General features: G+C 66.5%; 54 protein-coding genes (2 of these 54 running past the window's edge). 16 read left to right on the forward strand and 38 right to left on the reverse strand.

The window, feature by feature from the left end; translation table 11 throughout:
* The 5 genes from rodA to AC06E9_RS04375 form a co-directional block, all read right to left on the reverse strand.
* Positions 1-15, reverse strand: partial view of a rod shape-determining protein RodA gene (gene rodA / locus AC06E9_RS04355; protein WP_478055533.1) — the 5' end (the start) only. It extends 1098 nt beyond the left edge of the window; 15 of the gene's 1113 nt are visible here — the first part of the coding sequence; its start codon is at positions 13-15; its stop codon lies off the left edge, out of view.
* Positions 12-2072, reverse strand: coding sequence for a penicillin-binding protein 2 (gene mrdA, locus AC06E9_RS04360; protein WP_121039909.1), 2061 nt, complete (start codon positions 2070-2072; stop codon positions 12-14). Before mrdA ends, rodA begins: the two co-directional genes overlap by 4 nt.
* 1 nt (position 2073) lies before the next feature.
* Positions 2074-2559, reverse strand: a complete 486-nt coding sequence (mreD, locus tag AC06E9_RS04365; RefSeq protein WP_019186042.1) for a rod shape-determining protein MreD — start codon at positions 2557-2559, stop codon at positions 2074-2076.
* Positions 2556-3674 (reverse strand): rod shape-determining protein MreC, encoded by a 1119-nt coding sequence (gene mreC, locus AC06E9_RS04370; RefSeq protein WP_478055534.1) that lies wholly within the window; start codon positions 3672-3674, stop codon positions 2556-2558. The genes mreD and mreC overlap by 4 nt, the downstream gene beginning before the upstream one ends.
* Positions 3675-3830: 156 nt before the next feature.
* Entirely contained in the window at positions 3831-4877 is a 1047-nt protein-coding gene (locus tag AC06E9_RS04375; RefSeq protein WP_019186044.1) for a rod shape-determining protein, read from the reverse strand.
* A gap of 275 nt (positions 4878-5152) precedes the next feature.
* Between AC06E9_RS04375 and AC06E9_RS04380 the strand changes: the two genes are divergently transcribed.
* Positions 5153-6091, forward strand: a complete 939-nt coding sequence (locus tag AC06E9_RS04380; protein WP_121039915.1) for a carbohydrate kinase family protein — start codon at positions 5153-5155, stop codon at positions 6089-6091.
* A gap of 246 nt (positions 6092-6337) precedes the next feature.
* Here the strand turns inward: AC06E9_RS04380 and AC06E9_RS04385 are convergent, their stop codons facing one another.
* From AC06E9_RS04385 to AC06E9_RS04395, 3 genes are all read right to left on the reverse strand, one after another.
* Positions 6338-6958 (reverse strand): HAD family hydrolase, encoded by a 621-nt coding sequence (locus tag AC06E9_RS04385; protein WP_478055535.1) that lies wholly within the window; start codon positions 6956-6958, stop codon positions 6338-6340.
* Complete coding sequence (locus tag AC06E9_RS04390; RefSeq protein ID WP_121039921.1) at positions 6946-7677, reverse strand: hypothetical protein; 732 nt, start codon at positions 7675-7677, stop codon at positions 6946-6948. The genes AC06E9_RS04385 and AC06E9_RS04390 overlap by 13 nt, the downstream gene beginning before the upstream one ends.
* Positions 7678-7771: 94 nt before the next feature.
* Positions 7772-8857 carry an MBL fold metallo-hydrolase gene (locus AC06E9_RS04395; RefSeq protein WP_461770346.1) on the reverse strand — a complete coding sequence of 362 codons (1086 nt, stop codon included), beginning with the start codon at positions 8855-8857 and terminating at the stop codon, positions 7772-7774.
* A gap of 93 nt (positions 8858-8950) precedes the next feature.
* Here AC06E9_RS04395 and AC06E9_RS04400 point away from each other — a divergent pair, with 93 nt between their 5' ends.
* On the forward strand, positions 8951-9571 hold the full coding sequence (locus tag AC06E9_RS04400; RefSeq protein ID WP_121039927.1) for a TetR/AcrR family transcriptional regulator: 621 nt from the start codon (positions 8951-8953) through the stop codon (positions 9569-9571).
* A 138-nt stretch (positions 9572-9709) separates the two neighbouring features.
* On the opposite strand, the gene AC06E9_RS04405 is transcribed toward AC06E9_RS04400, so the two are convergent.
* From AC06E9_RS04405 to ubiE, 3 genes are all read right to left on the reverse strand, one after another.
* A complete protein-coding gene (locus AC06E9_RS04405; RefSeq protein ID WP_121039931.1) occupies positions 9710-11650 on the reverse strand; it encodes a M1 family metallopeptidase in 1941 nt (646 codons plus the stop codon).
* A gap of 82 nt (positions 11651-11732) precedes the next feature.
* Positions 11733-12599: a GGDEF domain-containing protein gene (locus AC06E9_RS04410; RefSeq protein ID WP_121039934.1), complete on the reverse strand. Its 867-nt coding sequence runs from the start codon at positions 12597-12599 to the stop codon at positions 11733-11735.
* 68 nt (positions 12600-12667) lie between these two features.
* Complete coding sequence (gene ubiE, locus AC06E9_RS04415; protein WP_070471930.1) at positions 12668-13429, reverse strand: bifunctional demethylmenaquinone methyltransferase/2-methoxy-6-polyprenyl-1,4-benzoquinol methylase UbiE; 762 nt, start codon at positions 13427-13429, stop codon at positions 12668-12670.
* A gap of 79 nt (positions 13430-13508) precedes the next feature.
* On the opposite strand from ubiE, the gene AC06E9_RS04420 reads away from it, so the two are divergent.
* From AC06E9_RS04420 to AC06E9_RS04435, 4 genes are all read left to right on the forward strand, one after another.
* Positions 13509-13961 (forward strand): nucleoside deaminase, encoded by a 453-nt coding sequence (locus tag AC06E9_RS04420; protein WP_121039940.1) that lies wholly within the window; start codon positions 13509-13511, stop codon positions 13959-13961.
* Positions 13962-14217: 256 nt separating this feature from the next.
* Positions 14218-14496 carry a hypothetical protein gene (locus tag AC06E9_RS04425; RefSeq protein ID WP_121039943.1) on the forward strand — a complete coding sequence of 93 codons (279 nt, stop codon included), beginning with the start codon at positions 14218-14220 and terminating at the stop codon, positions 14494-14496.
* 62 nt (positions 14497-14558) lie between these two features.
* Complete coding sequence (locus tag AC06E9_RS04430; protein WP_019186055.1) at positions 14559-14891, forward strand: hypothetical protein; 333 nt, start codon at positions 14559-14561, stop codon at positions 14889-14891.
* 76 nt (positions 14892-14967) lie between these two features.
* On the forward strand, positions 14968-15387 hold the full coding sequence (locus AC06E9_RS04435) for a low affinity iron permease family protein (RefSeq protein WP_121039946.1): 420 nt from the start codon (positions 14968-14970) through the stop codon (positions 15385-15387).
* Positions 15388-15429: 42 nt separating this feature from the next.
* Here AC06E9_RS04435 and AC06E9_RS04440 read toward each other — a convergent pair whose 3' ends face one another.
* From AC06E9_RS04440 to smeD, 3 genes are read right to left on the reverse strand one after another with little or no spacing between them, the layout of a single operon-like run.
* Complete coding sequence (locus AC06E9_RS04440; RefSeq protein ID WP_193222782.1) at positions 15430-16830, reverse strand: efflux transporter outer membrane subunit; 1401 nt, start codon at positions 16828-16830, stop codon at positions 15430-15432.
* Positions 16823-19969, reverse strand: a complete 3147-nt coding sequence (smeE, locus tag AC06E9_RS04445) for a multidrug efflux RND transporter permease subunit SmeE (protein ID WP_121039953.1) — start codon at positions 19967-19969, stop codon at positions 16823-16825. Before smeE ends, AC06E9_RS04440 begins: the two co-directional genes overlap by 8 nt.
* Before the next feature lie 12 nt (positions 19970-19981).
* On the reverse strand, positions 19982-21160 hold the full coding sequence (gene smeD / locus AC06E9_RS04450) for a multidrug efflux RND transporter periplasmic adaptor subunit SmeD (protein WP_478055536.1): 1179 nt from the start codon (positions 21158-21160) through the stop codon (positions 19982-19984).
* Between the two features lie 232 nt (positions 21161-21392).
* On the opposite strand from smeD, the gene AC06E9_RS04455 reads away from it, so the two are divergent.
* Positions 21393-22061, forward strand: a complete 669-nt coding sequence (locus AC06E9_RS04455) for a TetR family transcriptional regulator (RefSeq protein WP_121039959.1) — start codon at positions 21393-21395, stop codon at positions 22059-22061.
* Positions 22062-22354: 293 nt separating this feature from the next.
* Here the strand turns inward: AC06E9_RS04455 and hslU are convergent, their stop codons facing one another.
* The 8 genes from hslU to AC06E9_RS04495 all read right to left on the reverse strand — a co-directional run bounded on the left by hslU (position 22355) and on the right by AC06E9_RS04495 (position 29894).
* Positions 22355-23728, reverse strand: a complete 1374-nt coding sequence (gene hslU, locus AC06E9_RS04460) for an ATP-dependent protease ATPase subunit HslU (RefSeq protein WP_121039962.1) — start codon at positions 23726-23728, stop codon at positions 22355-22357.
* Between the two features lie 148 nt (positions 23729-23876).
* On the reverse strand, positions 23877-24428 hold the full coding sequence (gene hslV, locus AC06E9_RS04465) for an ATP-dependent protease subunit HslV (protein WP_019183676.1): 552 nt from the start codon (positions 24426-24428) through the stop codon (positions 23877-23879).
* A gap of 91 nt (positions 24429-24519) precedes the next feature.
* Entirely contained in the window at positions 24520-25410 is an 891-nt protein-coding gene (gene xerC / locus AC06E9_RS04470; RefSeq protein WP_121039965.1) for a tyrosine recombinase XerC, read from the reverse strand.
* A 22-nt stretch (positions 25411-25432) separates the two neighbouring features.
* Positions 25433-26110 (reverse strand): DUF484 family protein, encoded by a 678-nt coding sequence (locus tag AC06E9_RS04475; protein ID WP_121039968.1) that lies wholly within the window; start codon positions 26108-26110, stop codon positions 25433-25435.
* Positions 26107-26961 (reverse strand): diaminopimelate epimerase, encoded by an 855-nt coding sequence (dapF, locus tag AC06E9_RS04480; protein WP_282263506.1) that lies wholly within the window; start codon positions 26959-26961, stop codon positions 26107-26109. The genes AC06E9_RS04475 and dapF overlap by 4 nt, the downstream gene beginning before the upstream one ends.
* Complete coding sequence (gene lptM / locus AC06E9_RS04485) at positions 26954-27199, reverse strand: LPS translocon maturation chaperone LptM (protein WP_121039974.1); 246 nt, start codon at positions 27197-27199, stop codon at positions 26954-26956. The genes dapF and lptM overlap by 8 nt, the downstream gene beginning before the upstream one ends.
* 65 nt (positions 27200-27264) lie before the next feature.
* Complete coding sequence (locus tag AC06E9_RS04490) at positions 27265-27687, reverse strand: YbaN family protein (protein ID WP_121041245.1); 423 nt, start codon at positions 27685-27687, stop codon at positions 27265-27267.
* An 89-nt stretch (positions 27688-27776) separates the two neighbouring features.
* Positions 27777-29894, reverse strand: coding sequence for a S9 family peptidase (locus tag AC06E9_RS04495; RefSeq protein WP_478055538.1), 2118 nt, complete (start codon positions 29892-29894; stop codon positions 27777-27779).
* A gap of 111 nt (positions 29895-30005) precedes the next feature.
* Here AC06E9_RS04495 and AC06E9_RS04500 point away from each other — a divergent pair, with 111 nt between their 5' ends.
* Positions 30006-31202, forward strand: coding sequence for a pyridoxal phosphate-dependent aminotransferase (locus AC06E9_RS04500; protein WP_478055539.1), 1197 nt, complete (start codon positions 30006-30008; stop codon positions 31200-31202).
* Positions 31203-31367: 165 nt separating this feature from the next.
* On the opposite strand, the gene AC06E9_RS04505 is transcribed toward AC06E9_RS04500, so the two are convergent.
* Together AC06E9_RS04505 and AC06E9_RS04510 are read right to left on the reverse strand one after the other, a co-directional pair.
* Positions 31368-33464: a prolyl oligopeptidase family serine peptidase gene (locus tag AC06E9_RS04505; protein WP_152152302.1), complete on the reverse strand. Its 2097-nt coding sequence runs from the start codon at positions 33462-33464 to the stop codon at positions 31368-31370.
* A 34-nt stretch (positions 33465-33498) separates the two neighbouring features.
* Positions 33499-33825, reverse strand: a complete 327-nt coding sequence (locus tag AC06E9_RS04510; protein WP_226956616.1) for a hypothetical protein — start codon at positions 33823-33825, stop codon at positions 33499-33501.
* A gap of 202 nt (positions 33826-34027) precedes the next feature.
* On the opposite strand from AC06E9_RS04510, the gene AC06E9_RS04515 reads away from it, so the two are divergent.
* On the forward strand, positions 34028-34639 hold the full coding sequence (locus AC06E9_RS04515; protein ID WP_121039989.1) for a lipocalin family protein: 612 nt from the start codon (positions 34028-34030) through the stop codon (positions 34637-34639).
* A 148-nt stretch (positions 34640-34787) separates the two neighbouring features.
* On the opposite strand, the gene AC06E9_RS04520 is transcribed toward AC06E9_RS04515, so the two are convergent.
* The 3 genes from AC06E9_RS04520 to AC06E9_RS04530 form a co-directional block, all read right to left on the reverse strand.
* Positions 34788-35477, reverse strand: a complete 690-nt coding sequence (locus tag AC06E9_RS04520; RefSeq protein ID WP_478055542.1) for a methionine ABC transporter permease — start codon at positions 35475-35477, stop codon at positions 34788-34790.
* Positions 35474-36481, reverse strand: a complete 1008-nt coding sequence (locus AC06E9_RS04525; protein ID WP_478055543.1) for a methionine ABC transporter ATP-binding protein — start codon at positions 36479-36481, stop codon at positions 35474-35476. Before AC06E9_RS04525 ends, AC06E9_RS04520 begins: the two co-directional genes overlap by 4 nt.
* Before the next feature lie 142 nt (positions 36482-36623).
* Positions 36624-37520, reverse strand: a complete 897-nt coding sequence (locus AC06E9_RS04530) for a DMT family transporter (RefSeq protein WP_121039998.1) — start codon at positions 37518-37520, stop codon at positions 36624-36626.
* A gap of 78 nt (positions 37521-37598) precedes the next feature.
* Here AC06E9_RS04530 and AC06E9_RS04535 point away from each other — a divergent pair, with 78 nt between their 5' ends.
* Positions 37599-38081, forward strand: a complete 483-nt coding sequence (locus AC06E9_RS04535) for a YajQ family cyclic di-GMP-binding protein (RefSeq protein ID WP_121040001.1) — start codon at positions 37599-37601, stop codon at positions 38079-38081.
* A 357-nt stretch (positions 38082-38438) separates the two neighbouring features.
* Here the strand turns inward: AC06E9_RS04535 and AC06E9_RS04540 are convergent, their stop codons facing one another.
* The 3 genes from AC06E9_RS04540 to AC06E9_RS04550 form a co-directional block, all read right to left on the reverse strand.
* Positions 38439-39539, reverse strand: coding sequence for a helix-turn-helix domain-containing protein (locus AC06E9_RS04540; protein WP_478055545.1), 1101 nt, complete (start codon positions 39537-39539; stop codon positions 38439-38441).
* 88 nt (positions 39540-39627) lie between these two features.
* Positions 39628-40755 (reverse strand): NAD(P)-dependent alcohol dehydrogenase, encoded by a 1128-nt coding sequence (locus tag AC06E9_RS04545; RefSeq protein ID WP_121040007.1) that lies wholly within the window; start codon positions 40753-40755, stop codon positions 39628-39630.
* 14 nt (positions 40756-40769) lie between these two features.
* Positions 40770-42233 (reverse strand): benzaldehyde dehydrogenase, encoded by a 1464-nt coding sequence (locus AC06E9_RS04550; RefSeq protein WP_478055546.1) that lies wholly within the window; start codon positions 42231-42233, stop codon positions 40770-40772.
* Positions 42234-42444: 211 nt separating this feature from the next.
* On the opposite strand from AC06E9_RS04550, the gene AC06E9_RS04555 reads away from it, so the two are divergent.
* Both AC06E9_RS04555 and AC06E9_RS04560 read left to right on the forward strand, forming a co-directional pair.
* Positions 42445-43023, forward strand: a complete 579-nt coding sequence (locus AC06E9_RS04555; RefSeq protein WP_121040013.1) for a DUF1415 domain-containing protein — start codon at positions 42445-42447, stop codon at positions 43021-43023.
* Entirely contained in the window at positions 43014-43814 is an 801-nt protein-coding gene (locus AC06E9_RS04560; RefSeq protein WP_478055547.1) for an SDR family oxidoreductase, read from the forward strand. The genes AC06E9_RS04555 and AC06E9_RS04560 overlap by 10 nt, the downstream gene beginning before the upstream one ends.
* A 127-nt stretch (positions 43815-43941) precedes the next feature.
* Here the strand turns inward: AC06E9_RS04560 and AC06E9_RS04565 are convergent, their stop codons facing one another.
* Both AC06E9_RS04565 and AC06E9_RS04570 read right to left on the reverse strand, forming a co-directional pair.
* On the reverse strand, positions 43942-45975 hold the full coding sequence (locus AC06E9_RS04565; RefSeq protein ID WP_478055549.1) for a M3 family metallopeptidase: 2034 nt from the start codon (positions 45973-45975) through the stop codon (positions 43942-43944).
* Positions 45976-46093: 118 nt separating this feature from the next.
* Positions 46094-47206 carry a PLP-dependent cysteine synthase family protein gene (locus AC06E9_RS04570; RefSeq protein ID WP_313213023.1) on the reverse strand — a complete coding sequence of 371 codons (1113 nt, stop codon included), beginning with the start codon at positions 47204-47206 and terminating at the stop codon, positions 46094-46096.
* Positions 47207-47317: 111 nt separating this feature from the next.
* Here AC06E9_RS04570 and gloA point away from each other — a divergent pair, with 111 nt between their 5' ends.
* On the forward strand, positions 47318-47845 hold the full coding sequence (gene gloA / locus AC06E9_RS04575) for a lactoylglutathione lyase (RefSeq protein ID WP_478055550.1): 528 nt from the start codon (positions 47318-47320) through the stop codon (positions 47843-47845).
* Positions 47846-47893: 48 nt separating this feature from the next.
* Here gloA and AC06E9_RS04580 read toward each other — a convergent pair whose 3' ends face one another.
* A complete protein-coding gene (locus tag AC06E9_RS04580) occupies positions 47894-48256 on the reverse strand; it encodes a hypothetical protein (protein ID WP_478055551.1) in 363 nt (120 codons plus the stop codon).
* Positions 48257-48439: 183 nt separating this feature from the next.
* On the opposite strand from AC06E9_RS04580, the gene AC06E9_RS04585 reads away from it, so the two are divergent.
* Positions 48440-48874 (forward strand): VOC family protein, encoded by a 435-nt coding sequence (locus AC06E9_RS04585; protein WP_478050067.1) that lies wholly within the window; start codon positions 48440-48442, stop codon positions 48872-48874.
* Between the two features lie 72 nt (positions 48875-48946).
* Here the strand turns inward: AC06E9_RS04585 and AC06E9_RS04590 are convergent, their stop codons facing one another.
* Complete coding sequence (locus AC06E9_RS04590) at positions 48947-49408, reverse strand: DUF2846 domain-containing protein (RefSeq protein ID WP_244880171.1); 462 nt, start codon at positions 49406-49408, stop codon at positions 48947-48949.
* A 284-nt stretch (positions 49409-49692) separates the two neighbouring features.
* On the opposite strand from AC06E9_RS04590, the gene AC06E9_RS04595 reads away from it, so the two are divergent.
* Positions 49693-50964 carry a putative DNA modification/repair radical SAM protein gene (locus AC06E9_RS04595; RefSeq protein ID WP_478055552.1) on the forward strand — a complete coding sequence of 424 codons (1272 nt, stop codon included), beginning with the start codon at positions 49693-49695 and terminating at the stop codon, positions 50962-50964.
* The gene (locus AC06E9_RS04600; RefSeq protein ID WP_478055553.1) at positions 50961-52421 is read left to right on the forward strand and encodes a UdgX family uracil-DNA binding protein; all 1461 of its coding nucleotides are present in this window, start codon (positions 50961-50963) and stop codon (positions 52419-52421) included. The genes AC06E9_RS04595 and AC06E9_RS04600 overlap by 4 nt, the downstream gene beginning before the upstream one ends.
* A 71-nt stretch (positions 52422-52492) precedes the next feature.
* Here AC06E9_RS04600 and AC06E9_RS04605 read toward each other — a convergent pair whose 3' ends face one another.
* From AC06E9_RS04605 to glmS, 4 genes are all read right to left on the reverse strand, one after another.
* Positions 52493-54289 carry a GmrSD restriction endonuclease domain-containing protein gene (locus tag AC06E9_RS04605; protein WP_313219542.1) on the reverse strand — a complete coding sequence of 599 codons (1797 nt, stop codon included), beginning with the start codon at positions 54287-54289 and terminating at the stop codon, positions 52493-52495.
* 61 nt (positions 54290-54350) lie between these two features.
* On the reverse strand, positions 54351-54698 hold the full coding sequence (locus AC06E9_RS04610) for a hypothetical protein (RefSeq protein ID WP_478055555.1): 348 nt from the start codon (positions 54696-54698) through the stop codon (positions 54351-54353).
* On the reverse strand, positions 54695-55126 hold the full coding sequence (locus AC06E9_RS04615) for a CBS domain-containing protein (RefSeq protein ID WP_152152316.1): 432 nt from the start codon (positions 55124-55126) through the stop codon (positions 54695-54697). The genes AC06E9_RS04610 and AC06E9_RS04615 overlap by 4 nt, the downstream gene beginning before the upstream one ends.
* 347 nt (positions 55127-55473) lie before the next feature.
* Positions 55474-56436, reverse strand: the 3' portion of a protein-coding gene (gene glmS / locus AC06E9_RS04620) for a glutamine--fructose-6-phosphate transaminase (isomerizing) (protein ID WP_121040048.1). Its footprint extends 879 nt past the window's final position; the window shows 963 of its 1842 coding nt (coding positions 880-1842); the start codon falls outside the window, past its right edge; its stop codon occupies positions 55474-55476.

Genomic DNA, 56436 nt, shown 5'->3' on the forward strand with positions numbered 1-56436 from the left:
CAGGAAGACCTTCATCGTGGCCGCTCCGGTGCGGTCGGGGGTGGAGTGGCACTGGGGACGGGTGCAGCGGGGTCCGGCGCGGGCGCAGGCGCAGGCAGGCCCACCACCACCGGCATCAACTCCAGCGCAGCCACGGCGGCATCGCCCGCCTCGCGCACGGCGCCATCGCCGCCATCGAAGGCGGTGATGCCGATCGCGGTGGTACCGCGCTCGCTGTCCAGCGGCTCCAGGCCGTCGGGCATCTTGCCCAGCAGCCAGGCATCGAAAATCTTGCGTGCGATCGGTGCAGCGGCCGAGCCACCGTAACCGCCGCCTTCGACCGCGATCGCCACGGCGATCACCGGATGGTCGGCCGGCGCGAAACCCACGAACAGCGCGCGATGGCGCAGATGCAGCGGCAGGCTGCGCGGATTGACCGCCGCCGTACCGCGCCGGCTGATCACCTGTGCGGTACCGGTCTTGCCCGCCATCACGTACGGCGCGCCCGCGGCTGCCCGCGCGCCGCTGCCGCCCGGCTGCATGGTGCCCATCATGCCCTCGCGCACCGCCTGCAGATTGCCCGGCGTAGGGCTGATCGGCTTGCTCTCGCCCGGCGGCGTCGCCGTCCAGTCGGCATCGAAACCGGCGCGCTGCTGCATCACCAGGTGCGGCTGGCGCAGCTGGCCATCGGCGATGCCCGCCACGCCATGCACCAGCTGCAGCGGGGTGACCTTCCAGTCGCCCTGGCCGATGCTGACATTGACCGTATCACCGGGATACCAGCGCTCTTTGCGTGCCTTGAACTTGGCCGCCGGCGAGGGCAGGATGCCGCCGATCTCGCCGGTCAGATCGATGCCGGTCGGTGCGCCGAACCCGTAGTAGCCCATGTAGTGGTCGAAGCGATCGATGCCCAGATCCAGCGCCAGCCTGTAGTAGTACGTGTTGACCGACTGGGTGATCGACTTGCGCAGATCGGTCCAGCCATGGCCGCCACGGTTGGCATCGCCCCAGCCGCGCGAGGTGCCCGGCAGATAGAACATGCCGGTGGACAGGATCTTGTCTTCGGGCTTGCGCACGCCACTGTCCAGGCCGGCCAGGCCGATCAGCGGCTTGATCGTCGAACCCGGCGCGACGCCACCCAGGACCAGGCGGTTGAACTGCGGCCGCGAGGGATTGTCGTTGAGCGCCTTGAAATCGGCATGCGAGATGCCGTTGACGAACAGGTTGGGGTCGTAGGACGGCAGGCTGACCATCGCCAGCACTTCGCCGGTGCGCGGGTCCATCGCCACCGCCGCACCTTCGAACTCGCCGAAGGCGGCGACCATCGCGCGCTGCAGATCGGCATCGATGGACAGCCGCAGATCGCTGCCCGACTGCGCCGCGACCCGGCCGATGGTGCGGATCGCGCGGCCCTGCACGTTGGTTTCGACCTGCTCGTAGCCGACCTTGCCGCGCAGCTGCTGCTCGTAATAGCGCTCCAGCCCGGACTTGCCGATATGGGTCAGCGCGGCATTGCCCTCGCCCAGCATCTCCAGATCCTTGTCATCGACCCGGCCGACGTAGCCGATGATGTGCGCGAACAGATCGCCGTACGGGTAGCGACGGGTCAGGTACGGCTCCAGCTCCACGCCGGGGAAGCGCCAGCGGTCCACCGCAAAGCGCGCCATCTCCTCATCGGTGACACGCAGCTTCAGCGTGACCGGCAGGAAACTGCGACGTGCCTTGCGCGACTTGTTGAAGGTCTCGATATCTTCCGGGCTCAGCGCGAGGATCTTGGACAGGCCCGCCAGCGTGGCGTCCATGTCCTTGACCTTGTCCGGGGTGATGTCCAGGCGGAACGCCGGCACGTTTTCGGCCAGCAGCCGGCCGTTGCGGTCGTAGATCATCCCGCGCCCCGGCACCACCGGCCGCGGCTTGATCCGGTTGGCCTCCGAGCGCGTGGCGTAGATATCGTGGTCCATCACCTGCAGCTTGAAGTACCACCCTCCCAGGCCGAACAGGCATACCAGTACACCGAGGAAGCCCAGCGCGGCACGGCGCCGGAACTGTTCTGCCTCGGCATGCGGATTCTTGGCCTGGCGGCGCATGTACATGTCAGCGCCCGCGTCGCCCGAAACGCAGCGCATCCAGCAGCACGAACACCAGCGGCCACAGCGCCATGCCCAGCAGCGGGGCCCACCAGTACGACCACGGCAGGGTCGGCTCGCCGACCACGATGTGCACCACCGCGCTGACGATGCGGTCGTTGAACAGCAGGCCGCCGATCGCCAGGATCTGCTGGGACATCGGGAAGAAGCGGATCCGCGCGCGGAAGCGCTGCAGGATGAAGGTCAGGATCACCAGCCGCAGCGCCTGCTCGCCGAGCACGCCGCCGTAGAGCAGATCGGCGATCACGCCGCTGGCGAAGGCGATGCCCAGCCCGACCCGGTCCGGTGTTTCGATCACCCAGTAGGCCAGCACCAGTGCCAGCCAGTAAGGACGCAGCGGCTGCAGCAGCGCCGGAAGCGGCAACAGGCCCAGCAGCAGCGCCACGACCAGACTCACCGGCAGCACCCAGGGTTTGTCGCGCAGGCGGCTCATCGTTGTTCCTCCGGCGGCGCGGCGCCGGTTTCAGGCGCGGGCGCAGGCGAGGCTGCGGGGCGACGCGGAGTCACCGGTACCGGCGCGGATGGACCGGGCCGGTTGGCCTGCGGTGCATTGGCGGGCGCCGTCGCAGGTGCCGTGGAGGCCGGGGATGAACCCGCCGGGGTGGCACTGGCCGGCGCTGCGGTGCCTGCCGGCGCGCCGGCCTGCATCGGCAGCGCGGCCGGGCCACCGGCTTCGCCCGCATCACGGCGCAGGTTCGGCGGAATGCGGATCGCCTCGCCCGGGCGCAGCAGCAGCACATCGCGGCCACGGTCGAGCTGGGCGGCCGGCTTCAGCACACCGACCAGGAAGGCGTGGGTGTCATCCGGGCGCAGCGCGGTGATGCTGCCGACCGGGAAGCCGGCCGGGAAGCGCCCGCCCAACCCCGAGGTGACGATCTCATCGCCCACTTCCACCCCGGCACTGAGCGGAATGTCGCGCAGTTCCAGGGTGTCGCCGCGGCCGTAGACGATCAGGCGCACGCCGTTGCGGGCCACGGTGACGGGCACGGCATGGTCGGGATCGGTGAGCAGCAGGACGGTCGCGCTGTTGCCGGTGGTGGCGATCACCTGGCCCATCAGGCCACCGGCATCGATCACCGCCTGGCCGACATGCACGCCATCGCGGGTGCCGGCCGCCAGCACCAGGCGCTGGCGCACCGGGTCCAGGTCGATATCCAGGATCGGCGCGAGCTGCACATCCAGGCCACTGCGCTCGGCCACGTTGAGCAGTTCGCGCAGCTGGGCGTTGTCCAGCGCGGCGGTCTGCAGGCGGGTCAGGCGCGCATTGGCGATCAGCAGCTGGTTGCGCAGCTCGCGGTTCTCGGTGACGAGCTGGCCGTGGCTGGCCGCGTTGTCCTTGACCTGGGTGCCGAGCCGTCCCGGCAGACCGGCCAATGCCCATACCGGCTGCACCAGCACGTTGGCCTGCGCGCGCAGGCGCGACAGCCAGCCGGCCTGGTCATCAAGCACGATCAGGGTGATGGCCAACGCCAGGTAAGCGAGCAGGCGCAGCGGACTGGCGGCATCGCCCTGGCGGGAGGCTACGGGAGGACCGGCGTAAGGCGGCACAGGCGTCGACTGGAAATAGTGTGGATGAAGCGCGCGGAACAAGAGCGCAGCGGGAACAGCATGCGACAACGCCCCGGCGAGGTGACGCCCGGCAAGCGAAGCTTGCTGGAGGCATCACGCCGCAGAGGCGCGTCTACGATACACGGCCGGTACGGCTTACTCCGGCGCAAAGAACTCGTTGCCGTGCATGTCCACCAGCTCCAGCGCACGACCGCCACCGCGGGCCACGCAGGTCAGCGGGTCATCGGCCACCTGCACGTGCAGGCCGGTTTCCTCGGAGATCAGGCGGTCCATGTCACGCAGCAGGGCGCCACCACCGGTCAGCACGATGCCGCGCTCGGCGACGTCGGCGCACAGTTCCGGCGGGGTCTGCTCCAGCGCCAGCTTGACCGCGCTGACGATGCCCGAGAGCGGCTCATGCAGGGCTTCAAGCACTTCGTTGGAGTTGATCTTGATCATCTTCGGCACGCCCTCGGCGAGGTTGCGGCCGGAGATTTCCATCTCGATCACTTCCGCCTGCGGGTAGGCGCAGCCCAGCTCGACCTTGATCCGCTCGGCGGTCGCTTCACCGATCAGCATGCCGTGGTTGCGGCGCACGTAGTTGGTGATCGATTCGTCGAAGCGGTCGCCGCCGATACGCACGGAGGCCGAGTAGACGATGCCGTTGAGCGAGATCACCGCCACTTCGGTGGTGCCGCCGCCGATGTCGATGACCATCGAGCCGCGCGCTTCGGTGACCGGCATGCCGGCGCCGATCGCAGCGGCCATGGGCTCTTCGATCAGGAACACATCACGCGCACCGGCCTCCTCGGCCGATTCCTTGATCGCGCGGCGCTCGACCTGGGTCGAACCGGCCGGCACGCAGACCAGCACGCGCGGGCTCGGGCGCAGGAAGCGCGACTTGTGGACCTTCTTGATGAAGTGCTTGAGCATCGCCTCGGTGTAGGTGAAGTCGGCGATGACGCCATCCTTCATCGGGCGGATGGTGGTGATATGGCCCGGGGTACGGCCGAGCATCTGCTTGGCCTCGGCGCCCACGGCAGCCACGGAACGGGTACCACCGATGGCACGGTCCTGGCGCACGGCCACGACCGACGGCTCGTTCAGCACGATCCCCTGCCCACGCACGTAGATGAGGGTGTTGGCCGTGCCCAGGTCGATGGACAGGTCATTGGAGAACATGCCACGCAGTTTCTTGAACATCTGGGAGTTGATCCTGAGGGGTGTCGCGCCCAACGCGGGATGGCGAAAAAATGGGCAGAATTCGAGGCCGACAAGCCTAGCAATCCCCCTGTGCGCGAGCAAGGACAAATCTGGCCGAAAGCCAGCCTTCACGGCCATTCAGGCCAATCCGGACAGCCCGGGTTCTGGCCCAAAGCCGCCCTACCCGTTAACCTTTGCGCCGCAGGGCGCCGCAGGGCGCCGTTTCGTTGCCCGCCCAACGGGCCTCAAACCCCCTTCCGCATAGGCCTTACTCGATGTCCGCTTTGATCTGTGGTTCTCTTGCCTTCGACACCATCATGGTGTTCCCGGACCAGTTCAAGAATCACATCCTGCCGGACAAGGTGCACATCCTGAATGTGTCGTTCCTGGTGCCGCGCATGCGTCGTGAATTCGGCGGTTGCGCCGGCAACATCGCCTACAACCTGTACCTGCTGGGTGGCGAGCCGATCCCGATGGGCACGGTGGGTTCGGATTTCGGCCCGTACCGCGAGTACTTCCAGGGCCTGGGCATCGACCTGAGCCGGGTCAAGGTGATCGATGAACTGTTCACCCCGCAGGCGTTCATCACCACCGATCACGACAACAACCAGATCACCGCCTTCCACCCGGGCGCGATGATGCGGTCCTACGAGAACCACGTGAAAGACGTGCCGGGCGTGACCCTGGGCCTGGTCGGCCCGGATGGGCGCGAGGGCATGATCCAGAACTCGCAGGAATTCTTCGAGGCCGGCGTGCCGTTCATCTTCGACCCGGGCCAGGCCATGCCGCTGTTCAACGGCCCGGAGCTGCGCACCTTCATCGAGCAGGCCGACTACGTCGTCGTCAACGACTACGAATCCAACCTGCTGCAGGAGCGCACCGGCTGGGATGAAAAAGCGATCGTGAGCCGGGTCAAGGCCTACATCACCACCCGTGGCCCCAAGGGCGCGGTCATCCACACCCCGGAAAAGACCTATGACATCCCGCCGGCGCACGAGCGCCGCGTGGTCGATCCGACCGGCTGTGGCGATGCGTTCCGCGCCGGCCTGATCTACGGCATCGAGAAGGGCTACGACTGGCTGACCATCGGCCGCATGGGCAACCTGATGGGCGCGCTGAAGGTCGAGCACCCGGGCACCCAGAACCAGCGCTTCACGTTCGATGAGTTCAATGAGCAGTTCAAGCAGCAGTTTGGTTACGCGTTAACCGCGTAACCAAACTGCCCGCGCATTCCACCTGATCCCCGCGCCGCTGGCGCGCCCCCTTGAGACGACTGCGCCTGTGGCGCAACCGTCCCGCGCATTCCACCTGATCCCCGCGCCTTCGGCGCGCCCCCTTGAACACCAAGGGGGCTTTCCACCAGAGGGGAATCGGGGGTGATGAGGGTAGAGCCAGGCCATGCCTGGCTGCTTTCCGGCTCCATCGCCCGCGGATCATGCGGCAGGCACTTGCCGCTGCAGTCAGGCCGAAACCCGGCTCTGTTCCCATGTCGCCAGCACCTGCCCGCAATCGGCCAGGTGCCAGCAGGCCATGCCCGGCCAAGGGTTGTCCGGGGTGTTGACCAGCAACGTGCGGGTGCCGGCGGCACGGCCGCATTCCAGGTCGAAGCGATGGTCGCCGACCATCACCATCTGGGCGGGAACGGCCTGCCAGCGCGCAACGAAGTACTGCAGCCCGGCCGGTGATGGCTTGGGCTCGGCTTCGTCACGGCCGATGATGTCATCGGTGGCGAACACCCCCCCGACACCGATCGCCTGCAGGGTCACCTCGGCGAGTTCGCGCGCATTGCGGGTCAGGATGCCCAGCCGGCAGCCCGCGGCGTGCAGGGTGCGTACCAGGGCCACCGCGCCGGGGGCGGCCTGTGCCTGCTCGGCCAGCGTACGTTCGTGTGCGAGCAGCCACGCATGCTTGGCCGCGGCCTCCTCGGCCGGCAGCGCGGCCAGATGGGTGAGGATGTCATCGTCCGGTGGAATCGCGAGGTCACGCTTGATGCGCTGGAAATCGTGCACCGCCACGGTCAGCGTGCCGTCCAGGTCAAACACCCAGTGACGGATCGCCGGCAGGCCCCTCACTGCCACCACGACGGCATGCGGCTGGCATCCACACCACCGGTTTCGAACACGGCCGTGCGCGTGCCACCGGCCTTGACCGGGAACTCGATGCTGATCACCTTGGCCTTGCGCGCCAGGTTCCACAGCGCTTTCTGGTCGGTGATGAACATCGCGATCGCTTCATCGGTATCCGGGCGCCAGGCGGCCATGGAGACCGGCTTGCCATCGTCGACGGTCACCTTGACCTGGCACTTCGGGCAGCGGAAATCGCCGGCCTGCAGCACGAGGTAGGCGTGGCGCTTCCATTCGGGATGATCGCGGAACACCAGCTGCACCGGCTTGGCACCGCTGCCATCCACGTCCACGCGCTCCTTGCTGTAGATCTGCGCCGAGGACTGGATGCCCTTGGTGCCGACCGGGATCTGGTTGTATTGCCACAGGGCCTGCAGACGGCGCGTTTCGCGCGCGGCCTCGGCCTTGGCCTTGACCTCGGCGTAGCCCGGTTCGATCCGGGCGGCGACGTCGGTGTCCTTGTACTGGTCCAGCAGCGAGCCACCGTGGATGCGGGCACGCTCCCAATCCTGCGCGGCGACCGCCATGTCGTACTGCTTGGCTACGCCTTCGGCCTTTTCTTCCTGCTGCGCCTTGGCGGCGGCCGCAGCGGCCTGCTGCGCCTGGCGCTCGGCTTCGGGGTTGCTGCAGGCTGCCAGCGCAAAGGCGCAGGCCGCTACCAGGATCAGTCGCTTCATTGGGTGCTCCGTGTTGGACGATGGCGCGCAAGGCGCCTGCGCCTACTTTATCGCCAAGCGGCGCACGCCGGTGTGGCACCGATGGGGAGCGATTTCACTCCGTGCTCGGCTGTCCTTCGCGCCACCAGTGGGTGGACGGTGCCGGTGCGCGGATATCCAGACGTTCGCCCATGTGCGGCGCGGTCAGGGGCACGCCCTGTTCCTGCGCCAGCGTGGTGATGCGCTCGAACGGTTCCGTCCATGGGTGCAGGGCCAGATCGAAGGTGCCGTTGTGGATCGGCATCAGCACCTTGCCGCGCACGTCCAGGTGCGCCTGCAGGCTCTGTTCGGGCTGCATGTGCACGTCCGGCCAATCCTCGCCGTAGGCCCCGGTTTCGATCATGGTCAGATCGAACGGGCCATAGCGCTCACCGATCCGGGCGAAGCCGTCGAAATAGCCGGTGTCACCGCTGAAGAAAATCCGGGTACGCCCGGTGTCGATCACCCACGAGGCCCACAGCGTCCGGTTGCCGTCGGCCAGGGTGCGGCCGGAGAAGTGCTGGGCCGGCGTCGCCACGATCTTCAGGCCTTCCACGCGGGTGTCCTGCCACCAGTCCAGCTGCACGACCTTCGCCGCCGGCACGCCCCACGCGATCAGGCGGTCGCCCACGCCGAGGGCGGTGACGAAGTGCTGCACCTTGGGCGCCAGCGCCTGGATCGCGTCGTGATCGAGGTGGTCGTAATGGTCATGCGAGACGATCACGCCGGTGATCGGCGGCAGTTCGTCGATGGTGAGCGGGGGCGCATGGAAGCGCTTGGGGCCCATGAACGACATCGGCGAGGCACGCTCGGAGAACACCGGGTCGGTCAGCCAGAAGTGGCCGTCCAGCTTCATCAGCATCGTCGAATGCCCCAACCGCCACAGGCTGTCGTCCGGTGCCTCGAGCAGGGCCTGGCGGGTCAGCGCCTGCACCGGGATCGGCGCCAGCGGGCTGGCATCGGCCGGCTTGTTGAACAGGAAACGCCACATCACCCCGACGGTGCGGAAGAAGCCGAGGTCGGTCTTGCCGGTGGGGTTGTGGAAGCGGCCGTCGCCGAATTGCGGCGACTGGTCATAGGCGGCCGCCGGGCGGGCACCGCAGGTCAACAGGCCAATGGACATGGCGATCAACACCGTCAGAAGGAGGAGGACACGAGGCAGGCGACGTTTCATGCGGGGCTTGCCCTGGAAAGTACACCGGCGAGTTTACTTGCCTTTTCCGAAAAGTAAACTGAACGGTGTAAAATAATCCGCATGACCGCCCCCGACCGCCCCAGCCGCCTCACCGACCGTAAACGCGAGGCCATCCTCCGCGCCGCGGTGGCCGAGTTCCGCGAATTCGGTTTCGCCGGCACCAGCATGGATCGCATCGCGGCCACGGCCGAGGTGTCCAAGCGCACCGTGTACAACCACTTCGCCAGCAAGGACGAGTTGTTCGCCGCGATCCTGTGGCAGCTGTTCGAAGCCAGCCAGGCGCTGGATGTCGTGCCGTACGATCCGGCGCAGTCGCTGCGCGAGCAGCTGCTGGTCTTCGCGCAGCGGAAGATGCGCCTGCTCGACGACCCCGGCTTCATCGATCTCTCCCGGGTCGCGATGGCCGAACTGGTCCATGCCCCCGAGCGCGCGCGCGCGATGATGGACAAGCTGGCCGAGAAGGAAGAAGGCCTGACCGGCTGGATCCGCGCGGCCCAGGCCGATGGCCGGCTGCGCACGGACATGCCGCCGGCCGAGGCTGCGCACCAGTTGCAGGCGATGCTCAAGGCCTTTGCGTTCTGGCCGCAGATCACCTTCGGCCAGCCACCGCTGGCGCCGGCGCAGCAGCAGCAGGTGATGCACGATTGCGTGGACATGTTCCTGGCGGTGCGCGCGGTGTGACATAGGCTTCCACGCAAAGAAGCATGCCTTATCCAGTCGCGGAGGCGAGTTGGTCGGGCTCGGCTCGCGGTACGCAGGCAGGCATAAAAAAACGGCGGGTTTCCCCGCCGTTTTTCGTTCAACCGATGCGTCGGGCGATTACGGCTTGGCCGTGCCCGCCTCGGCCTTGTCCAGCATGTCCTGCACCGAGCCCGTGGTGATCGGGTGGTAGCCCGGCTTGGCCTTGGCGAAGGCCGCCTTGGCGAAGGCCAGGCCTTCCGGCGTCTTCACCAGTTCGGCGTAGATCGGCATGATCAGCTTGCGACGGCCAACGCGCTCGATGAACGCGCCGGCGGCGTCGTTCGCTTCGCTGTAGCCGCTGCGGATCGTCAACGGATACCAGCGCATCGCGATCTCGCCGTTGGCAGTACCGGTGAAGTGGTAGGCCTTGTCCAGCGCGGCCAGCTTCTCCACCGGCAGGGTCTTGCCCAGGCCGTCGATGAAGTGCACCCATTCCTGGGTGCCCCACTCGCCGGTGATCTGTGCGTTGGGCAGCGTGTTGCTGCCCTGCCAGGCGATGCGGGCGGTATCGACGATGGAGAAGTTGCGCGAGCGGGCCTTGGTCGCGAACGTCGGAATGCCCGGCTCGTCCAGCCATGCCTTCAGCTCGGCGTCGCTGACGGCGCCGGGCTTCTTGGACAGCAGGTTCTTCTTCAGGTACTCGACGAACTGGTCGGTGTTCGCGCTCTGGAAAGCATGGTCATCGAACCAGCCCCGCAGGAACGGATCGAAAGTCTCGCGGCCGAAGCGCTGTTCCAGGAACTGCAGGAACCATGCGCCCTTGACGTAGGCGACCTGGCTCAATGCCTCGTCCGGGTCACGCTCGCTCAGCGGCGGCAGGGCGAGGGCCTGGTCGGCCGCGCTCATGTCCTTCACTTCGGCGAGCAGATCGTTCTGGTCGATCTCGCGCTCCATCTCGGCCATTTCCTGGCCGTACAGCGCCTCGGTGATGCGGCCCTGCACGTAGGTGGTGAAGCCCTCGTTGAGCCAGATGTCCTTCCAGCTGGCGTTGGTCACCAGGTTGCCCGACCAGCTGTGCGCCAGTTCGTGGGCCACCAGCGAGACCAGCGACTTGTCGCCGACGATCACGGTCGGGGTAGCGAAGGTCAGGCGCGGGTTTTCCATGCCACCGAACGGGAACGACGGCGGCAGCACCAGCATGTCGTAGCGGCCCCAACGGTATTCGCCGTAGAGCTTCTCGGCAGCGCCGATCATTTTCTCGGTGTCTTCGAACTCCTTGGCGGCCTTGCCGACCATGGTCGGTTCGGCCCACACGCCGGAGCGGCCGGAGATCGGCTCGAACACCAGGTCGCCGGCGGCGATGGCCAGCAGGTAGGACGGGATCGGCTGCGGCATCTTGAAGGTGTAATCACCATCACGCGCGGCCTTGGGATCGTTGTCGGCGCTCATCAGCACCATCACGTCCGGGCGCGAGACCACGTGCGCGCTGTAGGTGAAGCGCACGCTCGGGGTGTCCTGCAGCGGCACCCAGGAACGGGCGTGGATCGCCTGCGACTGGCTGAACATGAAGGGCAGCTTCTTGCCCTCGGTCATCGACGGCTCCAGCCACTGCAGGCCCGAGGCGGTCGGTGCGGTGTGATAGGTGATCACGACCTTGGCCGGCTGATCCGGGGTCTCGATGCTCAGCTTGCTGCCGAACACCTTGTCGGCCGGCGCCAGCACGAACGGCAGCGGGGCAGCCTTGCCGTCGGCGGCGATCGCCTCGACCTTCTCCACCGTCAGCTCGCGGGTGTCCAGCACCAGCTGCTTGGCGGCCTTGTCCTTCCACTCCAGCGTGTAGGTCGCGGTGCCGCCGATCTGCTTGCTGTCGAAATCCAGCTTCAGGTCCAGCGCGATGTCCTTGACGACGACCTTGTCCGGCTCGGCGTACGAGCTTTCATCGTGGCTGCGGCTGTCGGCTTTCATGGCAGTGCTCGCCGGGGCGGTGGCAGTGGGATCGACGGTCGGAGCCGCCGGTTCTTTGGAACAGCCGGACGCCAGGGCGACGGCCAGGGGAATCAACAGGAACGGAGATCGCATGAACGGGACCGATCAGGGTGAAACGACCAGTTTACCCCCTGTCCCCGGCGCCCGCGCAGGCCATGCGTGCCGGTTCGCGCATTCAGTCCTCGGCGCGCAGCAGGCGCCCGCCCCCGGCGTACTTGGCCCGGTACATCGCCGCATCGGCGCGCCGGTAGGCCTCGCGCAGGTCATCGCCGGGGCGATACCCGGCCGCGCCAGCGCTGGCGCGTACCGGCGGGTCACCGGCACGCGCGGGCGCGGCCAGCTGCGCCAGCCAGCGCGTCACCCGCTCGCCGGCCTCGTTGCCATCGGCGTGCACGGCCAGCAGGAACTCATCACCGCCCCAGCGCCCGATCCAGTCGGGGCCGCGCAGCCACTGTCGCGCGGTCTCCACCAGCCGCACCAGCACCTGGTCGCCGGCCAGATGGCCGTGGGCGTCGTTGATCGGCTTGAGGTTGTCCAGATCGACCACGAACAGGGTCAGCGGACGCGCCTTCTCGCTGGCCCAGGCGGCGGACTCAGCCAGCGCCTGCTCGCAGCCGCGCCGGTTCAGGGCCTGGGTGAGCGGATCGAGCAGCACACTGCGGCGCAGATCACGCAGGCCGGCGTCCACGCCATGCAGATTGCGGTTGATGCTGCGCAGCAGCCGGCCGATCTCATCGTGGCCCAGATCGGGCAGATGCGGCAGGCGCTGCTCGTCGTAGTAGGCCTCCAGTGCATCGGCGGCCTGGCGCAGCGGCGCCATCAGGCGGTACAGCGCCATCATCGCGATCGCCGTGCCGAGCAGCGTGGCCAGCAGCACCACCCCGACCACGGTCCACATCATCCCGCGCTCATAGTGGCCGGTGGCGGCCATCCACAGCAGCAGGACCAGCAGCGGAACGTGCAGGCCAAGGAACACCACCGCCATCAGCTTGGCGGTGAACGAGCGGGGAAACACACGGGCAAGCCCGCGGTACAGACGCATGGCAGGCCCTCTTCGACAGCCTGCGTGCAGTGTGGCCGAGCTCCCTCAGCGGGAACCGGACCTCTGTCTCAAAGTTTGTAGCCGGAGTGAATCGAAACGATGCCACCGGTCAGGTTCTTGTAATGGCAGCGCTCGAAACCGGCCTCGGCCATCATGGTCTTGAGCTGCTCCTGCGGCGGATGCTTGCGGATGCTCTCGGCCAGGTACTGGTAGCTGTCGCCATCCCGCGCGAACAGCTGGCCCAGCTTGGGCAGGATCTTGAACGAGTGGAAATCGTAGATCGGCTTGAACCAGTCGGCGGTGACTTCGGAGAACTCCAGCACGCGCGCCTGGCCACCCACCTTGAGCACGCGATGCATCTCGCGCAGACCGGCTTCCTTGTCGGTGACGTTGCGCAGGCCGAAGGCGATCGTGACCAGATCGAAGCTCGCATCCGGGAACGGCAGCGCCTCGGCGTTGCATTGCACGTAGTTCAGGCCTGCAACCAGGCCACGGTTGGTCAGCCGGTCACGGCCAACGGAGAGCATGCCGGCGTTGATATCGCCCAGCACCACTTCACCCTCATCACCCACCCGCTCCTTGATCAGCGCGGCGATATCGCCGGTGCCGCCGGCCAGATCCAGCACGCGGTCGCCCGGCTTCACCTGCGCGGTGGCGACGTAGTAGCGCTTCCACGCCCGGTGGATGCCCAGGCTCATCAGATCGTTCATCAGGTCGTAGCTGCGCGCGACCGAGGTGAACACTTCGCCCACCAGCTTCTGCTTGTCCTTGGCAGCGACATCGCGGAAGCCGAAATGGGTGGTGCCAGTCTTGTAGGGGGATTCGCTCATGGGGACGATTATCGCACCGCCGGCGCCGTTGCGGCAGGCCGCCCACTATCATGGGGGCCTTCACGTTCCTGGATTGCGCATGATCACCACCCCCGACTACGCCGCCCTGCTCGAAACCGCCATCGCCGAAGCCCGCCAGGGCCTGGCCGAAGGCGGCATCCCGATCGGCGCCGCGCTGTACCACAACGATGGCCGCCTGCTCGGCTGCGGCCACAACCGCCGCGTCCAGGAAGGCGACCCCTCGGTGCACGGCGAAACCGATGCCTTCCGCAAGGCCGGCCGCCAGCGCCGCTACCAGGACACCATCATGGTCACCACCCTGGCCCCGTGCTGGTACTGCAGCGGGCTGGTGCGCCAGTTCAACATCGGCACCGTGGTGGTGGGCGAGTCGGTCACCTTCCAGGGCGGCATCGCGTGGCTGCGCGAGAACGGGGTCAAGGTGATCGACATGCAGAGCCAGGCATGCATCGACCTGCTTGGCGGCTTCATCAGCGCCCATCCCGAGGTCTGGAACGAAGACATCGGCGAGTAAGAAACGCCACCGTTCCGCGCGGATCCGCCCGGAACCCGCCCGCGTGATGCCGATACGCAGCGCGCGGGCGCTGCAACGTTCTGAATGCTTCAGTGAGCGAGGCGGGGCGCAACGCCCTGTGCCACGGATGTATGCGTGCGACACCCTCACGTGCCGCACACCGCCGTGGGACATCGCCAACACGCCGCACTAACAACCGCGCTGCATGAACGCCTTAAGGTGGTTGCACAGGGGGCACCATCGTCGAGGAGACGTCATGCATGCCCAAACCCGCCGCACCTCCTCCGTCGAACCTGCGTTGATGGACGCGTGGGAAAGACTGCAGGTGCACTACGCACGCCACCACAACGCCGCGCCTTTCTGGGATGCCTACCAGGCGATCCAGGATGAGTTGACGCGGTCCCATCCGCATCATCGCGTCGCGGTCTGCAACCGGCTGGCGACCCTGGCCGAACGCCTGGGCGTGGTCCACCACGCGCAGCTGCTGGGCGAGCCACGGGGCGAACGCCGCCACACCGGCTCCACATCGCCATGACATCACATGCACCGCGCCCTACGCCATCATCCAGATTCCCTTCTTCCCATATTGAAGTGACCATGTCCTCCGCCCAGATCTCCATCCCTGCCGTCATCGATGTCGACGCCGAAGTCAGCTACTGGCGCCAGCGTCACGCCGACGGCAACCTCGGGACGGGCTCATTCGGCCATTACGTGCCGTGGATCAAATTCGCCTGCGATTCGCTGATCACGCAACCGCGTGCCAGCGATGAGCAGCGCGATGAAATGTTCCAGACCCACTACGCGCTGCAGATCATGCCGCGCCTGTCCGAAGAACAGGCTCGCCAGTTCGTCGACCAGTGCTGGGAACACGTCTACCATGCCGGCCGCCAGGACCTGTCCTCGCGCCCGCGGCTGCATGCCCGCGTCTGACCCGCGCCGGCTGCACAGCGCCTGCACGGCGCCCCTCCAATGATGCAGACACCTCGGCTCCCACCTGTCGTGCCTCATGAAACTGCGCAGTCTCTTCAACCTTGTCGCCAAGAAGGCGTCCTATGCGGCGGGAACGCCGTGGACCTTCCTGGCGGCGGTAACGATCGTGGTCGTCTGGGCCCTGAGCGGGCCGATCTTCACGTTCAACGACACCTGGCAGCTGGTGATCAACACCGGTACCACCATCATCACCTTCCTGATGGTGTTCCTGATCCAGCACAGCCAGAACGCGGATACCGCTGCGATCCAGATCAAGCTCGATGAGTTGATCCGCGCGACGAAAGAGGCCAACAACGAACTGCTCGATCTGGAAGAGCTGGACGAAGAACGCCTGGAAGAAATCCGCCGCGAGTACGAACGGATGGCCCGCGAAGCCGGCAGCGCACTGGATCGCGCGCGCCGCTGCCACGGCGATGGCCGGGCAGACGATCCCTGAGCGGCACGGGTGCGGCAACGTGGCCGCACCCGCGTGGATCATTCACCCGCGCTCGTGCCAACCGCCGCCGAGCACCTTGTACAACGCCACCTGGTTGGATTGCTGGGCCAGCTGCGTGCTGACCAGCGACTGCCGTGCGGTGTACGCGGTACGGCGTGCATCCAGCAGGGTCAGGAAGCTGTCCAGGCCGGCGTCATAGCGTGCCTGCGACAACTGCTGCGCCTGCTCCGCGGCAGCCACCAGCGCCTGCTGCGACGACAACTGCGCATCCAGACTCTCGTTGAGCGCCAAGGCATCGGCCGCCTCGCGGAAACCGACCTGGATCGCCTTCTCGTACTGCGCCAGCGCGATATCGCGGTCCGCCGTGGCCATGCCCAGATTGGCGCGCAGCTTACCGCCCTGGAAGATCGGCAGGGTGAGCTTGGGAATGAAGCTCCACACGCGTGTGCCGCTGTCGAACAGACCCGACAGCTCCGACGAGGCCGACCCGATGCTGCCGGTCAGGCTGATCGACGGGAAGAACGCCGCGCGCGCCGCACCGATGTTGGCGTTGGCCGAGAGCAACACGTGCTCGGCCGCCATCACGTCCGGCCGCTGCAGCAGCACATCGCCCGGCATCCCGGCTGGCAGCGGCCGCACGCTGGCGACCTCGGTCACCTCCGCCTGCGGCAGCAGCGCGGCATCGACCGGCCCACCGGCCAGCAGCACCAGTGCATTGCGGTCCTGCGCGACCTGCCCGGCAAAGCGCGCCACATCGGTGCGCGCGGTTTCCACCAGGGTGCGGGTCTGGCTCAGTTCCAGCGCCGAGGCGCCGCCGAGCTGGCGGCGGGCCTCGGTCAGGCGCAGCGAGTCCTCATAGGTCGCCAGCGTCGCTTGGGCGATCCGCAGCTGCTCGCTGTCCGCGCCCAGGGTCAGCCACGCATTGGCCACCTCCGCCACCAGCGACAGCTGCGCACTGCGGCGGTTGGCCGCTTCGGCGAAGTACTGCTGCAGCGCCGCCTGGCTGAGGTTGCGCACGCGGCCGAACAGATCCAGTTCGAACTCGACCACGCCGAGGTTGGCACTGAACTGCTCGGTCACCGGGGCATCGCCGCCACTGCGGGTCATCTGCCCCTGCACACCGACCGCCGGCACGCGGTCAGCGCGCTGGATGCGGTACTGCGCCCGGGCACGCTCGACATTGAGCACGGCCACGCGCAGGTCGCGGTTGTTCTCCAGGGATTGGGTGATCACCGTCTGCAGGCGCGGATCGACGAAGAAATCGCGCCAGCCGATGTCGGCCACCTCCATCGGTGTGGCGGTCTCCGCCCCCGCGGTGGCCGTGCCCGGCCACTGCGAGGGAATCGCCGGGGCAACTTCGGTGCTGCGCGGCTCCAGCGTCGAGCAACCGGACACCACCAGGCTCACGGCCAGCGCCAGGCTGGCCATCATGGGCTTACGCATCGGAACCTCCGGCGTTCTTGCCGTACTTCTTGCGATTGAACACGCGCTGCACCACCACGAAGAACAGCGGGATGAAGAACACACCCAGCACCGTGCCGACCAGCATGCCGCCCAGCACGCCGGTACCGATGGCCTGCTGTGCGCCGGAACCGGCACCGGAGGCGATCGCCAGCGGCAGCACGCCCAGGCCGAAGGCCAGCGAGGTCATGATGATCGGGCGCAGACGGTCACGCACGGCGTGCATCGTCGCCTCGATCAGGCCCGCGCCCTTCTCCAGGTTTTCCTTGGCGAACTCCACGATCAGGATCGCGTTTTTACTGGTCAGACCCACCGTGGTCAGCATCGCCACCTGAAAGTAGATGTCGCGCTCCATGCCACGCATGGTGTTGGCCAGCACTGCGCCGAGGATGCCCAGCGGCGCCACCAGCAGCACCGAGGTCGGTACGCTCCAGCTTTCATACAGCGCGGCCAGGCACAGGAACACGATCAGCAGCGACAGCGTGTACAGCAGCGGCGTCTGCGAACCGGCCTGGCGTTCCTGGTAGGACAGCGCGGTCCACTCGATGTCGAAACCGGCCGGCAATTGCTTGGCGAGCTTCTCCACTTCGTTCATCGCATCGCCCGAGGCCACCCCTTGCGCCGGCTCGCCCTGGATTTCCATCGCGGACACGCCGTTGTAGCGCTCCAGGCGCGGCGAACCATAGTCCCAGCGCTGGCTGGCGAAGGCCGAGAACGGCACCATCTCACCGGCGGTGTTCTTGACCGACCACAGGTTGAAGTCTTCCGGGTTCATGCGGAACGGCGCATCGGACTGCACGTACACGCGCTTGACCCGGCCACGGTCGATGAAATCATCGATGTAGCTGCTGCCCCACGCCGCCGCCAGCGTGGTGTTGACCGCCTCCAGCGACAGGCCCAGTGCACTCGCCTTGCCGACGTCGATGTCGATGCGCAGCTGCGGGGTGTCTTCCTGGCCGTTGGGGCGCACGTTGGCCAGCAGCTTGCTCTGCCCAGCCATGCCAAGCAGCTGGTTGCGTGCGTCCAGCAGCGCCTGGTGACCGGCACCGCTGGTGTCCTTCAGGAAGAAGGTGTAGCCCGACCCGATGCCCAGTTCCGGCATTGCCGGCGGCGGGAAGGCGAAGATGAAGGCATCCTTGATTCCGCCCAGCGCCGCCATCGCCCGCCCGGTGATCGGCATCGCGCCCTGGTCGGCATCACGGTCCTTCCAGTCCTTGAGCTTGACGAAGGCCATGCCCGCGTTCTGGCCCATGCCGGCGAAGCTGAAGCCCTGCACCGAGAAGATCGACTCGATCGCGTCGGCCTCGTTCTCCATGAAGTGCTTTTCGAGCTTGTCGATCGATTCCAGCGTACGTTCCTGGGTGGCACCGACCGGGGTCTGCACCAGCGCCATCAGGATGCCCTGGTCTTCATTGGGCAGGAACGAGCTGGGCAGGCGCATGAACAGCAGGCCCATCACCAGGGCGAGCGCAGCAAACACACCCATGAAGCGCCACGGACGGCCGAGGATGCCGCGCACGCCACGCTGATACTTCGCGCTGGAGCTGTCGAAGCCACGGTTGAAGGCGTTGAAGAAGCGACCCGACCAGCCCTTGTGGGCCACGTGGTGCTCGCCCTTCTTGAGCGGCTTGAGCATGGTGGCGCACAGCGCCGGGGTCAGCACGATCGCAACCAGCACCGACAGCGCCATCGCCGAGACGATGGTGGCCGAGAACTGGCGGTAGATGACGCCGGTGGCGCCGCTCATGAAGGCCATCGGCACGAACACCGCCGACAGCACCAGGCCGATGCCGACCAGTGCGCCGGTGATCTGGGTCATCGATTTGCGTGTCGCTTCCAGCGGTGACAGGCCCTCTTCGGACATGATCCGCTCGACGTTCTCCACCACCACGATCGCGTCATCGACCAGCAGGCCGATCGCCAGCACCATCGCGAACATGGTCAGCATGTTCACCGAGAAGCCCAGCGCGGCCAGGATGCCGAACGTGCCCAGCAGCACCACCGGCACCGCGATCGTCGGGATCAGGGTCGCGCGGAAGTTCTGCAGGAACAGGTACATCACCAGGAACACCAGCACGATCGCTTCGATCAGGGTCTTGATCACGCCCTTGATCGAGACCTGCACGAACGGCGTGGTGTCATACGGCACCACCGCCTTCAGGCCGGCCGGGAAGTTCGGGGCCATTTCATCCAGGGTGGCCCGCACACCGTTGGCGGTGGCCAGCGCGTTGGCGCCGGTGGCCAGGGTGATCGCGATACCCGAGGAAGGCTTGCCGTTGTAGCGGGTGACGAAGTCGTACGATTCCGCGCCCAGCTCCACGCGGGCCACGTCGGCCAGGCGCAGTTCGGCACCATCCTGCGCGCTGCGCACGATGATGTTGCGGAACTGCTCCGGGGTCTGCAGGCGGTCCTGCGCGTTGATGGTCGCGTTGAGCTGCTGGCCCTTGATCGACGGCGCGCCGCCGAGCTGGCCGATGGCGACCTGCGCGTTCTGCGCGGTGATCGCCGCGATCACTTCGGCAGTGGACAGCTTGTAGGTGTGCAGCTTGTTGGGGTCCAGCCAGATGCGCATGGCGTACTTGCCACCGAACACCTGGATGTTGCCCACGCCCGGCACACGGCTCAGCGGATCGACGATGTTGGAGCCGACGTAATCGGAGATGTCGTTGGCATCCATGCTGCCATCTTCAGAGACGAAGCCGAGCACCTGCAGGAAGCCGCTGCTCGATTTGGCCACGTTGATGCCCTGGCGCTGCACTTCCTGCGGCAGCAGTGGCATGGCCAGCTGCAGCTTGTTCTGCACCTGCACCTGGGCGATGTCCGGGTCGGTGCCGCTCTGGAAGGTCAGCGTGATCGTGGCCTGGCCATTGGAGGAGCTGTTGGAGGAGAAGTAGATCAGGCCATCCAGGCCCTTCATGTTCTGCTCGATGATCTGCGTCACCGAATCCTCGACCACCTTGGCCGATGCACCCGGATAATTGGCGCTGATCTCGACGGCCGGCGGTGCCACTTCCGGGTACATCGACACCGGCAGCTTGAGCACCGCCAGGCCACCGGCGAGCATGATGATGATCGCAATCACCCACGCGAAGATGGGGCGATCAATGAAAAAACGTGCCATGGAATTCTCCGGTTACTGCTGGGCGGCGGGAGCCGCCGGCGCGGCGGCCGGCTTGGCCGGGGCCGCGCCCATTTCGGTGGCCTGCACGGGCGTGCCCGGCTGGATCTTCTGCAGGCCTTCGACGATGACCTTGTCACCCGCCTTCAGCCCGTCTTCCACCAGCCACTTGTCGCCGAGCGAACGGCTGACCTTGACCTGCCGCAGTTCGACCTTGTCGTCCTTGCCGACCACCATGGCGCTGGTATCGCCCTTGGGATCGCGGGCGATGCCCTGCATCGGCACCAGGATCGCGTTGTCGCGCACGCCGCTGCCGACCTGGGCACGCACGTACATGCCCGGCATCAGCACCTGGTCCGGGTTCTCGACCTTGACCCGCAGCGCGTAGCTGCCGGTGGTCGGGTCCACGCTGACTTCGGAGAATTCCAGCGTGCCCTTGTGGTCGAACTCGGTGCCGTCATCGAGCAGGATCGTCACCGGCAGGGTCTGGTTGTCCTGCAGGCGGCCGCTGGCCAGCTCGCGGCGCAGCTGCAGCAGCTCGCTGGCGGACTGGGTCAGATCGACATAGATCGGGTTCAACTGCTGCACGGTGGCCAGTGCTTGGGCCTGGCCGGCGCTGACCAGTGCGCCCTGGGTGACGGACGACTTGCCGATGCGGCCGCTGATCGGCGCGGTGATGCGGGCATAGCCCAGCGTCACGTTGGCGGCGTCCAGCGAGGCACGCGCGGCGCCCACATCGGCCTCGGCCTGCTTGAGCGCGGCGATCGCGTTCTCGTTGTCCTGGGTGCTGACCGCCTCGACCTTGGCCAGCTCGCCGATGCGCTTGGCGCTCAGGCGTGCGGCATTGGCGGTGGCTTCGGCGCGGGCCAGCTGGGCACGGGCGCTGTTGGCCTGGGCGCGATAGCTGGCGTCATCGAGCTGATACAGCGGCTGGCCCGCAGTGACCAGGCCGCCTTCGGTGAACAGCCGCTTGGCCACGATGCCATTGACCTGCGGGCGCACTTCGGCGACCAGGAAGGCATTGGTGCGGCCCGGCAGTTCGCGGGTCAGGCCGACCTGCTCGGCCTTGAGGGTGGCCACGGTCACCTGGCCGGGGCCGCCCTGCGGACCCTCCTGCTCACCACCGCCACAGGCGGACACGGTCAGGGCGATCGCGAGGGACAGCGCGAGAAGACGGTACGGGGTTCTGGACATGGCGGTAGGGGCTCGCAGACGGAAAAAGGGCGCGCCTGCAGCCCAACTTCCGATAAAAGCGAAGAATGACGACAAACAGGCAGCAAATGACGGCAAATATCCGAAACGAGACCCGCCGGCGCGCGCAGGCAGTCCTCGCTGAGGATCAGTGGGGCGCAAATATACATACATGCATGTTTGTTTGTAAAGCGGTACAATTCAGGCCGGTCTCATCCAGCAACTGCACAGCGCAATGGCCAGAAAAACCAAAGAAGAGGCGCAGGCCACCCGCGAGGGCATCCTCGATGCGGCCCAGGTCTGTTTCCATGAATACGGGGTCGCCGGCACCAGCCTGGCGATGATCGGCGCGCGCGCCGGATTCACCCGCGGCGCGGTGTACTGGCACTTCAAGAACAAGGCCGAAGTGCTGACCGCGATGATCGACCGTGAGCGCGTGCCGTTCATCGAGCGGATGCGTCGCACCACCTCGGCCAAGCGCAGCACGCCGATCCTGGACCTGCGCTCGGCGCTGCTGGTCTCCTTCCGGGAGCTGGCCGAAGACGAACGCCTGCGCAACATGATGGAAATCATGCTGCGCAACGATCTGTCTGTGGAAAGCCAGGCAATGCAGGCGCTGCAGCTGGAGGCATCGCGTGAGGAGCTGGGCATTTTCGCGGCCGCGTTCCAGCGCGCGCGGGAGTTGGGACAGCTGCGCGAGGGGGTGGACGTGGACACGGTGGCGCGCATCGTGAGCACCAGCCTGACCGGGGTGCTGTATAGCGCAATGCTGGAACCGGAGCTGTTCGAGATCCAGCGCGATGGCGCGCAGACGCTGGATGCGATCCTCAGCGCATTCGTGCAGCCGGGTGTATTCACCCCGGGCGCCCCGCCGACCGCCCTGCCAACCGACGACGACGCCTGAGGCGAAGGACGGGTTGGTCGAGCGCTGGGGCGCGATGCCCTTGCCGGCGAATGTCCTCCGGCGCCGGCCTGCGGCCGCCCCCTCCCCCTTGAGTTCGCCCACAAGGGCATCGCGCCCCAACGTGTACAGACCACTGGCGCCCAAAGAAAGGCCGCCTTTCCCGCGCGCGGACCACACGCGGACCCCGTAGCGGCCGGCAGCCCCAAACGGAGACAGCGTTTGACAGAAGAAGCAAAAAAAACGGCGACACCGAAGTGCCGCCGTTCTTCCTACCACCCGATCGTTGCGTGCCGTTACAGGATGTAGCGGCTCAAGTCCGGATCCTGTACCAGCTCACCCAGGTGCGCGTCGACGTAGGCCTGGTCGATGCTGATGGTCTCACCATCGCGGTCCGGGGCTTCATAGCTCAGCGTATCCAGCAGGCGCTCCAGCACCGTGTGCAGGCGGCGCGCGCCGATGTTTTCCTGGCGCTCGTTCACCTGGAAGGCGATCTCGGCCAAGCGGTCCACCGCATCGACCGTGAACTTCATCGAGACGCCTTCAGTCTGCAGCAGCGCTTCGTACTGCTTGGTCAGCGCGGCCTTCGGCTCGGTCAGGATGCGCACGAAGTCCTGCTTGCTCAGCGCGCCCAGCTCCACGCGGATCGGGAAACGCCCCTGCAGTTCCGGGATCAGATCGCTGGGCTTGGCCAGGTGGAACGCACCGGAGGCGATGAACAGGATGTGGTCGGTCTTGATCGTGCCGTACTTGGTGGACACGTTGGAGCCTTCCACCAGCGGCAGCAGATCGCGCTGCACGCCTTCGCGCGAGACATCGCCACCCCCGACGTTGTCACCGCGCTTGGCGACCTTGTCGATCTCATCGATGAACACGATGCCGTGCTGCTCGCAGGCCTCGATCGCCGCGCTGCGGATGTCGTCTTCGTTGACCAGCTTGCCGGCCTCTTCCTCGATCAGCAGCGGGCGCGCGGCCTTGATCGACAGCGTGCGCTTCTGCGCCTTCGCGCCGCCCATGCTGGAGAACATCTGGCGCAGCTGCTGGCCCATTTCTTCCATGCCCGGCGGGGTCATGATGTCCATGCTGACATTGGCCGACACTTCCAGTTCGATCTCGCGCTCGTCCAGCTCACCGTTGCGCAGCATGCGGCGGAACTTGATGCGGGTCTCGTTGTCCTGCGCGGACGGCTCATTGCGCGCGGCTTCGGCGTCGAAGCCGATACCGGTGCTGCGGCGCGGCAGCAGCGCATCGAGGATGCGGTCTTCGGCACGCTCTTCGGCCTGGGTGCGCACGCGCACCTTGGCCTGCTCGCGATACAGCTTGACCGCGGTATCGGCCAGGTCGCGGATGATCTGCTCCACGTCCTTGCCGACGTAGCCGACCTCGGTGAAGCGGGTCGCCTCGACCTTGACGAACGGCGCATTGGCCAGCGTGGCAAGGCGACGTGCGATCTCGGTCTTGCCGACGCCGGTCGGGCCGATCATCAGGATGTTCTTGGGCATGACTTCGTTGCGCAGTTCGGCCGGCAGCTGCATGCGGCGCCAGCGGTTGCGCAGCGCGATGGCGACCGCGCGCTTGGCATCGTGCTGGCCAACGATGTGCCGGTCCAGTTCCTGCACGATCTCGCGCGGGGTCATGGTGGCGGAAGAAACTTCAATCTTGTGCGGCATGGATGTGCTCACGAGGATATGGGGTGGAATGACGTATCACCGGCCTGCCTGACAGCGACGTAACGCTGATGTGGAGCCACGCCATGCGTGGCTGACCGGATACCGCAGCCACGCATGGCGTGGCTCTACCGAGCGTTGACCCTCCGGGTCAAAGCTCCTCGACCACCACGTTGCGATTGGTGTAGATGCAGATGTCACCGGCGATGTTGATCGATTCGGTGGCGATCGTGCGGGCATCCAGTTCGGTATGCGCCATCAGCGCGCGGGCGGCCGAGAGGGCATAGGAGCCACCGGAGCCGATCGCGATGATGCCGTCTTCCGGTTCGATCACATCACCGGTGCCACTGATGATCAGCGAGGTGTCCTTGTCGGCGACGGCGAGCAGCGCTTCGAGCTTGCCCAGGCGGCGCTCGGTGCGCCAATCCTTGGCCAGTTCCACCGCAGCGCGCTGCAGCTGGCCGTGCTTTTCCAGCTTGGCCTCGAACAGCTCGAACAGGGTGAAGGCATCGGCGGCAGCGCCGGCGAAACCGGCCAGCACCTGTCCCTCGCGACCCAGCCGGCGTACCTTGCGGGCGTTGCCCTTCATCACCGTGTGGCCGAGCGTGACCTGGCCATCGCCGGCGACGGCGACATGCCCATTGCGCCGCACCGAGATGATGGTGGTGGCATGAAATACGTTGGGGTTCTGACTGGGGTCCATGGAGCCTCCGGGGTGACAAAGACTGAGGTGGGGTCGCTGCCCGACGCTTCAACCCGCCCTGCCCTGCGCCCGGATGCCGCAGCGGATCGATTCAGCTTTCGTTGCCGCTCTTGCGGCGCTTGGCACGCGGGTGCGCAGCGTCGTAGACCTTGGCCAGATGCTGGAAATCCAGGTGGGTGTAGATCTGCGTGGTGGCGATATCGGCATGGCCGAGCAGCTCCTGCACACCGCGCAGATCACCGGAGGACTCCAGGATGTGGCTGGCGAAGCTGTGCCGCAGCATATGCGGGTGTACGTGTTTGAACAGGCCCTGGCGCTGGGCGAGCTGACGGATGCGGATCTGCACGGCGCGCTGGGTGATGGGCCCGCCCTTGCGCCCGGGAAATACCGGTGCGGTGGCCGCGCCGCCGCTGTCGGCCCGCCAGCCCTGCAGCGCGGTGCGCGCGTGCGAACCGAACGGCACGCGGCGCTCGCGGTTGCCCTTGCCCAGCACGTTGACCAGACCGGTATCGAAATCCAGGTCGCGCCAGATCAGCGCGCACAGTTCGCTCAGGCGCAGCCCGGAGGAATAGAACAGCTCCAGCAGCGCGCGATCGCGCAGGCCGAGCGGTGCATCGGTGGGCAGTTCGACCAGCTGCACGGCTTCATCGGCATCGAGCACCTGCGGCAGTTTGCGCGGCGCCTTGGGTGCTTTCAGGCCCGTGGCCGGATTGGCGGCGATGCGGTGGTGCTTGAGCAGCCACGCGTAGAAACTGCGGCACGCCGAAAGCCGGCGCTGCAGCGAGGTGGGCGACAGCCCGCGGCGGTGTTCGGCAGCGATGAACTGGCGCAGCTGCGCACTGTCCAGCGTATCGATCACCGCCCCCTGGCCCTCCGACCACGCCGCGAGTGCATCCAGATCGCGACGGTAGGCATCCAGCGTGTGCGCCGACATGCGGCGCTCCACTTGAAGGTGCGACAGGAAGTCCTGCGCGGTGCTCACGACGACTCCGCTCAACGGGCTGTCAGGGCGACGGGAAACGCTGCAGCGCAACGACCAGCGATTCACCCATCATGCGCAGGAACAGCGTGCCCATACCCGGGTAGAACCGATTGCCGTCATGGCTGCCGACCGCGATCAGGCCGACACCCGGCAGCGGCAACAGCGCGCTGGACTGCACTTCCTCGGCGCGGCCGGCGTACAGCACGGTGTTCTTTTCCGGTTGCAGGCGGCCGCAGATCGGTTCGCCATCCTTGAGGCAATCCCGGAACACACCCAGCAGCGGGCTGCTCTCCTCGATCACCTGCAACCACGGCGCCTGTTCCAGCCCGGCGACGGGATGCAGCACGATCAGCCGGACCAGATCCCCGGCGAAATCCTCTTCCAGCGAGGCGGCCATCGCCCGCAGAGTGTCCGCCGCCGAGTCCTGTTTCATCAGTGCCAGGGTCAGCTGGTGCGTGCGCACGGCCAAGCGCTCGTTGATCTGCGCGTTGGCGGCCAGATCGGCCAGCCGTCGCGACAGCTCACGGTTCTTGTCGCGCAGCACCTCCAGCTGATAGCTGGCCAGTGACGCGGTGGGGCCGTCATCGCGTGGCACCACCAGGGTCAGGGCCAGGTCCGGGAACTGCTTCAGGAAGGTCGGATGCCGACGCAGCCAGGCGGCTACTTCGTGCGACCCGATTTTCTCGGCGGTCTCGCTCATGCGTTCCACTCTCCATCAAAGACGAAGGCTGCGGGTCCAGACATCACGATCTGTGCATCGTCGGCCGGCCAGCGGATGCGCAGGTCGCCGCCGGGCAGCGACATCGTGGCATCGCGCTGCAGGCGACCGCGCTGCATCATCACCACGGCCGCGGCGCAGGCGCCACTGCCGCAGGCCAGGGTTTCGCCGGCGCCGCGCTCGTACACACGCAGGCGCGCGTGCTGCGGACTGAGCACCTGCACGAAACCGACGTTGACCGATTTCGGGAACGAGGCGTGCTGCTGCAGCAGCGGGCCCAAACGCTCGACCGGGGCGGCATCCACCAGGCCCACTTCGATCACGGCGTGCGGGTTGCCCATCGAAACCGCGCCGAAGCGCACCGTGTCGCCCTGCAGCGGCAGCAGATATTCCTCGCGGGCGCGGGCGAAGCCGATCAGCGGCACGTTCTCCGGCTCGAACCGCGGCACGCCCATGGCTACCGCGTACTGGTCTTCGCCCAGCCGTTCGACTGCATGGGTGGTGACCGGGCTATCGATCGCGAAGGTGCTGCCGGTGGCGGCGCCATCGCGCACCAGCCAGGCCGCCACGCAGCGCGCGCCGTTGCCACATTGCTCGGAGCTGCTGCCATCGGCATTCCAGATCCGGTACGAGGCGACCGAGCCGTCTGCCTTGGGCGGCTCGATGGTCAGGATCTGGTCGCAGCCCACGCCGGTGTGGCGATCGGCCAGACGCGCGGCCAGCGCAGCATCCGGCGGCGCGCGGCCATCGCGCAGGTCCAACACCACGAAATCATTGCCGGCGCCATGCATCTTGGTGAAGCGCAGCGCCGCGGCGGTGTTCGACTTACTCATTCCCGTCATTGGCCTTCAGCGCCGGGGCTTGAACGGGATCAGGAACCACCGGGGAATCGGTATCGGCATCGGCGGCCGGCGGCGTGGCGTCGTCGGCGGCCGGTTCAACCAGCTGTTCTTCGACCGGGACCGGCTTCTGCGGCAGGACCAGCGGGCCCTTGTTGCCACAGGCCGACAGCACCAGCAGCGCCGAGGCGGCCAGCGTCAGGGAGATGAGGGTACGGGGAGATGTCTTCATCCTCCGAGTATAGCCGCGGTGTTTGGGCGCTTGGGTGCCGGCTGGATGAACGGGCAGCGCAGCAATCACACCCTTGGCGGCAGCGGCCGGGACCACAGCCACAGCGCCACGCAGGTCATGCTGCCGATGGAGAGCCACTTCACCCAGGCGATCGGCACGCACCACAGCATGATGCCCGCGCACACCGCCATGGTCAGGGTCGCCATTCCTTTGCCGCGGCGGCTGACCGCGCCGTGCGCCTGCCAGTTGCGGATCGCCGGGCCGAACTGCGGGTGCGCCAGCAGGCGGTTGTGCAGGCGCTCGGAGCCACGCGAGGCGGCCCAGGCCGAGATCAGGATGAACACGGTGGTGGGCAGGCCCGGTACGAAGATGCCAACGATGCCGGTGCCCAGGCTGACATAGGCAAGCAGCCACCACGCCCAGCGGAAACGCACCCGTCGCCGCTCAGCCGGCGCGTCGGAAACCATGGGGCGTTCGGACCGGGACATGGTGCCAGCATAGCGACCCGGACGGGCCGCCGCGATGGCGGCCTCACTACGCTGGCCGACGATACCGGATCGCCGGCCAGCGACCGGCATTACCGGCCCTGGGTCACGCCAAGCTGGTCGAGCACGAACGCGTACGACTCGGCCAACTCGTGGTACCGCTGGAAGCGGCCGGATTTGCCGCCGTGGCCGGCGTCCATGTTGGTACGGAACACGATCGGGAAGTGGCCGGTGTTGTCATCGCGCAGCTTGGCCACCCACTTGGCCGGCTCCCAGTACTGCACCTGCGAATCCCACAGGCCAGTGCCGACGAACAGGGCCGGGTACGCCTGCTTGCTGACGTTGTCGTACGGCGAGTAGGTGAGCATGTAGTCGTAATACTCGCGCTGCTCCGGGTTGCCCCACTCGTCATACTCGTTGGTGGTCAGCGGGATGCTGGCGTCGAGCATGGTGGTGACCACATCGACGAACGGCACCTGGGCGACCATCACGCGATAGTCCTGCGGCGCCTGGTTGGCCACCGCGCCCATCAGCAGGCCACCGGCGCTGCCACCGGAGGCGGCGACGCGATCCTTGGCGGCATAGCCCTGGCGGACCAGTTCGCGGGTGACATCGACGAAATCGTTGAACGTATTCTGCTTCTTGAGCAGCTTGCCGTCCTCATACCACGCACGGCCCATTTCCTGGCCGCCGCGGATGTGGGCGATGGCATACACCACGCCGCGATCCAGCAGGCTGACCACGGTCTGGTTGAAGCCCGGGTCCATCGACATGCCGTAGCTGCCGTAGGCGTACTGGTACAGCGCGCCGGTGCCGTCCTTCTTGAAACCGTTGCGGTACACCAGCGACACCGGCACCTTGACGCCATCGCGGGCCGTCACCCACACGCGCTCGGTGGTGTACTGCGACGGGTCATAGCCGATCACCGGCTGCTGCTTGAGCTGGCGGCGTTCACCGGTGACGGTGTTGAGCTCGTAGGTGGTGGTCGGCGTGGTCAGCGAGGTGTAGGCGTAACGCAGCCACGGGGTGTCGTGCTCGCTGTTGGCGGCCAACCCCATCGAGTAGGCGGGCTCATCCGCCTTGACGTAATCCTGGCGACCATCCGGGAACAGCAGGCGCACGCGTTCCAGGCCGTTGGAGCGCTCGGCGATCGCGGTGAAGCCGTCGAACAGTTCGAAGCCTTCGATCAGCACGGCGTCATCGTGCGCGACCCAGTCTTTCCACTGGCTGCGCGCGGTGGCATCGCTGGGTGCGGTGACGATCTTGAAGTTCTTCGCGTCCGCAGCGTTGGTGCGGATCACCCAACGGCCGTTGAAGTGGTCGGCATCGTATTCCACGTCGCGCGCACGCGGCGCCAGCACCGTGAACGCCTGCGGATCGGCAGCCGGGGCGTAGCGGGTTTCCGAGCTCACCGTGCTGTGCAGCTCGATGGTCAGGAAACGATCATCGCGGGTGCGGCCGACGCCCATGTAGAAGCTGTCGTCCTTCTCTTCATACACGAGCACGTCGCTGCTGGCCGGGGTGCCCAGGACATGCTTTTTGACGCGCACGGTGAGCAGGGTGTCCGGATCATTCTCGACATAGAACAGGGTGCGGTTGTCATCGGCCCAGACCACGTTGGGCGAGACGTTCTCGATGCGATCCGGCAGCACCTCACCGGTACGCAGGTCCTTGAAACGGATCACGTACTGGCGGCGGCCGACATCGTCTTCGGCCCAGGCCAGCAGGTGGTTGTCCTGGCTGACATCGGCATCGCCCACGTTGAAGTAGCCCTTGCCCTCGGCCATCGTGTTGATGTCGAGCAGGATCTCTTCCGGCGCCTCCATGCTGCCCTTGCGGCGCGCCTGGATCGGGTAGTCCTTGCCGGTTTCGAAACGGGTGTAATACCAGTAGCCGCGGTCACGCGAGGGCACGCTGGCATCGTCCTGCTTGATGCGGGCGACGATCTCCTTGTACAGGGTGTCTTCCAGCGGCTTGAGCGGGGCCACCACCTGATCGGTATAGGCGTTCTCCGCATTCAGATAGGCCAGCATCTTCGCGTCTTCGCGCTTGTCGTCGCGCAGCCAGTAGTAATCGTCGCTGCGGGTCGCGCCAAAGGGAGCCTTCACCGTGTGCGGGTGCTTCTCGGCGTCGGGCGGGGTCAGCGCGGGGGCGGCGTGCACGTTGGAGGTCATGAGGCTGGCAACCAGTAAACAAAGGGCGGGTTTCACGAGATAAGGCTCCTGGCGGGGGAATGCAATGGCGTCCGTGTCCGTGCAGTCTGTGCTGGCGGGTAGGCCAGCAGCAAGCCTGTCGTTGGTCACTGCGCCTATCATCAGGCCATGGATACTTCCCGCATGCCCCCGACCGGCACCGGCTACAGCCGCCGCAGCCAGGACATCGAACCCTTCCACGTGATGTCGCTGCTGGCCCGCGCGCAGGCGCTGGAGCAGGCCGGCCACGATGTGATCCACCTGGAGATCGGCGAGCCGGACTTCACCACCGCTGCACCGATCGTGCGCGCCGGCCAGGCCGCCCTGGCAGCCGGCCACACCCGCTACACCGCGGCCCGCGGCCTGCCCGCGCTGCGCGAGGCGATTGCGGGCTTCTACCAGGACCGCTACCAGGTGCAGATCGACCCCGAGCGGATCCTGGTCACCCCGGGTGGCTCGGGCGCGCTGTTGCTGGCCAGCAGTCTGCTGGTCGATCCCGGCAAGCACTGGTTGCTGGCCGATCCCGGCTACCCGTGCAACCGGCACTTCCTGCGGTTGGTGGAAGGGGCCGCGCAGCTGGTGCCGGTCGGGCCGGAGACGGCCTACCAGCTGACGCCGGAGCTGGTGGCACGGCAGTGGAACGCGGACAGCGTCGGTGCGCTGGTCGCCTCGCCGGCCAATCCGACCGGCACCGTGCTCTCGGCGGCGCAGCTTGCCGCGCTGTCGCAGTCGCTGAAGGCACGCGGCGGGCATCTGGTGGTGGATGAGATCTACCACGGCCTCACCTACGGCATGGACGCGGCCAGCGTGCTGCAGGTCGATGACGAGGCGTTCGTCCTCAACAGCTTCTCGAAGTATTACGGGATGACCGGCTGGCGCCTGGGCTGGCTGGTCGCGCCGCCGCAGGCGGTGCGTGAGCTGGAGAAGCTCGCGCAGAATCTGTACATCAGCGCCTCCAGCATCGCCCAGCATGCCGCGCTGGCCTGTTTCGAGCCGGCGTCCATCGCGATTTTCGAACAGCGCCGCGCCGCGTTCCGCGCGCGTCGCGATTACCTGCTGCCGGCGCTGCGTGCGCTCGGCTTCCGCATCGAAGTGGAACCGGAAGGCGCGTTCTATCTCTACGCCGACGTGAGTGCGTTCACCGATGACGCGCAGGCGTTCTGTGCGCATTTCCTGGAAACGGAGCATGTGGCGTTCACCCCAGGCCTGGACTTTGGCCACCACCGCGCCAACGCGCATGTGCGGCTGGCCTACACGCAGGACGTGCCGCGCCTGGAAGAGGCGGTGCGCCGGATCGCGCGCGGGCTGGAGACATGGGTGCGTTGAGCGGCCCATAAAAAAACGCCACGCATCGCTGCGTGGCGCTGAAAATGGGGTGGAGCCAACCTGACGCCCCACCACCCGGAGTCCACCCCAGGGGGCTACAACGTCCGCGGCAGGCTCACTCCCTGCCGGCTGCTCGACTGCCCCTGGCTGTCGAGCACCCCGAGCTTACTTGGAGAGTTGCTCCCACAGGAAGCTATAGGCCAACGCCGACATATGCGCGGCCTGCGCATTGTTCGCCGCGCCGCCGTGACCGCCTTCGATATTCTCGTAGTAGGTCACGTCCTTTCCGGCGTCGATCATCATCGCCGCCATCTTGCGGGCATGCGCCGGATGCACGCGGTCATCGCGGGTGGAGGTGGTGAACAGCACCGGCGGGTAGGTCTTGCTGGCGTCGAACAGGTGGTACGGCGAGAAGGTCTTGATGAACGCCCAATCGGCCGTGTCTGGATTGCCGTATTCGGCCATCCACGACGCGCCGGCCAGCAGGTGGCTGTAGCGCTTCATGTCCAGCAGCGGCACCTGGATCACCACCGCGCCGAACAGTTCCGGGTACTGGGTCAGCATGTTGCCGGTGAGCAGGCCACCGTTGCTGCCGCCCTGCACGCCCAGGTGCTTGGCCGAGGTGATCTTGCGGCTGACCAGATCGCGGGCGACCGCGGCCATGTCTTCGTAGGCCTTGTGACGGTTCTGCTTGAGCGCCGCCTGGTGCCAGCGCGGGCCATACTCGCCACCGCCACGGATGTTGGCGACCACGTATACACCGCCCTTCTCCAGCCACGCGCGGCCCATGCCACCGGAGTAGGACGGGGTCAGCGAGATCTCGAAGCCACCGTAGCCGTACAGCAGGGTCGGGTTGGAGCCGTCCAGCTTCATGTCCTTGCGGTGCACCACGAAGTACGGCACGCGGGTGCCATCCTTGCTGGTGGCGAAGTGCTGCTCGATCACCTTGCCGTCGGCGTTGAAGAACGTCGGCATGGTCTTGAGCACTTCAGGCTGCTTGCCGATCTCGGCGATGGCCAGGGTGGTCGGGGTCAGGTAATCGGTGACGGTCATCCACACCGCATCGCTGTCATCGGCGTCGACCGCACTGACGGCCACGGTGCCGAACGACGGCGCGCCGGTGAAGGCCGTCGTCTTCCAGCCGCTGTCGCCCGGCGTCAGCACGCTCAGGCGGCTTTTGACGTCGTCCAGCACGTTCAGGACCAGATGGTTCTTGGTCCAGCTGGTGCCGGCCAGCGAGGTGGTGTCGGTCGGCGCGAACAGCACGTCGAAATCACGCTTGCCGGCGAGGTAATCGTCCAGCTTGGTGGCCAGCAGCGAACCGGCGGTGTAGGTCTTGCCGCCAACGGTCCACGGCTCACGCAGCTCCAGGGTCAGCCATTGTTTGCGCAGGCCCTTCTCGGCCGAGTTCGGCGCATCGATCTTGGTCAGCGTGCCATCGTCGGCGCGCAGGTAGATCTCGTTGTTGTAGAAGGCCAGCGTGCGGCTGACCAGGTTGCGCTCGTAGCCGGGGGTATCGTCGTGCATGGCCGCGATGTACATGTCATCGGGCTTGCCCTCGTACACCATCGAAGCGGAGGCCATCGGGGTGCCGCGCTTCCACAGCTTGGCCACGCGCGGATACCCCGAGGTGGTCATCGTGCCGGCACCGAAATCGGTATAGACGAACACCGTGTCACGGTCGATCCAGTTCAGGCCCCCCTTGGATTCGGGGCGGAAGAAGCCGTCCTTGATCCAGGTCTTGTTGGCCAGATCGAACTCGCGGGTGACATCGGCATCGGCGCCGCCGCGCGACAGCGCGATCAGGCAGCGCGAATAATCCGGGCGCAGGCAATCCGCGCCGTGCCAGACCCAGTTCTCGCCCTCGGCCTTGTTCAGTGCATCCAGATCCAGCACGGTTTCCCACTGCGGCGAGGCCTTGCGGTACTCGGCCAGGGTGGTGCGACGCCAGAGGCCGCGCTCGTGCTGCTTGTCCTTCCAGAAGTTGTAGTAGTAGTCACCGATCTTCTGCACGCCCGGAATCTTGGCGTCGGAATCGAGCACCTCGCGGATGCTGGTCTCCATCTGCTTGAACGCCGGGGTCGCGGCCAAGCGGCCTTCGGACCTGGCGTTCTGTTCCTTGACCCACGCCAGCGGCTTGTCGCCGGTGACGTCTTCAAGCCAGGCGTACTTGTCCGCCGGGGCGTCAGCGGCCATGGCAGTTCCCGCCGCCCCGGCGGAGATCAGACCTGCCACCAGGCAGGCGGAAGCGAATCGTGACATTGGAGCTCCAGACAGTCATAGCCTTGGGACGCTATCACACCGGCTGGCCGCGGCTCACGTGTCGAAGGTCAGGCCGCGCCGGACGCGCGAGCGGGCGGCTGCGACGTCGCGCCTGCGGGCCCCGGCGGCGGCGCGCGCCGTGGGTGAGCAGGCCGGCCAGCGGCAGGCGGAAGCGATGCAGGCTCCACCAGGCCATCAGCGGCATGCCGATCAGCCACATCGGCAGCCAGCCGATCCACTCGCTATGCCCCCGCGCGGCGGGCCAGACCAGGACCAAAGCCATCCCGGCAAGGACGGCCTGCCTGACGCAGCGCAGCACGCGGGGATCGGGACGGTCGGACGAACGTGGGGAAGACGACAGGGTCATGACACAGCTCCGTGCGAAAGTGATGCGTCACCTTGCCGCGCCGCCATCTCAAGGGCTGCGACCTTGCAGGGGACGCGACAGGTGGGATGTCCGGCGAGCGGCTGCATGAATCGGTCACACAACCGCTGCGCCGGCATTGACGTTCTCCGCTGTCCCACCCACCATGCCTCTGCCAGCCACTGGAGCCACCCGCCGCATGTCTTCGAACCGCCCGCTTCGCGCTGTCCTGTTGGTCTCCTCGCTGGCATTGCTGTCAGCCTGTGCGTTCCGCCATGAGACCAAACCGGAACCCGCGCCGACCCCGGTCGCGGTCGACAGCGCCAATGCGCCGATCGACCTGCAGCGGTTCATGGGCACCTGGTATGTGATCGGCCGCGTGCCGAACCCGGTCGAGCGTGGCCACGTCGGCAGCGTCAATCAGTTCCGCCTGCGCGGCGACCAGAAAGTATCCATCACCTACCGCTACCGCGATGGCTTCTCCGAGCCGCAGCAGGAACTGACCGTCCGCGCCTCGGTGGACGAGAAGAGCGGCAACCACAACTGGCGCACCTGGTTCTACAAGATCGTGCCGACCCATACCCGCGTACTGGAAGTGGCGCCGGATTATTCGTGGGCGATGCTCGGCTACCCGGGCCGCGAGATGGCCTGGATCTTCGCGCGCCAGCCGGACATGGACAAAGAGCTCTACAAGGAGCTCGCCACCCGCCTGCGTGACGATTACGGGGTCAACACCGACAAGCTCAAGCGCGTGCCGCAGCACCCCGAGCAGGTGGACCGGCTGGGCTTTGAAGTGCCGAACGTCCGGTAAGGGCAGCGGTCAGGCCGCCTCGCGCGGCTGCACCCTGCGCTCGATTTCCTGACGGGTCGGCAGCGTCTTCAGACCGTACTCGGCCTGGAGGGCCAGCCACGACGCGGCGTCGAGGATGGCGTACCGACCAACGGTCGGTACCTGCCGGTTATTTCCGGCTGTAGTGCGAGACCAGGCGGTCGCCGATCATCTGCAGGATCTGCACCAGCACCAGCAGCAGGACCACGGTGACCAGGGCCACGTCGGTGTGCGAGCGCTGGTAGCCATCGCGGAAGGCCAGGTCGCCCAGGCCGCCCGAGCCGATCGCGCCGCCCATCGCGGTGAAGCCGATCAGCGCGATCACCGTGACCGTGGCGCCGGCGATCAGGCCCGGCCGCGCTTCGGGCAGCATCACCCGGGTGACCAGCTGCCAGGTGGTGGCGCCCATCGCCTGGGTGGCTTCGATCACGCCACGGTCCACTTCGCGCAGCGCGGTTTCGACCAGGCGCGCATAGAACGGCGCCGCGCCGATCACCAGCGGCACGATCGCGCCGCGGACGCCCAGCGAGGTGCCCATCATCCACAGCGTGAGCGGGATCAGCACGATCATCAGGATGATGAAAGGCACCGAGCGCAGCAGGTTCACCAGCAGCGCGATCGCCCCATACAGCACCGGCTTGCGGTGCAGCTGCGGCGAGCCGGTCAGGAACAGCAGCACGCCCAGCGGCAGGCCGATCAGCAGCGTCAGCGGCAGTGAGCCGCCGAGCATCAGCAGGGTATCCAGCGTGGCCTGGCCGATATCGGCCCATTTGCCGGCGTCGAGATGGCGGAAGAACCCGCCTGCGGTGGCCAGGATCATCGGCGCAGCTCCTCAAGGTGGACACCGGCAGCGACGAAGCCCGCCTGCGCGGCCTGCACATCGCCCCCGACCAGCGACACGGTCAGCTGGCCATACGGGGTGTCCTTGATCCGGTCGATGCGGCCGGACAGGATGTTGTAGTCCACGCCGGTCTCGCGCGCGATGCGCCCCAGCAACGGTTCGTAGGTGTCGGCGCCGAGGAAGGTCAGGCGCACGATGCGCCCGGCGACAGCTTCGAAGTCCTTGTGCAGTTCGCCCTCGTCGACCTGCTCGGACTCGCTGACGAAGCGGCGGGTGGTCGGGTGCTGCGGGTGCAGGAACACCTCGGTGACCGGGCCGGTTTCGACCAGGTGGCCCGCATCAAGCACCGCGACGCGGTCGCAGGCGCGGCGGATCACGTCCATCTCGTGGGTGATCAGCACGATGGTCAGGCCCAGCTCGCGGTTGATCCTGCCCAGCAGCTTGAGCACCGAGGCGGTGGTCTGCGGATCCAGCGCACTGGTGGCCTCATCGCACAGCAGGATCTGCGGGCGGGTGGCCAGGGCGCGGGCAATGCCGACGCGCTGCTTCTGGCCACCGGACAACTGCGCCGGATACTTGTTGGCGTGCGCTTCCAGGCCGACGGTATGCAGCAGTTCGTCCACGCGCGCGTCGATCTCCGCGCGCGGCGTGCCGGCCAGCTCCAGCGGGAAGGCGACATTGGAGGCTACGGTGCGCGACGAGAGCAGGTTGAAGTGCTGGAAGATCATGCCGATCTTCCGGCGCAGCACCCGCAGGCCCTCGGCATCGAGCGCGGTGACATCCTCGCCGTTGATCAGCAGCCGGCCGCCGGTGGGCTCCTCGAGCCGGTTGATCAGCCGGATCAGGGTCGATTTGCCCGCACCGGAATGGCCGATGATGCCGAACACTTCGCCGGCCTCGATGGTCAGGTCCAGCGGCTGCAGCGCGGCAATCGCGCGGCCGCCGACGGCATAGGATTTGTGCAGGCGCTGGAACTCGATCACTTCGCGGTCAACCGGGCATCGACGGGAGGGGGCGTGCAGCCTACCAGCGCGGGGCGGCCCTGACCCGTGCGGTTGCGCGGAATGATATTCCGTTTGGTTCTAAGAGGCCGTGATCCGGCCAGCCAGCGGGCGCCGGCCGGGCTCAGGGGTGGTCCAGCGGCCGGGGCGGCTGGACCCGGCGCACCCGCTCACGGTGCAGCAGGTACAGGCCCGAGGCGACGATGATCGCCGCGCCCAGCCAGGTCACCTGGTCGGGCAGCACGCCCCAGAACAGCAGGTCCCAGCCGATCACCCAGACCAGCCCGGTGTACTCCAGCGGCGCGATCATCGAGGCTTCCCCCAGCTGGAAAGCACGGGTCAGGGCGACCTGCCCCCCTGCCCCGGCCAGGCCCATGCCGGCGATCAGCGCGGCATGGCCCAGTTGCAGCGGCTGCCAGTCCGGGATCGCCAGCAGGCCGGCGCCGACGGCCATGATCACCAGGAACCACACCACCATCGACTGCGGGGTGTCGGTACGGGTCAGCATGCTGACCGTGATCGCGGCCAGGGCGTAGGCGGTGGCGGCCAGCAGCACCATCAGGCCCGGGAAGGAAATGATCCCGCCGACACCGGGGCGCAGCACGACCAGCACGCCGACCAGGCCGATGCCGATGGCGATCCAGCGGCGCGGGCCCACGTGCTCGCCGAGCAGCGGCACCGAGAGCGCGGCGATCAGCAGCGGGGCGACGAAGTAGATGGTGTAGGCGGTGGACAGCGGCAGGCTGCGCAAGGCATAGACGAAGCAGCCGATCATCACCATGCCGAGCACGCCGCGCAGCAGGTGCAGGACCCAGCGCCTGGGCACCAGCGAGCGCGGGCCGGCGGTGGCCAGCACCCAGACCAGCACGAACGGCAGCGAGGCCGCGCCGCGCAGGAAGGTGACCTGCAGGGTGGGATAGCTGGCCGACAGCTGCTTCATGCCGGCATCCATCAGCGAAAAGCAGGCGACGGCGATCAGCATCCAGGCGACGGCGCGGGTGGGGGATTTCTGCGTGTTCATGGCCCATTATCGCCGGCTTGGCCGGCCCGTCCATGGCGGCTTGATAGAATGGGGGCATTCACCCGTTGGAGTTTGCCCATGCCCTCTTTTGACGTTGTCTCCGAAGTCGACACCCACGAGCTGACCAACGCGGTCGACCAGGCCAACCGCGAGCTGTCCACGCGTTTCGATTTCAAGGGCGTGGACGCGAAGTTCGTGCTGGAGGACAGCGTGATCACGCAGTCCGCGCCGAGCGATTTCCAGCTGCAGCAGATGACGGACATCCTGCGTCAGCGCCTGACGGCGCGGAAGATCGATGCGGCGTGCCTGGAGTTTGGTGATATCGAAAGCAATCTGGCCGGTGCGCGGCAGAAGATCACGGTGAAGCAGGGGATCGAGCAGAAGGTGGCCAAGAAGATCGCGGCGACGATCAAGGAGGCCAAGTTGAAGGTGGACAGTCAGATCAATGGCGACAAGCTGCGGGTGACGGGCAAAAAGCGCGATGATCTGCAGGATGCGATGGCGCTGTTGCGGAAGGAGACGTTCGAGGTTCCGCTGCAGTTTGATAACTTCCGCGATTGATCTTGGCCGGACGGCTGTAGCGAAGAGCGCCAGCGAAGGGCGCCGCTGTTTGTTGCCGAGGGGCTTTCGTTGTCTTTGGCGCTGGCAGCTCATCGCAGAAGGCTGGCGATTCATTGGCGAGGGCTGCGGCGGGTAGGGCCTGGCCTTGCCCGGACCCGCCGTGAACCCATCCATGGGGGCTCATGTCGCGGCATCCATGCCGCTCATGGTCCGGGCAAGGCCAGGCCCTACCCGCCGCCCCGACGCTTTCTCGGCGGACGGGCGAGCAAAGCGGTAGTGCCGGCCCGTGGCCGGCAACCTCGTTGCGCAGATCGAAAAGATGCGGCTTCCGGCGTGTTTACCGCCGGGCGCTGGTTACTACGCGCGCAGCAGTTTGTAGAGGGTCGTGCGTGAGATGCCGAGCTGGCGTGCGGCGGCGCTGACGTTGCCCTGGTGGGCAGCCACGGTCTCGCGGACGTGCTGTGTGTTCTGCGCGCGCAGTGATGCGTTCGTGGCGTTGGCATGCTGCACATCGAGCTTCACGCCGGCATGCGGTGCGAGCGGTCCGCGCAGGTACTGGACGTGCACGGCAGTGTCGTCATCCAGGCGGACGCGGTGGGCGGGGCCGCTCTGCAGCAGGCGGCGGCGCTGGTGGACGCTGGCGCCGGCGAACAGGCCCTCGAGGGTGAGCAGGGGCAAGGCTCCGCGGCGTGGGAGTCCGAACAGGCGGCGGGCGACGCGGTTGGCGGCGCGTACGTGGCCGTCTTCTTCGATGGCCAGCAGGCCCTGCAGCGGTGAGTGCAGCCAGCGGGTGTCGTGTTGCACGGCCAGCAGGTGGCAGGGACGGTGGTCCTGCATGAGGCGGTTCTCGGCCGACAGCGCGGCCTGGCGGAAGTAGCCGTGCAACAGCTCGGCATCGCGCTCGCCGGTGCCGGTGATATCCAGTGCGCCCAGCACTTCGCCATCCAGCCCATGCAGCGGGACGCTCAGGCAGAACACCGAGGCGAAGCGGTCGAGATAGTGCTCGTTGCCGCGCACCAGGGCGGGCGCGTCTTCGGCCAGGCTGCAGGCCGGTGCGGTGGTGCCGATGTCGATTTCGCGAAGGCGGCGACCGATCTGGATCGGGCGCAGTACCGGGACGTCGGCCAGGCCGTGTTCGCGCTGGGCGATGACCAGGCCATCGGCGTTGACGCAGAACAGGGTCCATTGGCGGCCACCGAAGGCGGCCCAGAGGTGGTCCATGTCCTCGCGCACACAGCGTGCGAGGCGGCGGTCGGCAGGGTCGTCCAGGCGCGTGGCAGCCGCGGCAAGAGGCGCGTAGTACGGCTCCTGCCGCGGCTGCACCCCGGCCTGGCGCGAACGCTCCCAGGAGCGCTGCACCGGCGGGCTGACCACGCTGTCCATCAGCGCGCCGCCCTCGGCGAAGCGCTGACGGGCGGCGGCCAATACCTGCTGCTGTTCCAGAACCATCGCGGCCATCGGTCGATCTCCACCTCGGACCGACAGCCTACTCCCGCAAAGCTGACTGGTACGTCGTGGCAGGCATGCACGCCTGCGACGGACCGTTTCACCCGCCGATGGTCAGGATCGGCTTGAGGGTGACACCGCGGGTGCTGTCCTCGGCGGCCTGGTTGATCTGATCCAGCGGGTAGAACTTGACCAGCTTGTCGAACGGGAAGCGGCCCTGCTGGTACAGCTGCACCAGCTGCGGAATGAACACCTTGGGCACGCTGTCGCCTTCGACGATGCCGCGGATGCTGCGCCCGCCGAGCAGCAGGTTGTTGACGTCGAACTCGGCCTTGGTGCCCAGCTTCGGCGCGCCGACCACGCCGATCACCCCCAACCCGCCGAGTGCCTCGATGCCCTGCGCGAGCACCTCCGGACGACCGGTGGATTCCAAGGCGAAGTTCGCGCCGCCGCCAGTGATTCCGCGCACCGCTTCAACCACATCGACCTCGCGGCTGTTGATCACGTGCGTGGCGCCCAGCTCCTTGGCCAACTCCAGGCGCGAAGGCACCACATCGATGGCGATGATGGTGGTCGCACCGGCCACGCGTGCGGCCATCACCGCGCTCAGCCCGACCGCGCCGGCACCGAAGCTGGCGAAGCTGCTGCCAGCGGTCACCTTGAGCGAGTTGATCACCGCACCGGCACCGGTCTGGATGCCGCAGCCCAGCGGGCCGAGCAGTTCGATCGGCGCATCGTCGGGCACCTTGATCGCGTTGTTCTCGCGGCTCAGTGCGTAGGTGGCGAAGGAGGACTGCGCGAAGAAGTGATCGTGCAGCGGGTGGCCGTCCGGATCCTGGATCGCGGTGGAGCCGTCCAGCGCACCGCCACCGAAGTTCAGGCCGAAGAAATCCTTGCAGTAGGCACCGTGGCCGCCGCTGCAGGGGTTGCAGTGGCCGCAGGCGCCGTAGGTCAGCACGACATGGTCGCCAACCTTGAGGTCCTTCACGCCCGGGCCGAGTGCTTCGACGATGCCCGCGCCTTCATGGCCGAGCACCGCCGGCAGCGGCACGGGGTAGTACTGGTCCCGCACGATCAGGTCGGTATGGCACAGGCCGGTGGCGACCACGCGAACCAGCACTTCATCGTCCTGTGGGCCACGGATGCGCGCCTTCTCGATCGTGAAGGGCTGTTCTTTTTCGCGCACCACGGCCACGGTGATGTCGCGCAGTTCTGCTGTTGCAGTCATGAGGTTCTCCTGGATCAGATCGGGTACGCGGGCGCTTCGCCCTTGACGGTCATCCACTGCCACTGGGTGAACTCGTCGATGTTGGATGGGCCACCGATGCTGGTGCCGTTGCCCGAAGCACCGACGCCGCCGAACGGGTTGATGACCTCATCGTTCACGGTCTGGTCGTTGATATGCAGCAGGCCCGTGCGCAGCCGTTCGCCCAGCTTCAGCGCGCGGCCCACGTTGCTGGACACGATCGCCATCGACAGGCCGTACTCGCTGTCGTTGGCCAGCTCCACCGCCTCGTCATCGGTATCGAACGGCACCACGACCGCGACCGGCGCGAAGATCTCTTCGTGGAAAGCCGGGTTGTCGCGGCTCACATCGCTGAGCACGGTCGGCTCGAAGAACAGATCTTTGTAGCCACCGCCGGTCGCCAGGGTGGCACCGGCAGCCTGCGCCTGGGCAACGATGCGCGCGGCGTGGTCGCGCTGCTGGGCATTGATCAACGGCCCGATCGCCACCTCGCCGTCGGCCGGATTGCCGACCTTGAGCGATCTGGCCTTGGCCACCAGCTTTTCCAGGAAGCGCGCATGGATGCTGCGCTGGACCAGCACGCGGCCGGTGGCCATGCAGATCTGGCCCTGGTGCAGGTAGACGCCCCACGCCGTGTTGGCGATGGCCAGATCCATGTCCGCATCGTCGAGCACGATCAGCGAGTTCTTGCCGCCCAGTTCCAGCGACACCTTCTTCAGGTGTTTACCCGCCGCTTCACCGACCTTGCGCCCGGCACCCGTGGACCCGGTGAACTGGATCATCGCGATGTTCGGGTCACTGGTCAGCGCCGCGCCGGCCGCACCATCGCCCGGCAACACGTGGAGCAGGCCAGCAGGCAGGCCAGCCAGTTCGAACAGGCGTGCGATCACGAAGCCGCCGCACACGGCGGTGCGCGGATCGGGCTTGAGCACCACCGCATTGCCCAGCGCCAGTGCCGGCGCCACCGCACGCATGGCCAGATACAGCGGGAAATTGAACGGCGCAATCACACCCACCACGCCCAGCGGGCGGCGGCGCGCCAGATTCAGACGGCCCGGTTCGGACGGCAGCACTTCGCCGATGCTGCGCGAGGGCAGTGCCGCCGCTTCATGCAGCGCCTTGGTGTTCACCTTGGCCTCGAAGCCGGCCTTGAGCTGGGTGGAGCCACTTTCGCGGACCAGCCACTGCACGATCTCGTCGTTGTGCTCTTCGGCCAGTTGGGCGGCGCGGCGCAGGATCTGCGCGCGGGTGTCATACGGGGCACTGGCCCAGTCGCGCTGTGCGTTGGCGGCGGTAGCGGCGGCGCGCGCGATCTGCGCCGGGTCGGCCATCGCGATCTCGCCGAGGCGTTCGCCGGTGGCCGGCTCGACCACGTCCTGGGTGCCAGCACCCGGGCTCCACTGACCCTCGAACAGCTTGCCGGACCACGTGGCCGTCGGCAGGAATGCGTGTGTTGCCATCACTGAGAACTCCTTGCGTCGTGTACCCGGCCATTGGATACCTGCGGCGGGCCACTGCCTATTGGCCGTTGGCTCGATCACTGCAAGTGATTGCCGGATAAGGATTTATCAGGATGACGGGTGTCCAGTTAATGGACAGTGGAGCCGAGCATCCGCCCGCTTCCCCGCCGCGCCGTACAATCAACGGCCCCAGCCAGCGACACCGCCCGCCATGAACGATGCTTCCCCCACTGCCACCCACGACCCCATTGCCGAGACCCGGAAATGGCTGGAGCAGATCGTCATCGGCCTGAACCTGTGCCCGTTCGCCAAGGCGGTGTACGTGAAGGACCAGGTGCGGTTCGTGCTCAGCGATGCGACCACCCCGGAAGCCCTGGTGGAAGAGCTGGCCGAAGAGCTGATCCTGCTGCGCGATACGCCGGCCGAACAGATCGACACCACGTTGATCGTGCATCCGGACGTGCTGACCGATTTCCTGGATTACAACGATTTCCTCGACAACGCCGATGCCGCGATCGAAGCGCTGGACCTGCAGGGCATCCTGCAGGTGGCCAGCTTCCATCCGCAGTACCAGTTCGCCGGCGCGGCGCCGGATGACGTGAGCAACTACACCAACCGTGCGCCCTACCCGACCCTGCACCTGCTGCGCGAAGACAGCGTCGAGCGTGCGGTCGCCGCGTTCCCGGATCCGGACGTGATCGTGGAGCGCAACATCGACACGCTGGACAAGCTCGGCATCGAAGGCTGGACGCGCCTGCTGGGCCGCAACGACATGCCGCCGTGCCACTGACCCCGGCCATTCTCGACTGGCCGGCACAGCCGCTGCGCGATCGCGTGGTGGTCATCACCGGCGGTGCGCAGGGGGTGGGCCGCGGCATCGCGCAGTCGGTGCTGGGCGCTGGCGGAAGCGTGATGATCGCCGACCTGGATGCCGATGCCGGCAAGGCCTGTTTGACCGAATGGGCGCTACCGGAGCGCGCGGCGTTCCAGCGCGCGGACGTGGCCAGCGAGCGCAGTGTGCAGGCGCTGATCAAGGCGACGCTGAAGCGCTTTGGCCGTATGGATGGCCTGGTCAACAATGCCGGCATCGCCAGTGCCCATGGCACGCCGTTGGCGGAGATGCCGCTGGCTGAGTGGCAGCGCCGCCTTTCCAGCCTGCATGGCGCCTTCCTGTGCAGCAAACACGCCCTGCCCGCCCTGCGCGAGCACGCCGGGGCCATCGTCAACATCGCCTCGACGCGTGCATGGCAGTCCGAACCGGACAGTGAAGCCTATGCCGCAGCCAAGGGCGGGCTGGTCGCCTTCACCCATGCACTCGCGTTGAGCGAAGGGCCGGCGGTGCGGGTCAACAGCATCAGCCCCGGCTGGATCACCACCGATGCCTGGCAGGCACCGTCACGCCGGCGCACGCCAAAGCTCTCGCGCCGCGATCAGGCGCAGCATCCGGTCGGCCGGGTTGGCCAGCCGCCGGACATCGGCGCGCTGGCGGTGTTCCTGCTCTCGGACCTGGCCGGTTTCATCACCGGCCAGGACCACATCGTCGACGGGGGCATGACCCGCAAGATGATCTACGCCGAATGAGCCACGTGCCGTCCGATCAGGCTGCCGGGTAGTGCCGGCCGCTGGCCGGCTCCTCACGTTGCATGACACCCCGCCCCTGGCGGCAGGATGCAGAGTCGGCCAGCGGCCGGCACTACCGTAACCAGGGTCACACCATCCCGTTGTGCCGCAGCAGCGCGTCCACGGTCGGCGCGCGCCCACGGAACGCAGCGAAGTTTTCTGCCGCACTCCGGCTGCCGCCCCGTGAGAGCACTTCATCGCGGAACCGCTGACCGGTCTCGGTCACCTTGTCCGGCGCTTCCTCGAAGGCGGCATAGGCATCGGCGCTGAGCACTTCGGCCCACTTGTAGCTGTAGTAGCCCGCCGCATAGCCACCGGCAAAAATGTGGCTGAACTGATTGGGGAAGCGATTCCAGGCCGGCGGTCGGTTGACCGCCACCTCATCGCGCACGCGCTCCAGCAGGACCTGCACGCTGTCCTGGGTCGGGTCGAAATCGCTGTGCAGCTGCATGTCGAACAGGGCGAACTCCAGCTGTCGCACGGTGAACATGCCGCTCTGGAAATTGCGTGCGGCCAGCATGCGGTCAAACAACGCACGCGGCAGCGGCTCGCCGGTAGTTACGTGTGCGGTCATCGCCTGCACGCGCTCCCATTCCCAGCAGAAGTTCTCCATGAACTGGCTCGGCAGTTCCACCGCGTCCCACTCCACGCCGTTGATGCCGGCCACGCCGAGCTCGCCGATGCGGGTCAGCAACTGATGCAGCCCATGCCCCATTTCATGGAACAGGGTGGTCACATCGCTGTGGCTGAAGGTCGCCGGTTGCCCCGCGGCCCCCTTGCCGAAGTTGCAGACCAGGTACACCAGCGGCGTCTGCACACCGGCAGCGGTCTCGCGGCGGTTGCGGCAATCGTCCATCCACGCGCCACCGCGCTTGCCTTCGCGCGCGTACAGGTCCAGATAGAACTGACCCACCAGCGCGCCCTGCGCATCGACCACCCGGAAGAAGCGCACATCCGGATGCCACACCGGCGCGCTGTCCGGCTGCACCTCCAGCCCGTAGAGGCTGCGGATCACACTGAACAGGCCGTCCAACACCTTCGGCTCGGTGAAGTACTGCTTCACGTCCTGCTCGGAATAGCTGTAGCGCGCCAGCTTCAGCTTCTCCGCCGCGAAGGCCAGGTCCCACGCTTCCAGCGCGGCCAGGGCCAGCTCGTCGCGCGCGAAGGCCTCCAGCTCGGCACGGTCGCGCTGTGCGTACGGCTTGGCGCGCGCGGCGAGATCGCGCAGGAAGCCCAGCACTTGCGGCGCATCCTCGGCCATCTTGGTGGCGATCGAATATTCGGCGTAGTTGGCGAAGCCCAGCAGCGCAGCCAGCTCCGCACGCAACGCCAGCACGCGATCGATGTTGCCGCTGTTGTCCAGCGCGGCATCGCCGAACTCGGAGGCGCGGACCGCGTTGGCGCGATACAGCGCCTCGCGCAGCGGCCGATGTTCGGCGTAGGTCTGCACCGGGATGTAGCACGGCATCTGCAGGGTCAGCTTCCAGCCGGTCAGGCCATCCTTCTCTGCGGCAGCGCGGGCAGCGGCGATCACATCGTCCGGCAGGCCAGCCAGTTCGGCACGGTCTTCCACGTGCAACGACCAGGCATCGGTCGCATCAAGCACATTCTGCGAGAACGTCGCCGACAGCGCGGACAGTTCCTCGCGGATCGCGCTGTAGCGCGCCTTGCCGGCGTCATCGAGTTCAGCACCCCCCAGGCGGAAATCGCGCAGGGCATTCTCCAGCACCTTGCGGCGTGCCGGATCGTACTGCGCCGCTTCCGGCGCGGCGGCCAGGGCCCGGTACTGCTGGTAGAGCGCCAGGTTCTGGCCCAGTGCGCTGCCGAAGCGCGTCACCTTGGGCAGATTGGCGTTGTAGGCCTCGCGCAGCGCCGGGGTGTTCACGACGGCCTGCAGGTGGCCCACCTGCCCCCACGCACGCCACAGGCGCTCGGTGACGTCATCCAGCGGATTGGCGAAGGTCGCCCAGGTCACCGGGGTAACCGTCTCGGCGGTCTTTACTGCCGCTTCGGCCTCGGCCAGCAGGGCGTCGATCGCCGGGGCGATGTGCTCGGGCTGGATCGCATCGAAATGCGGCAGGCCGGAAAAATCGAGCAGGGGGTTGGTGGGGGTCACAGGCATCTCCAGACAACGGGGCCGCTGCAGCGGCATCACCCCACGATATGGCATTGCCCCCCGCCCCGCACAAGGCCCCGGCGTGCGCCGATGGGCCAGGTTCACGCCACGCCTGGTGCCCCGCTCAGTACAGCGCTTCCAGCGAGACGCAGGGCAGCACCGGCAACCCCTGCCCCGCCACCGCCGCGGCAAGCTGGGCGTCGGCGCCCTCCACGTCGATGCCCTGCTTCGGGTACCACTCGGGGTTGTAGTAGCTGTGCGCGTAGCGCTCGCCGCTGTCGCACAGGATGGTCACGATCGAGCCGCTGCGGCCGGCATCGCGCATCAGCTGCGCGGCCTGCAGCACGCCGATGAAATTGGTGCCGGTGGAGCCACCCACGCGGCGACCCAGCTGGCGGCTGACGTGGCGCATCGCGGCCAGGCTCAGCGCGTCGGGCACCTTGACCATCGCATCGACACTGGTCGGGATGAAGCTGGATTCCACCCGCGGCCGGCCGATGCCTTCCACGCGCGAGCCGCCACTGCAGGTCAGCTCACGCCAGGGCTGCCCGGCCAGCGCGGCGCAGTAGCCGTCGTAGAACACTGACACTTCCGGGTCCGCACACAGGATGCGCGTGTCATGCCGGCGGTAGCTCACGTAGCGGCCCAGCGTGGCCGCGGTACCGCCGGTGCCCGGGCTGCACACGATCCACTCCGGCACCGGGTGCGGCTCCTCGGCCATCTGCTTGAAGATCGATTCGGCGATGTTGTTGTTGGCACGCCAGTCGGTGGCGCGCTCGGCGTAGGTGAACTGGTCCATGAAGTGGCCGCCGGTTTCGCGGGCCAGCGCTTCCGAATCGCAGTTGAGGTCGCACGCACGTTCCACCAGATGGCAGCGGCCGCCGTGGAACTCGATCGCCGCGATCTTCTCCGGCGAGGTGGTGGCCGGCATCACGGCGATGAACGGCAGGCCCAGCAGCCGGGCGAAATATGCCTCGGATACTGCCGTGGAACCGCTGGAGGCTTCGATCACCGGGCGCCCTTCGCGCAGCCAGCCGTTGGTCAGCGCGTACAGGAACAGCGAGCGCGCCAGCCGATGCTTCAGGCTGCCGGTGGGATGGCTGGACTCGTCCTTGAAATACAGGTCGATGCCCTCGAACCCGGGCAGGTCCATCGGAATCAGGTGGGTATCGGCCGATCGGTTGAAATCGGCTTCGATCTTGCGGATGGCGGCGGCCACCCATTCACGCTGGGACATGGTGAACGCTGCTCAGGGAGACGCACCATTCTACCCGCCACCCCCTCCCGCCGGGACCGCTAAAATGGCACGTCCGCCGCGCCGATGCGGCCCCCGCCCCAGGATCCCCCCATGAGCCTTGCCGCCTTCCAGAACCAACCGGGTGTCGCCGCCCAGGTGCCCGCCGACACCGCCGGATTCGTGTTCAACCACACCATGCTGCGCGTCAAGGACGCCACCGCTTCGCTGGATTTCTACACCCGCGTGCTCGGCTTCCGCCTGATCGATCTGCGCCACTTCCCCGACGCCGACTTCAGCCTGTACTTCCTGGCCCTGCTGCCGGCCGGCACGCAGATCCCCGAGGGCGACGACGCCCGCCGCGTGTGGATGGCCGGGATTCCCGGCGTGCTGGAGCTGACCCACAACCACGGCACTGAAACCCAGGCCGGCGCGGTCTATCACGACGGCAATACCGACCCGCGTGGCTTCGGCCATATCTGCGTGTCCGTGCCGGACATCCAGGCCGCCTGCAAGCGCTTCGATGCGCTGCAGGTGCCCTACCAGAAGCGCCTGGAAGACGGCCGCATGAAGCACCTGGCCTTCATCAAGGATCCGGATGGCTACTGGGTGGAGATCATCTCCAACACCCCGATCGCCTGACCCCTGCCTCTCCACGACGCGCCGGCACGTACCGGCGCGTCGTGGGCGTCATGGCTGGACCTGGAATTCGAAGGCCGCATGGAACGGCGCCTTCGGTGGCACGAACAACGTTTTCCCGGCAAATCCCGCATCCACGCAGCGCGCGACCGCCTCCTCGCCTTCGCGCCAGGTCCGCACTACCTTGCCCTGTGCATCCAGCTGCAGCACCACGGTGAACGGCGCCAGCGTCTCCGGCGCGGGGGTCGGCATGCACCGCGCGAAACTCGCGCCGCCCACCCGGCTCATGCTGTCCAGCATTTCCGTGTACGCCGCCGGCGCCAAGCTGGCTTCATCACGCTGCGCCAGTGCGCGCACCTGTTCATAGCCGGCGTCGCCTGCGACCGCCTGGGCCATCATCACCATCCACAGCATCGTTCCCTCCTCCGCCTGCGCGTTCATGACGCCAGCGCGCAGCGTAGGTCAGTGCGCGGGCAGGCGGAAGGGCCGTGGCCGACACAGGCCTGCACGTGGTCAGCAAGATCGACCCTGCGGTAATGCCCCGGGCCGCCGCCAGTGGTATATCTGCGCCCGGTCCCACCACCCAATGGAGTCGGTATGGAAACGATGGAACTGCACCGCGGCCGCCTGCTCGATCACCTGCAGCTGGTGGTCCGGGATCTTGCCGCCAGCCGCCGCTTTTACCAGGCCGTGTTCGACACGATCGGCATTCCGATCGCCGGCGAAGGCGACACCTACTTCTGGGCCGATGAGCTGTTCATTTCCACCCCCGACAGCGAGGCTGCACTGGGCCAGCTCACCGGCCGCCATCATCTCGCCTTCCAGGCCCGCGACCGCGCCACCGTCGAGGCCTTCCACCGGGCGGCACTGGCCAACGGTGGCAAGGACAACGGTGCGCCGGGCGAGCGGCCCTACCACCCCGGCTACTACGCCGCGTTTGCACTGGATCCGGATGGCAACAACATCGAAGTGGTGTTCCATGGCCCGGCCACGTACAGCGCGGACTCGGTGAAGGTGAGCTTCTCGCAGTAGACGGCCGCGCCCGTAGTTCCGTCCCGGGACGGGCACGCCATGCGCGCCCGCCTGGTCAGCATCGTGCGCGAATCAGCGCGAACACGTGCCCTTGCGCGCCATCTTCAACCCGGCCACCTGGCGGCGACCGTCGGCTTCGGGCACTACGTCCAGCTTGGCACCGCCCACGAACACGCCCATCCGGATCGACTGCTGGATGAAGTAGTTGCGACCCGATTCGGTCTGCACCTTCAGGTCGTTCGGCGAGAACTCCGATTCGGTCGAGAAGGTGTGCTCACGATCGCCCGGCACCGTGGTGTAGAAGAACACCTTGTCGGCGCTTTCGCCCAGGCATTCGCCATCGATCCAGATGTCCTTCCTCAGCGCCTTGCCGACGAAGCTGTTGCGGAACACATACACCCCGGCGGTGCCCGCTTCGGGCGTCGGGAAGGTCTTGGCGGTCTCCACCATGCCCTTGTCGGCCATCGGCACGCTTGCACAGCCAGACAACATGGCGATGGCCGCGGCCATTCCCAGCAACGAAATCCTGTTCACGTACTGCCCCCTGATGGTTGGATGAGAGGCGACGCGATTCCGGAGGGGACCTACCAGGCCAAACACTGCGCGCAATCACAGATGCCGTGTTGCCGTGCCGTTCCTGGCCCGTCTGCTTCCCTGCCGGCACCTGCGGCACCGGGGCGAAGTCTAGCCGGGAATGTGAAGAACGTGAATGGGCGCGGCGCGAGCCGGCGGACCGTTCCTTCGGCGTGGCGTGAACGCTTCAGGGTGCGCCGCCGCCAATCTCACTGGATGAGATCGACCCTGCTTAGGGTGCCCGCATGGACACCCTGCGCAAGCTCGCCATCCTCGCCGATGCCGCCAAGTACGACGCCTCCTGCGCCTCCAGCGGCGCGGGAAAGCGGAACTCGGTCAAATCCGGTGGCATCGGCAGCACCGAGGGCGCGGGGATCTGTCACAGCTATACCCCGGATGGGCGGTGCGTCTCGTTGCTGAAGATCCTGCTGACCAACTTCTGCATCTACGACTGCGCCTATTGCGTGAACCGGGTATCGAGCAACGTGCAGCGGGCGCGCTTCAGCGTGGACGAGGTGGTCGCGCTGACCATGGATTTTTACAAGCGCAATTACATCGAGGGCCTGTTCCTTTCCAGCGGCATCATCCGCAACGCCGACTACACGATGGAACGCATGGTGGAAGTGGCGCGGGTGCTGCGCCAGGAACATCGGTTCGCCGGATACATCCACCTGAAGACCATTCCCGAGGCCTCGCCCGAGCTGCTGGCTGCCGCCGGGCGTTATGCCGATCGCCTGTCGATCAACATCGAACTGCCCACTGAAGACGGACTGGCCAGTTACGCCCCGGAAAAGTCGATGCCCTCCATCCGTGGCGCGATGGGCGAGCTCAGCTGGCGGATCGAGGAGGCCAAGGAGGCGCGCAAGGCGACCGCTACCCTGCCGCTGGCCGACCCGGCCCCGCGCACCCGGAAACCGCGAGCGCCGCGCTTCGCACCGGCCGGGCAAAGTACACAGATGATCGTCGGTGCCGACGGCGCGAGCGACCTGCAGATCCTGGGCGCGGCGGACAACCTGTATGGCAATTACCACATGCGCCGGGTTTACTATTCCGCGTTCAGCCCGATCCCCGATGCCAGCAAAGCGCTGCCGCTGCAAGCGCCGCCACTGGCGCGTGAGCACCGGCTGTATCAGGCTGACTGGCTGCTGCGCTTTTACGGCTACGGGGTGGAAGAGATTACCGACACCACCCAGGGCGGCATGCTCGACCTGGACATCGATCCGAAAATGGCCTGGGCGATCCGACACCCCGAGCGTTTTCCGGTGGACGTCAATACGGCGCCGAAGGAATTGCTGTTGCGTATTCCCGGCTTGGGCGTGCGCAACGTCAAGCGCGTGTTGATGGCGCGCCGCCATGGCCGCCTGCGGGTGGCCGACGTGGCCCAGCTGCGCGCGCCGATGAGCAAACTATTGCCGTTTGTCCAGCTGGCCGACCACCATCCGCGCAAGCAGCTGGATGATCCTGCCACCCTGCGCGCGCGATTGGCGCCGCCACCGAAGCAGGGTGCGTTGTTTTGACTGGTCCGGCACGTACGGACCTGCAGCGCTGTAGCGCGCGGGTGGACCCGGCGTGGTCGGTGGAGGCATGGCGCGCGGTAGCGCGGGCGGCGTTGCAGCGACAGGTAACACCGCCCCAGCTGGACTGGCTCGATGCCGGCGACCGCTCGCTGCTCGATGCCCCTTCGGTGCTGGATGCGCCGCTATCGGTGGAGCCCACACCGACGCAGGCCGCGGTACCCCGTGATTTTCTCGAACTGGCCGCCACCTGCCTGTGCCACCGCGAACCGCAGCGGCTGGCGCTGCTGTACCGCATGCTGTGGCGGATCACCCACGGCGAGCGCCGCCTGCTGACCAACCCGGCCGACCCCGACGTGGTGCGCGCCATGGCCCTGGCGCAGGCAGTACGCCGCGATGCGCACAAAATGAAGGCGTTCGTGCGCTTCCGGGAAGTACCCGGCGAGCAAGAGGCGTTCATTGCCTGGTTCGAGCCAGACCACCACATCGTGGACCGGGTGGCGCCCTTCTTCGCGCGTCGCTTCGCCGGCATGCGGTGGGCGATCCTGACCCCGACGCGCAGCGCGCGATGGGATGGCAGCACGTTGTCATTCGGCCCCGGCGGCAGCCAGGAGCAGGCGCCGCGCGAGGACGCGCGCGAAGAATTTTGGCGCACGTACTACGCCAACATCTTCAACCCGGCGCGGCTCAACACGCGCATGATGCGACAGGAAATGCCCGCCAGGTACTGGAAGCACCTGCCTGAAGCAACGCTGCTGCCGATGCTGGTGCGTGACGCCGGCGACCGCGTACAGGAGATGCATGACCGCGACGTGCAGGCACCGCAGCGCCGCATTCCCGACCGCCGGATTACCCCGCGTGCGCCGGCCACCGCCAACGGCGATGACCTGGATGCGCTGCGCACGGCGGCCATGGGATGCCGCCGCTGCCCACTATGGGAACCGGCCACCCAGACGGTGTTCGGTGAAGGGCCGCAGAACGCCAAGGTGATGCTGGTGGGCGAGCAGCCCGGCGACAGCGAAGACCTGAGCGGGCACCCGTTCGTGGGGCCGGCCGGGCAGCTGTTGAACCGCGCGTTGGCCGAACTGGATATCGACCGCAGCGCGCTGTACCTGACCAATGCGGTCAAGCACTTCCGCTTTGAACGGCGCGGCAAACGGCGCATCCACAGCAAGCCGCAGCTCACCCACGTCAACGCCTGCCGGCCGTGGCTGATGGGGGAAATCGAGAAAGTGCGCCCGCAGGTGATCGTCTGCCTGGGAGCCACCGCAGCTACTGCCGTGTTCGGTGCGGGCTTCAACCTGATGGAGAAGCGCGGCTGTTGGCACGCGCTGGACGACGGCACCCGCGCGTTCGCCACGGTGCACCCGGCGTGGGTGCTGCGTCAGGGCGAGGGCGAGGCGCGGGAGGCGGCGTATCGGGGGCTGGTGGCGGATCTGCGGCGATTGTGCGCCGTGTAGCTGCTCCGGCGCGGGATCTGATATTGACCGAGGCCAGGTCAACTCCGAAGGTCAAGTCCGTCCTCCCTCGCCTACAGACCGGCGTAGTAGCGTTTGATCTTCTGCGCCATCAACCTGCGGCGCTCTGTAAGAAACGCATCGAAATTCTCGGGCTGATACGCCTGCAGTTCGTCTGGCAGGCAGTTTGCCTGCAGGTTTGCGCGCAAATCTGCCAGCCGAACAATGGCGCCATAGCGGGCCGTACCGGTTTCACACTGATCCAGCACAGCTGCCATGTAACTGGCCGGTGCGGTTTGGCCGATCTTGATGTTCACTTCCTGCTGCACGTAAACATAGTTCGCAACCTGGTTGTACTTGCTTCTGCTCAGACCACGGCCCTTCAGGAAATTCTTCGGGAATACATGGTGGATGTCGCCGTGGTGTGTGAGCATGTCGCGCACGGTGATGTCCTTGGACAGGAAGCCCCTGTCACCTTGATTTGCCTGCGCAGCCCAGAACACCTTGATGGCCGGAGCATTGACAGATGATGTGTTCAGTGCCTGGGGCAGTCCGAAGTCCCAGAAAGCATCGGACAAGTCGGCTGCCTCGATCTCACCAAGCACCTCGGCAATCGGACGCTCGTGCACGGCCTTGATGTCGCGGTCGAAACGCGATTCTGGCGAACCCGAATAGCGTCCGGTCAGCAACGACATGACAAACCAGCGCCGAACCCATGTTTCGATGTTCGGATCGTTGCCGAGGTCGCGCTTGAGTTTGAGGTAAAGCACATAGGCGAAGTTGAGGGCATTGACAGAGCCGATCATCGAGCTGTCCATGTAGCCCGCCGAGCGAATTATCATCAGGAAGCGCTTGAAGTGCGTCTCACTGATGAACTCCTTGACCCCCTCACCCAACGTCCTGAAGGACGCTTCTTCTATCTCCTTCTCGTAACTGCGGGTCTCGAAATTTCGACCCGATAGCAACCCGACAAGGTCGGACAATCGCCCACGGTTGAAGCGAGTAGTGAATGCCACACGCAGCATATCCGAGTAGCTTGGATCGTACAGATCGTCGTTCTCGCTCTTCAACCAGCGCATGGCCCGGAAGTAGTCGGTCTGAACGAATGCCTTGTCGTTCTTCTCGATATGCGCGTAGAACTCAGGAGCGATGGAAAGGTGGCAGAAGTAGTCGATTGCCTTGCGCAGCGTATTGCCATCGAACTCCTCATTGGCAGCAATCTTCGACATGGCAAAGTCGGCTTGACTGAGCACCACGCCTTTTGAATTGATGCGGATGAATATCTCGGTCACCGTCTCAATGTCCAGATCAGCCGCGAGTTCAATCAGGCCTACCTGCTTCTTGGTGATGTCGCACAACTTGTCCAACCGCTCGTAAAGCAGGTCTTCGTCCACATCCGGGTTCAGCTCGAGGTAGTCACGCCCGACTTTATGAGCCTTCAGGTCACCGCTGACGATTGGCGCGATGTCGGAGAACCAAGCCTTGTCCTTCTCGATGGCAGGATTGCTGACCTCAAACCGTTCTTCAATCGGGTGGAAAGCAATACGAATGTGCACCTGCAGATAGTCTTGATTGACGACCTGCTGCCCGGCAATCGCCGCAGTCAGCGCCGTGACCCGCTGCTGGCCGTCGATGAGAACCTTCTTCCCTTCTGCCAGGGAGCCGTCCTTCAGCTTCACGGTCGGATTGCGCCAAGCGATGATGTAACCGACCGGGAAGCCCTGGTACAGGCTATCCATCAGGTCTCGGACCTTACTTGCATCCCAGACGAAAGGTCGCTGTATTTCCGGAATTGCGATTTCGCCCGATCTGACCCAGCTCAGGAGGGTTTCAATCAAATGCTGGTTCACAGAGTACTTTTGCGACGACATACAGTCCTTTGAGCGTGTCAGGAAGCGGCAATGCTGAAGTATCCCATAGCGGACCGGGCGCTCAGCAGCTCAGGATGAGGTGGCCGGCCAGTGCGCCGCAGCCCGCCCACAGGCCGAGCATCAGCAAGAGCCCGGCGAAGGCGGTCACTACGCGCCAGCCCAGCCGTGCGCCCTTGCTGCGCGCGAAGACCCACCATGCCAGCGGCGGGCCCGCGATCAGGCCGCCGCCCAGCAGCGCCACCGCCAACCAGCCGATCCACTCGGGCTTGTGGCCGGCTTCAGGGGGACATTGGGTGGTGGCATATGCCGCCGGAATCAGCAGCAGGTTGAACAGTCCAACGGCGATGCGACGGGGACGCGTGCCGACGCGGGGTCGGCACCTGTCCGCGATGCCATGGGCTGGCGTCAATGCGCCGCCAGGTAGATATCCTGCAGTACCGCCTTTTCCAGCTCCAGCTCGCTGAGCAGATTCTTCACGATATCGCCCAGGCTCAGGATGCCGACCAGCTTGGCCCCTTCGGTCACCATCAGATGACGATGGCGGGAGTACGTCATCAGCGCCATCGCCTGCTTGAGGGTCGCGTCCGGGCCGATGCCTTCCAGCCCTGCCGACGGCAAGCTGGAAATGACCCGTCGGCCGGCCTGGGGACCATCTTCCGCAAGGCTGCGCACGATGTCCTTCTCGGACACGATCCTTACCGGCGCATCATCTTTCATGACCACCAGGGCGGCGATCTTGTGCGCGCTCATTTTGTGCGCGGCCGCACCGATGGTGTCTTCCACATCGATGGTGACGATGGCTTCTTTCTTGGATTGCAGGAGTTCGCGGACGTTCATTCTTGTTTCCTGTTACAGGTTACTGAAGTCGAGAGATGCGCCTGGTTGCAGCGAGGTCGGTGGCAGTGCCACGCGGTCCTCGGTCACTCGATTCTACGACCGCACCCTGGGCCAGGAGTTTGCAAATCTGGGACGGTTCGTCGTGGAAAGCGTGAACGACCCTGAGAATGGCACCGTGACTAAAACCGTCGCTGAATGCCGCCGCAGGGTGAGACTAAAGTTCCGGTACCGATTGCCGGGTAGCCACCCCATGGGGTGGCTCTGCAACAGGCTGATCGCACAAAAAAAAGGGTGACCCCGCAGGGCCACCCTGGATACGTGTCAGCGCCGCGTCGGCGGCGGACACATCACTCCACCGTCACGCTCTTGGCCAGGTTGCGCGGCTTGTCCACGTCTGTCCCGCGGGCCAGTGCGGTGTGGTAAGCCAGCAACTGCACCGGGATGGTGTGCACGACGGCGCTCAGCGCGCCCACATGGCGTGGGGTGCGGATCACATGCACGCCGTCGGACTCGACGAAGTTGCTGTCCTGGTCGGCGAACACGAACAGCTCACCACCGCGCGCACGCACTTCCTGCATGTTGGATTTGACCTTCTCCAACAGGCTGTCGTTCGGGGCGATCACCACCACCGGCATGTCCTCATCCACCAGCGCCAGCGGGCCGTGCTTGAGCTCACCGGCCGGATACGCCTCGGCGTGGATATAGGTGATCTCCTTGAGCTTGAGCGCGCCTTCCAGCGCGATCGGGTAATGCAGGCCACGCCCCAGGAACAGTGCACTGCTCTTGCGTGCGAAGCGTTCGGCCCATGCGGCGATCTGTGGCTCCATGTTCAGCGCGTGCTGCACGCTGCCCGGCAGGAAGCGCAGCTGCTCCAGGTAGTCCGCTTCCTGCACGGCATCGATGCGGCCATGCAGCTTGCCCAGCACCACGGTGAGCTGGAACAGTGCCGCCAGCTGCGTAGTGAAGGCCTTGGTCGAGGCAACACCGATCTCGGCACCGGCACGGGTGTAGCAGACCAGTTCACTGGCGCGCGGAATCGCACTCTCGGGCACATTGCAGATCGAGAGCGTATGCAGATGGCCGAGCGACTTGGCGTACTTGAGCGCTTCCATCGTATCCAGCGTTTCGCCGGACTGGGAGATGGTGACGATCAGGTGCTTGGGATTCGCATAGGCGGCGCGGTAACGGTATTCGCTGGCGACTTCCACGCTGCACGGCAGGCCGGCAATCGCTTCGATCCAGTAACGCGCGGTCAAGCCGGCGTAGTAGCTGGTGCCGCAGGCAAGGATCTGCACGCCTTCGATACCCGA

It is taken from the genome of Stenotrophomonas sp. Steno-Z10-BAI (genome assembly GCF_056393115.1).

Coding starts and splice junctions, on each gene's coding strand:
- AC06E9_RS04570 (WP_313213023.1), bottom strand. CDS start 47,206: ATGTCCCAGCGTGAATGGGTGGCCGCCGCCATCCGCAAGATCGAAGCC.
- AC06E9_RS04455 (WP_121039959.1), top strand. CDS start 21,393: ATGGCCAGAAAAACCAAAGAAGAGGCGCAGGCCACCCGCGAGGGCATC.
- AC06E9_RS04530 (WP_121039998.1), bottom strand. CDS start 37,520: ATGAACACGCAGAAATCCCCCACCCGCGCCGTCGCCTGGATGCTGATC.
- AC06E9_RS04410 (WP_121039934.1), bottom strand. CDS start 12,599: ATGCGTCTGTACCGCGGGCTTGCCCGTGTGTTTCCCCGCTCGTTCACC.
- lptM (WP_121039974.1), bottom strand. CDS start 27,199: ATGAAGACATCTCCCCGTACCCTCATCTCCCTGACGCTGGCCGCCTCG.
- AC06E9_RS04520 (WP_478055542.1), bottom strand. CDS start 35,477: ATGATCCTGGCCACCGCAGGCGGGTTCTTCCGCCATCTCGACGCCGGC.
- AC06E9_RS04555 (WP_121040013.1), top strand. CDS start 42,445: ATGAACGATGCTTCCCCCACTGCCACCCACGACCCCATTGCCGAGACC.
- AC06E9_RS04425 (WP_121039943.1), top strand. CDS start 14,218: ATGCATGCCCAAACCCGCCGCACCTCCTCCGTCGAACCTGCGTTGATG.
- AC06E9_RS04380 (WP_121039915.1), top strand. CDS start 5,153: ATGTCCGCTTTGATCTGTGGTTCTCTTGCCTTCGACACCATCATGGTG.
- mrdA (WP_121039909.1), bottom strand. CDS start 2,072: ATGTACATGCGCCGCCAGGCCAAGAATCCGCATGCCGAGGCAGAACAG.
- AC06E9_RS04535 (WP_121040001.1), top strand. CDS start 37,599: ATGCCCTCTTTTGACGTTGTCTCCGAAGTCGACACCCACGAGCTGACC.
- AC06E9_RS04505 (WP_152152302.1), bottom strand. CDS start 33,464: ATGTCACGATTCGCTTCCGCCTGCCTGGTGGCAGGTCTGATCTCCGCC.
- AC06E9_RS04540 (WP_478055545.1), bottom strand. CDS start 39,539: ATGGCCGCGATGGTTCTGGAACAGCAGCAGGTATTGGCCGCCGCCCGT.
- AC06E9_RS04405 (WP_121039931.1), bottom strand. CDS start 11,650: ATGCGATCTCCGTTCCTGTTGATTCCCCTGGCCGTCGCCCTGGCGTCC.
- AC06E9_RS04580 (WP_478055551.1), bottom strand. CDS start 48,256: ATGCTGTGGATGGTGATGATGGCCCAGGCGGTCGCAGGCGACGCCGGC.
- AC06E9_RS04500 (WP_478055539.1), top strand. CDS start 30,006: ATGGATACTTCCCGCATGCCCCCGACCGGCACCGGCTACAGCCGCCGC.
- AC06E9_RS04490 (WP_121041245.1), bottom strand. CDS start 27,687: ATGTCCCGGTCCGAACGCCCCATGGTTTCCGACGCGCCGGCTGAGCGG.
- AC06E9_RS04605 (WP_313219542.1), bottom strand. CDS start 54,289: ATGTCGTCGCAAAAGTACTCTGTGAACCAGCATTTGATTGAAACCCTC.
- gloA (WP_478055550.1), top strand. CDS start 47,318: ATGAGCCTTGCCGCCTTCCAGAACCAACCGGGTGTCGCCGCCCAGGTG.
- hslU (WP_121039962.1), bottom strand. CDS start 23,728: ATGCCGCACAAGATTGAAGTTTCTTCCGCCACCATGACCCCGCGCGAG.
- AC06E9_RS04550 (WP_478055546.1), bottom strand. CDS start 42,233: ATGGCAACACACGCATTCCTGCCGACGGCCACGTGGTCCGGCAAGCTG.
- mreD (WP_019186042.1), bottom strand. CDS start 2,559: ATGAGCCGCCTGCGCGACAAACCCTGGGTGCTGCCGGTGAGTCTGGTC.
- AC06E9_RS04430 (WP_019186055.1), top strand. CDS start 14,559: ATGTCCTCCGCCCAGATCTCCATCCCTGCCGTCATCGATGTCGACGCC.
- AC06E9_RS04515 (WP_121039989.1), top strand. CDS start 34,028: ATGTCTTCGAACCGCCCGCTTCGCGCTGTCCTGTTGGTCTCCTCGCTG.
- AC06E9_RS04475 (WP_121039968.1), bottom strand. CDS start 26,110: ATGAGCGAGACCGCCGAGAAAATCGGGTCGCACGAAGTAGCCGCCTGG.
- ubiE (WP_070471930.1), bottom strand. CDS start 13,429: ATGAGCGAATCCCCCTACAAGACTGGCACCACCCATTTCGGCTTCCGC.
- AC06E9_RS04595 (WP_478055552.1), top strand. CDS start 49,693: ATGGACACCCTGCGCAAGCTCGCCATCCTCGCCGATGCCGCCAAGTAC.
- AC06E9_RS04615 (WP_152152316.1), bottom strand. CDS start 55,126: ATGAACGTCCGCGAACTCCTGCAATCCAAGAAAGAAGCCATCGTCACC.
- AC06E9_RS04545 (WP_121040007.1), bottom strand. CDS start 40,755: ATGACTGCAACAGCAGAACTGCGCGACATCACCGTGGCCGTGGTGCGC.
- AC06E9_RS04435 (WP_121039946.1), top strand. CDS start 14,968: ATGAAACTGCGCAGTCTCTTCAACCTTGTCGCCAAGAAGGCGTCCTAT.
- hslV (WP_019183676.1), bottom strand. CDS start 24,428: ATGGACCCCAGTCAGAACCCCAACGTATTTCATGCCACCACCATCATC.
- AC06E9_RS04400 (WP_121039927.1), top strand. CDS start 8,951: ATGACCGCCCCCGACCGCCCCAGCCGCCTCACCGACCGTAAACGCGAG.
- AC06E9_RS04440 (WP_193222782.1), bottom strand. CDS start 16,830: ATGCGTAAGCCCATGATGGCCAGCCTGGCGCTGGCCGTGAGCCTGGTG.
- dapF (WP_282263506.1), bottom strand. CDS start 26,961: ATGAGTAAGTCGAACACCGCCGCGGCGCTGCGCTTCACCAAGATGCAT.
- smeE (WP_121039953.1), bottom strand. CDS start 19,969: ATGGCACGTTTTTTCATTGATCGCCCCATCTTCGCGTGGGTGATTGCG.
- AC06E9_RS04585 (WP_478050067.1), top strand. CDS start 48,440: ATGGAAACGATGGAACTGCACCGCGGCCGCCTGCTCGATCACCTGCAG.
- AC06E9_RS04375 (WP_019186044.1), bottom strand. CDS start 4,877: ATGTTCAAGAAACTGCGTGGCATGTTCTCCAATGACCTGTCCATCGAC.
- AC06E9_RS04565 (WP_478055549.1), bottom strand. CDS start 45,975: ATGCCTGTGACCCCCACCAACCCCCTGCTCGATTTTTCCGGCCTGCCG.
- smeD (WP_478055536.1), bottom strand. CDS start 21,160: ATGTCCAGAACCCCGTACCGTCTTCTCGCGCTGTCCCTCGCGATCGCC.
- AC06E9_RS04420 (WP_121039940.1), top strand. CDS start 13,509: ATGATCACCACCCCCGACTACGCCGCCCTGCTCGAAACCGCCATCGCC.
- AC06E9_RS04390 (WP_121039921.1), bottom strand. CDS start 7,677: ATGAAGCGACTGATCCTGGTAGCGGCCTGCGCCTTTGCGCTGGCAGCC.